This window comes from Sorangiineae bacterium MSr11954 (assembly GCA_037157815.1).
Classification (GTDB): domain Bacteria; phylum Myxococcota_A; class Polyangia; order Polyangiales; family Polyangiaceae; genus Pendulispora; species Pendulispora albinea.
On record CP089984.1, the window covers coordinates 2,248,471 to 2,306,141 of the forward strand.

The window sequence follows — 57,671 nt, forward strand, 5'->3', positions numbered from 1 at the left end:
CCGCGCGATCCATGTCGCTGACCGGCTGGGCGAGGGCGGAGGAGGAAAGAGCGAGGGTGCCGAACGCGAGCGCGATCGTAAGAATGGACAGATGGGTTTTGCGCATGCGGGGTGCGGGTGCAGGTGACGATGAAGAAGATGAAGAAGATGATGAAGACGAAGACGATGAAGAAGCGATGAATCGGGGGTGACGAATCAGTAACCCGGGTTGTCGTCGGCTTTTCCGGCGGACGAGGTATGCGTCTTTCGGGGCGGAGGCTCGCTGGGGGGATGCGCATCCGGCCCTGGGGAGGACGCGGGGGGCGTGGTCGCCGTGCCCGTGGGATTCTCCTTCGAAGGCTTCGTTCGCGAGCGGGTGGTGCTCTTGGCCGCCGCCGGCGAGGTGGCGGAGGCGGCGCCGGCTTCCGAAGCTTTTTCGGCCATGGCCGCGGCTTCGGCCGCAGCCTTGTCGGCCATGATCGCCGCGCTGTCGGCGGCTTTGGTGGCCAGGCCCTCCGCGCGTTCGGCTGCTTTTTCGGCGGCCAACGCGGCCCGCTCGGCGGCTCGGTCGGCCGCGGTCGCGGCTTTCTCCGAAGCTCTCTCCGCCGCCGCCGCGGCCTTCTCGGAAGCTCGGTCGGCCGCGGACGTGGTTTTCTCCGAAGCGCGATCGGCGGCGGCTTGCGCCTTCTCCACCGTCTTGTCGGTCGCGGAGGCTCCAGCCCCAACCAGGGACGGGTGCCGCGCAGCGGCTTTGGCCTTGTCCTCCGTGGAGGGGCTCATGCGAAACGCGATCACCATGAGGACGATGGTCGTGACCACGCCCACCACGATCCCCAAGACGAGGGTGACCGAGGAGCTCTTGCCCCCGCGCGGCGTCGATGCGGCCAACCCCGTGGCCGTGACATTGGGGCGCGCCGAGGCATACGGGACGGCCGCCGTGGCGCCCGGACCCGGTGTCTGCACGCCATAGTTGGGCGGCGTGGCATGGGCCGGGGTGTGGTGCTGTGGATACGGTGGTGTGAAAGCTTGGGCGGCGGGCGGGGCGCTCGGCACCGTCTGGGGGCGATCGCCCGGGAACGAGGGTGAGGAGCGGAACGCGGGGTCGAGCTCGCGCCCGCTGGCCCCGGAGCTGGGGTTGCGGCGAACGCTCACCCCCGACAGATAGGCGAGGGCATCGGCCATCTCCGCCACATTGGCAAAGCGCCGCGCGGGCTCGCGATCGAGGGTGCGGGCGAACCATGCGTCGAACGACTGGGGAAGACCCGGCAGCACGTGCGAGGGGACCGGGAGCGGGGCCGTGCAGATCTTCACCAACAGATCGCCCAGCGACTCGCCCTCGAAGGGGAGCACGCCGGTCACGCACTTGAAGACGATGACCCCGAGGGACCACACATCGGTGCGGTGATCGATGTCGCGCAGGCCCCGCGCCTGCTCCGGGGACATGTAGTACGGCGTGCCGAGGACCGCGCCGGTCTTGGTGCTGTTCGACAGCGTTTGATCGGTGCTGCGGATCTTGGCGATGCCGAAGTCGAGGACCTTGGCCACCTCCTCGTCGTCGTCGGTCGACTGGGTGAGGAAGATGTTCTCCGGCTTCAAATCGCGGTGGATGATGTGCTCGGAGTGCGCGCGGGTCAGGCCGCGGGACACCTGGTGCAGGATGCGCGCGACGTCTTGGAGCGGCATGCGCCCGAGGCGCTCGAGGCGCTTATCGAGCGGCTCGCCCTCGAGCAGCTCCATGACGATGTACGGCTTGCCGTCGGGGGTGACCCCGTGGTCGAAGATCTTGATGAGGTGCTTCGACTGAATCTTGGCGGCCGCCTTGGCCTCGTTGTCGAAGCGGCTGCGCGCCTCTTTGCTGTCGGCGTACTCTTTTTCGATGAACTTGATGGCGACGCGCAGACCCAGGGTCTCGTGACGGGCCTCCCAGACGGAGCCCATTCCACCACGGCCGATTAAGCCGACGAGCCTGTACTTGTCGGCGATAAGGGCAGCGGAAGGGGGCGGGGAGCTTGGCGTCTTCGACATCTCGGCATCTCGAGGCGCATCGCGCAGAAAATCGATTCCAAGCGCAAGGGCGGTTGCAGCGTATCTCGGCGGCGACCCCACGTCCACCTGCGCGGCGTGGATGTGAGCAATGTCCGCGCCAACGCGTTCATGCTTGCTGGAATTGGGGGCTGGCTTCGACGATGTGAATTTTTACGAGGGAATCCTACGGACCGCGCGGGCGTTTTCTTCCAGCCCGCGCGGGATGCTGCGAACCATGGGCGTTCGCCGTGACGTTGGCTTCGCTGTGGCGTAATCAAAAGTGCACGGTGGGGGAGTCGCCCGCTTGCGGTGAACGCTCCGTCACGTAGGGTGGCGCGCATGGCCATTGCCAGCGCAGTCCTTCCGCCCTCCGCCGCCCCCGGCGTTCTCTATCTGATCGACTTGTCAGGGTACGTGTTTCGCGCGTACCACGCTATCGCACCTCTGTCCTCCTCCAAGGGGGAGCCCACGCACGCGGTGATGGGGACGGTGAACATGCTGCAGAAGGTGGTGAACGATCGCCGCCCCGAGATGCTCGCCGTGGCCATGGACTCGCGCGGCCCCAACTTCCGCCGCGACATCGACGCCCGCTACAAGTCCCACCGGCCGGCCCCGCCCCCCGATCTGAGCACCCAGATGGCGCGCTGCGAGGCCATCGTCAAGGCGTACAACATCCCCATCTACCAAGCCGAGGGCATCGAGGCCGACGACCTGATCGCGTGCGTGGTGGCGCGCGCCCGCACCAGCGGCATGCGCGTGGTCATCGTGAGCGCCGACAAAGACTTGATGCAGCTGGTCGACGACGAAAAAGACGATGTGGTGCTCTGGGACTCCATGCGCGACAAGGTGTACGGCCCCGCGGAGGTGCGCACCAAGTTCGGCGTTCCGCCCAGCCAAGTGCGCGATCTGCTCGCCCTCACCGGCGACACGTCGGACAACATCCCCGGGGTCCCCAGCGTGGGTCCCAAAACGGCGGCCGACCTCTTGACGGAGTTCGGCACCCTCGAGGGCATCTACGCGGGCCTGTCGACCATCAAGAAGAACAAGCTGCGCGAGGCGCTGACCAAGCACGAGGAGGACGCCCGTGTGAGCCAAAAGCTGGTCACCTTGCGCTCGGACTGTGAGATCGCCTGGGATCCGGCCCATCTGCGCTACGGCGGGGCCGACAACGCGGCGCTGCGCGAGCTCTTCCTGGACTTGGAGTTTCATCGCCTGCTCGACCAGCTGCAGGTGGCGGTGGCCGTGGAGCGCAACTACCAGAGCGTGCTCGATCCGGCGGGCCTGGCCAAGGTGCTCGACGCGGTGCGCGCGAAGAAGCGACTCGGCTTCGATCTGATCCTGAGCGATCCCGATCCCATGCGGGCCGCCATCGTGGGGGTGGCCCTCTCGAGCGAGCCGGGCGACGGCCACTACGTGCCCATTTCGCACCGCTACCTGGGCGCGCCGCCGCAATTGACGTGGGAGACGGTCAAGGAGGCGATGGCGCCGCTGTTCGCGGATCCGGCCATCGTGAAGACGTCGCACCATTTGAAGCTGGCGCACCTGGTGCTCGCGCGCCACGGGATCCGGGTGGAGGGCGCGGCCTTCGATACGATGCTGGGCGCGTACTTGCTCGATCCGGACGCGCCCGGCTCGCTGCGGGAGCTGGCGCGCAAGACGCTGGGGATCGAGCTCGCCGTGTACGGGGAGAAGAAGCCGGCCACGGGGGCGGCCGGCGCGGGCACCTCGACGGCGAAGGGGAAGGGGGCGCCGGTGCCGTTCGACAATTTGCCAATCGACGAAGCCACGCCCTTTGCGGCGGCGGAGGCCGAGGTGTGCGTGACCTTGGCCAGCCGGTATGCGCCGAGCCTGGAGCGCGAGGGGCTCTCGAGCCTCTTCCACGAGGTGGAGCTGCCGCTGGCGCGGGTGCTGGCCGACATGGAGCGCGCGGGCGTGCTGCTCGACGCGAGCGTCTTGGAGGCGCTGGGCAAGCGGGTGGAGGTGGAGCTCCGCAACCTGGAGGCCCAGGCGAAGGAGATCGCCAAGGCCGATTTTTCGGTGCGGTCGCGCGATCAGCTCGAGAAGATCTTGTTCGACGAGCTGAAATTGCCGGTGCTCAAACGCACGCCCAAGGGCGGGCGATCCACCGACGCCGAGGTGCTGGAGGAGCTGGCGGAGAAGCACCCGCTGCCCAAGGTGGTGGTGGAGTTTCGCGAGATCGACAAGCTGAAAGGCACGTACATCGACACCTTGCCGCGCGCGATCAACAAGAGCACGGGGCGCATTCACACGCGCTTTCACCAGACGGTGGCGGCCACCGGGCGCCTGGCGTCGAGCGATCCCAATTTGCAGAACATCCCCATCCGCACCGAGCTCGGTCGCGAGATCCGCGCGGCCTTCGTGGCGCCGCCTGGGCACCTCATCGTGAGCGCCGACTACTCGCAGATCGAGCTCCGGGTGCTCGCGCACCTGTCCGAGGATCCGGAGCTGATCGCGGCTTTTTCGAGCACGAAGGAGGACGTGCACACGCACACGGCGTCGCTCGTCTTCGACGTGCCGCGCGACCAAGTCACCGCCGAGATGCGCCGGCGCGCCAAGACCATCAACTTCGGCGTCATCTACGGCATGGGGGACTCGGCGCTGGCGCGGCAGCTCGATATCACGCGCGCCGAGGCCGCGAGCTTCATCGAGGCCTATTTCCGCAGGTATGCGGGGGTCGCGCGCTTCATGGAGGAGACCATCGCCGCCGCCGGCAAAGGGGAGGCGGTGCGCACGTTGCTCGGGCGCCGGCGCTTTTTGCCCAACCTGCACTCGGCCAACCGCGGGCTGCGCATGGAGGCGGAGCGCGTGGCCAAAAACACGCCGATTCAGGGGACGGCGGCCGACATCCTCAAGCTGGCGATGGTCAAGCTGGGGACGAAGCCCGTCGCCCCCGGCGCCACGATGATCCTCACCGTGCACGACGAGCTGGTGTTCGAGGTGCCCGAGGCGCACGTCGGCGAAGCCATGCGCCGCATCCGCGAAGAGATGGAGGGCGCCATCACGCTCCGTGTGCCGCTGGTGGTCGATATTGGCAGCGGCAAGAACTGGAATGAGGCGCATTAGCGAAATGCTGAGCCAATGCGGGGGCCGGTTGGCCCTGAGAGACACGCGATCACGGAAAGCATGATCGGGCTGTCAGGGAGCAAGGGGGCGATCCCCGCGATCCCGACCCGCGGGTGGACAGGCAGTCCGCCCCCGGGCTAGTGTCGCCAGACCGTTTTTTCCGCCAGATCCGAAGCGCGGCAGGCTAAAGCAGGAAAAGCAGGCACAACCATTTCACGAACGGCCGCGAATTTGCCTGGCAGTTCGGGTTTCTCTTTCAACCCCACTTCGTTCTAAAAGAGTCGTCCCCCCATTCTTTAGGAGTTACGGGTACATCCCCGAGCGGGACCCCCCATTCGCTTCATGCAGAAGATGGACCTCGTCGCCCCCGAATTTCCGGCATCGATCGGAGAGTCGGGCCCCTATTTGGGAGCAGTTCTCGGTCGGGTGCAGGCCTTCCTCCGGCGCCTGAGCGACCGTACGCTCGCGCTCGTCATTGGGGCAGTCCTCTTCGTCGTGGCGGCGTGGCCTCTCGGGTTGGTGGACGTCCCGCCGCTTCAGGATCTGCCGAACCATCTGGCGACGGTGACGGTCATCACGCACCCGGAGCGCTACCCCGAGTTCGTCGGCAATGGGTTCTTCAAGACCAACGCGGCGCTCTTCGGGTGGCTTTGCCTGGTGGGCAAGCTCACGGGGGTCAAGGTCGCGGCGCGGCTGTTCGTGCTGATGGTGCTCGGGCTCAACGCCGTGGTGTTTCCGCAGTTCATCCTGCGGTTCACGGACCGGCGGCGCCTCATCGTGGCGAGCTTCTTCATCTGGCCGGTCATCCACAATTGGTTCGTGTCGATGGGGATGCTCGACTTTGCGCTCGGCGTCCCGCTCTCGCTTTTGCTGCTCATGGCGGCCGATCGGCAACGGCTCGCGCCGGGGTGGCTGAACGCCACCTTGGTCGCGGTGATCGCGCTCGCGGATTGGTATGCGCACGTCTTCACCTTGATGGTGGCGTGCATGCTCCTGGTGATCCACGTGGCCGAGCGTCGCTCGTGGCGCGATCGGTTCTCGGAGGCGCTCCGGCTGTTCGTGCCGCTCGGGCCCGCCGCGGTGCTGACCCTCGTGTCGCTGTACAACCATATGACCGAGCCGGTGGGCGCGATGACCGGCTATGTCGACACGCGGATGCTCATCCCGCCGTGGGAGCTCGCCTACAACTTGTGGGCGGAGTGGTTCTGGGGCTTCACCTGGCTGTCGATCTCGTCGCTGGTGCCGGCGGCGCTCCTGGCCCTCTACGCCTACCTGCGCCGCAACGAATCGCCCACGTTCTTCTCTCCGTTCGCCTTCTTGGTGCTGGGCGGCCTCTTTCTCTTTTTGCCCTACGTGGCGACGAACTGGTTCCACGTCAACTCGCGCGTGATCCCCTACCTCTGGGTCGCGGCGTTCCTGCGCTTGCCGAGCCGCATCGACCCGCGCCTCTACAAGGTGCTGGGCGTCTCGGCGCTGCTCTACACGGTGGGTATGGGCATCGACTACCACCGGCTGGACAACGATCGATTGAAGTTCACGGCCGGGATGTCGGTGGTGCCCGAGGGCTCGAGGCTCTTGCCGCTGATCTTCCGGCGCAAGCTGACCAGCGAGAACACGCGCAGCCTGCAGCACGCGTGGGGCTTCTATGTCACCGAGAAGCAAACGAGCGCGCCGCTCTTGTTCGCGCACTCGCGCTCCTTCCCCGTGATGTACCGCGATCCGCCCGATCCGAGGTTCAACCACCTGGTGCTCGAGAGCTTCGCGCCCACCATGCTGTCGCCCGACTGGGGCTGCAACATCCTCCGCAGCGGGGGCATCTTCGAGCAAGACTGCGAGGGCATGTGGCGCCGTCAATGGGCGTCGTTCTGGCAGGCGGCCGCCCCGCAGTACGATCACGTCCTCATGTGGGACGCAACGCCCGAGGTGCAGGCGCTCGTTCCCCCCGAGTATCGGATGGTGCTCAAGCAGGAGCACCTCACCATCTACGAACGCTCCGACGCGCGGGTCAGCCGTCTCGCACCGGTGACGTCGGAAGTGGCGCGATGAGGCTCGGCGGCCTTTGCGCGAGCGATGACTAGGCGAGCGATGACTAGGCGAGCGATGACGCCGGGGTGAGTAGGGTTCGGAGGTGGGCGGCGAAGTCTTCGGGAGAGGTGAAGGCGGGCTGCGCGCGGAAGAGGGCGACGGAGTCGCGGATGGATTCGATTTCGCCCAGGGCTTGGATGACCTCGAGCGACGTCTTGCCGCGCGATACGGTGTAGCCCTCGTATTGGAGACGCGCGGGATCGAGGCGGCCCTCGGTGACGTTGTGGTTCACTTGGAAGGCGCATCGGCAGGAGGCCTTGGGGTTCGATACGCCGCAGTGCTTCGTCATGAAGCCGTCGAGGGTGGCCCGCGCGCGTGACAACCGCTTGCGAAAGGCGGCTTCGGTGATGCCGAGGATGGAAGCCGCCTCGGGGGACTCGAGCTCGCAGATGGCGCCGAGCACGAAGGCCATGCGGTGCGGCTTGTCGAGCGATTGCAGCATGGCGTGCGTGCAGCCGAGGAAGATCTCTTCCTCCAGGATGCGCCGGTCGGCGAGGGCCAGGGTGTCGGGCGCGATGGCGTTGGGCGGCTGGCCGAGGTGGCCTTCGGCGAGCTCTTCGAACGTCCAGCGCCGCGCGCGCTTTCGCTGGCGCACGAGGTAGCGGGTGGCGATCCGGTAGGCCCACGTTCGGACCGCGCTCTCGCCCCGGAAGGTCGAGAGCTGCGTGACGATGAGCACCAGGATCTCTTGCGTCGCGTCGCGCGCGGGCTCGGTCCGGCCCAGCACGCGCAGCGCGAGCCGGTACAGCGGATCTTGGAGACCGCGAACGAGCTGCTCGAGCGCGTCGCGATCGCCCTGCTGCGCGCGGTGGGCGAGGACGTCGAGGGTGGGGAGCGGGGCGCGTTCGGTGCGTTCGGTGCTCATGCAGACGGCGGCAAGGTGTCGAGCCAATCGGAGATGGCCTCCGCGATGGCGAGGGGGGAGTCCTCTTGCAGGAAGTGTAACCCGCGCACCGTCACCTCGCGCTGATTCGGCCAGCGCCGGCATGCCTCGCGCAGCTTCCCGACCAGCACCCGTCCGGGCTCGGCGTTGACGAACAGCTTCGGGATGGGCGATGCCGCCAGCCAATCGGCATATTGCTGCGCCACCTCGCACATGGCGGCGGGCTCGCCATCGATGGGAAGCAGCCGCGGGAACGACAGGGTCGGCCGGCGCGACTCGCCCGGCTCGAGGAACGGACGGCGGTAGGCGTCGTGCTCGACCTCGCTCAGCTTGCGCAAGATGCTGCCCGGTAGGATGCGCTCGATGAACACGTTGTCCTCGAGGATCATCTTCTCCCCGGCGGGCGAGCGCAGCGCCTGAAAGACCGCGCGCGAGCGATCGTCCCAGCCCTCGTACGACAGCGGCCCGACGATGGCTTCCATGTACGCGATGCCGCGCACCTTGTCCGGGTGCCGCCGTGCCCAGTCGAACCCGAGCGCCGAGCCCCAGTCGTGGACCACCAACGTGATCTTGCCGTCGGGCGGCGCCGCGCCCATCGCCTCGCCGGAGAAGAGCGCCTCGAGGAACGCGTCGAGGAACGCGCGGTGCCGAAAGAAGGAGTACGCGTCCGGCCCGGTCTCGTCGAGCTTGTCCGAATCGCCCATCCCGATCAGATCGGGCGCGATGCACCGCCCGCGCGCCGCGAGCGGATCGATGACGTTGCGCCAGAGATACGAGGACGTGGGGTTGCCGTGCAGAAAGACGATGGGATCGCCTTGGCCGCGGTCGACATAGGCGAGGGAGTGGCCGAGGACGTGGATGCGCTTTTTGGGGTGCTGGAGGTTCATGCTCGGTTAGGGACCGCGCCGCCCCGGGGTGTGACCGAAAATCGTACGAGCCCGTGCGAATCTGCGATTCGGGCTATTTTGCGTGGGTTTCGCCCGTTCCATAGATGGCGCGGCGCACGGCATCGGGGAACTCGCCCTCCATGCCCGCGACGGCCGTGTTGGTCAGGATCACGACGGTGAGCTTGTTCGTGGGGTCGACGAAGTAGTTGTGCCCCCAGGCGCCGCCCCACTGGTACGTGCCGGGCGCGGACGGGTTGTTCGGGATCGGCTTCTTGATGACCGAGAACCCCAGGCCAAAGCCCTTGGTGCCGCCGGAGCCAAACACATCGAGGTCGCCAATTTGATTGGTCGACAGGAGCGCGACGCTCTCGGGGCGCAAAATCTTGCCGCCGCCGGTGCGCAAGGTCTCGAGGAACTTCACGTACGCCTGCGCGGTGCCGTTCATGCCCGCCCCGCCCGACGCGTACGACTTCGGGTCGAACACGCGCGCCGGCGAGAAGGAGATCACCGCGGAGCCAAAGGGAACGAGCTGCGGATCGACCATGCGGACCGCCCGCGGCTTGCCATCGGCGTACGGGGTTGCGAGGCGCGCGGGATCGGGCGCGGCAAACGACGCTTCGAGATCGAGCGGCCCGGTGACATAGCGCTGCACGACCTCGGGCAAGGGCGCGCCGGCCGCCTTGGCGATGACGGCGCCGAGCACGTCGGTGGAGAGCGAGTAGTTCCATTGGGTGCCGGGCTCGAACAGGAGCGGCACCTTGTTCAACCGCGCGAGGTTCTCCTCGAGCGAGAGGCCCGGCTGATCGAGCCCATCGGAGACGCGCGCGCGGTGATACGGGCCATCTTTCCCTTCGAGGAAGCCATAGTTGATGCCCGACGTGTGGGTGAGCAGCTGCCGCACCGTGATGACGGGGATCTTGCCGCTGGCGAGGTGCGGTCGAAACTCGGGCAGCCACTTGGTGACGGGATCGTCGAGCCCGATGGCTCCCTTCTCCACCAGCGCGAGGGTCGTGGCCGACACGATGGCCTTGGTGGCCGAGGCCAGACGGAACACGGTGTCCTCACGCATCGGCTTTTTCGCCTCGCGATCGGCGAAGCCCGCGGCGCGCTGGTAGACGACCTTGCCGTCCTGCAGGGCGATCGTCACCGTGCCGACGATGCGGCCCTCGGCGATGGCCGTGTCGATGACCGCGTCGACCCGGCGCGTGCGGTCATCCGGCGCAGGGCGCTCACCCTGCGCATGGTAGCCGTCGACCTCCGAGGTGAGCGCCGCGGCGGAGAATACGCGGGACGAGGTGGCCGCCGGCGGGGGCTCGGTGGCCGCGCACGCGAGGAGCAAGGCGGGAAGAGAAAGGGCGGTCAGAGCGCCAGCGACGAATTTCATAGTGAACGCTACGTAAGGTTCGCTTGCCACCTTCGTCAAGCGGAATATGTATAGTGAGTGCTATGAAACAGGAGCGCATGCCGACCCAAACCGGCCGCCGCGCGGAGGCGCCCCCCGCGGGGGAGACACGCGTCACGCGCGGGCGACCCCGTTCCTTCGATCGCGACGCGGCCCTTCAGGCCGCTCTTCGCGTCTTCTGGCGTTATGGCTACGACGCCAGCTCGCTGGCCGTGCTCACGGCCGCCATGGGGATCACGCCTCCCAGCTTGTACGCGGCGTTCGGTAGCAAGAAGGAGTTGTTCTGCGAGGCGGTCGACCTCTACGAGCGCACGCATGGCGCGCGGACCAAGGAAGCTTTCCTCGAGCCGACCGCCTTGGGCGCCATCACCCGCCTCTTGATGTTGGGGGCGGAGTCGTTTTGCGCACCTGGAAACCCCTTCGGGTGTTTCATCGTGCTCGGGGCCGTCAACTGTAGTCCGGAGTCGGCAGATGTAGAGACGTTCCTGAGCAACTTCCGCCGCGCCAGCGAGAAGACGATCCGCGATCGCATCGCGCGCGGCATTCGAGAAGGCGAGCTTCCCAAAGGGACCGATGCGGCGGCCCTCGCGAAGTTCTATGGTGCCGTTGTGCAAGGCATGTCGGTGCAAGCGCGCGACGGCGCGACGCGCAAGGAGCTCGAGGGCATCGTGCATCACGCGCTCACCGCGTGGCCCGCGGGCGCGACCCCGCCAGGAGGCAAGGCGTGATGAACCAAGCGGACGCATTGGCGGAGCTCGCGAGGCTCGTTCCGGCGGAGGTGCTCTCCACGGACGCGGACATCGTGGAGAGCTACCGGCACGATCAATCGCGCTGGGGCGACGCGGGCACCCCGCTCTGTGTGGCGCGGCCGAAGTCGAAAGACGAGGTGGAGAGCGTCGTTCGATGGGCGGCGAAGCATCGGATCCCCATCGTTCCGCGCGGGGCGGGCTCCGGGTTGTCGGGCGGCGCCAGCGCCATCGCGGGGTGCGTGGTGCTCTCGCTCGAGCGCATGACGCGCATCGTGGAGATTCAGCGCGACGCCATGTATGCGGTGGTGGAGCCCGGCGTCTTGAATGGGCAATTGAAGGCGGCCACCAAGGAGCTCGGACTTTGGTATCCCCCCGATCCGGCCAGCTTCGAGTTCTCCACCCTCGGCGGGAACGTGGCGACCAACGCGGGCGGATTGTGCTGCGTGAAGTACGGCGTCACCGTCGACTACGTCCTCGGGCTCGAGGTGGTGCTGGCCGATGGCTCGCGCATCCGGACCGGCGGCCGCACGCGCAAGAACGTCGCGGGCTACGACTTGACCCGTCTGTTCGTCGGATCGGAAGGCACCCTGGGGGTGGTGACGGAGATCACCCTGCGGCTTCGCCCGGCGCCGCCGCCCGCGCAGACCCTGGTGGCGACCTTCGATTCACTGGCCGCGGCGGGGCAGGCGGTCGCCCACATCGTCAAGTCGTGCGATCCCTCGCTGCTCGAGATCATGGACCAGGCCTCCATCCGCGCCGTGGAGGCGCACCAGCCGATGGACCTCGATACCTCCGCGGCGGCCATGCTGTTCGCGCGCTCGGATGCTCCCAAGGGCGCCGAGCCGCGCCGCATCCGCGAGGCGTGCGAGGCGGCGGGCGCCACCACCGTGTTCGTGACCGAGGAAGAGTGGGAGGGGGACATGTTCCTCCACGCGCGCAGGCTCGCATTTCCGGCGCTCGAGAAGCTGGGCGCCACGTTGGTGGACGACGTGGCGGTGCCCGTTCACCTGCTGACCGAGATGATCCGCCGCATCGAGCGGGTGGCGCGCGAAACGGGGGCGCGGGTCGCGACGGTGGGGCACGCGGGCGATGGGAATTTGCACCCGCTGGTGCTCTACGACGCCAAGGATCCCGCCGACGAGGCGCGCGCGCAAAAGGCGTTTCGGACGATCATGATGGAGGCCATCGCGCTCGGCGGGACCATCACCGGCGAGCACGGCGTGGGCACCTTGAAGAAGGGCTTTCTGCCGCTGCAGCTGGGGGAAGAGTCCTTGGCGGTGCAGCGCCGGGTGAAGGAGACGTTCGATCCGCTCGGGATCATGAACCCGGGCAAGGTGATTTAAGGCTCGCGTGCCGCGGCGCCGGGGCTCGCGTGCCGCGGGGCGCGCGAGGTCGGGTCGCGGTCCGGGCTGCGCGGCGCGCCCTAGTTCCCCGTGAGATCGAAGAAGCGATCGGTCGCGGCGCCCTCGCGATGCACCCGCACCGTGACGTGGATCGTCTGCGGGCGGTCCGCGGTGATGGCGAGGCTCGCGCTGGCGATGCCGTAAGGCTCGAGCGCGGCGAGCGGGATCGTTGCATCGCCGAGGATCCGGACCCCCGCGTTCCCCGTCGTCACCGAGATGGTGGTGCCGGGGAGGCGCGTCCATCCGGCGTTGCGGAAGCGCACGGTGAGGGTGGAGTCGGTGGCGCGGGCCTCGGCCAAGGCCAGCTCGCCCTCGGTCTCGAAATTGGGGATGGCCTCGTCGAGGCTTTCGGACGACGTGGGCGGCGCGACGGCGCGAATTCCAAAGCCGCGCTTGGCGAAGCCTTGGGCGATGGCGTCGAAGTCGGCGGCGCGGCCCGCGGCGCGGACGACGGCGAGGAGCGCGTCCCGCTGCTCCGTAAAGCTCGGCTCGGGGGGCGCCGCCTTCATGCTGGCGACCACGTAGTTGGCCATGGTGCGTTTGCTCTGCTCGAAGCTGCGCCCGGAGGCGGCGCCGGCCTGGAGAAGGCGGACATAGCCTTCGAAGAGCGCGCTGGCCCAAACCTCGCCGACGTTGTGCACCTCGGCCATGTCGGTGGAGGCGATGGCGAGGGGAACGCCCTTGGGGGGATGCGCGGCATTTCGCACGTGGGCGAAGGTGAATGGGTTCTTCGCCATATCGGTCGAATAAGGCGCGCGGCGGATACCGAAGTAGTGCGCGCGGGGGACCACGCCCGTCGTCGCATATTGGGCAATGGGATAGGCTCCGCCGTCCAAGCTGCCGTTCTGCAGATCCTTCTCGCGCACCATCATCATGAGCGCGTTGAAATCGCCCCACCCCTCGCTCATGCCGAGGCACCCCGGCGTGGTACAGGGGACGAGCCGGTGGTGCATGTAGTGCGCCCACTCGTGGGCGATGATCGTATTGTCGATGGTGCCATCGTGCTGCGGCTCGCGCCCTCGCCGCATATGGGCCGCGGTGGCGCCGCAGTCGAGGAGGTACTTGAGGATGGTCCCGTCCTCGTAGCTCAACGAAAGAAACGGGATCGCGATCCCTTCGTTGCGAACGTCGGGCTCCACCACCTGATGGCCGCGCCGATCGTTGAGGAGCAGCATGCCCACGCCGCCGGCGGCCTGCACATTGGCCGCCTTCTGCGTAAAAGGACAGTTCCCGCGGTCGACGACGGCGATCTTGCCCGCCACGTTGATCGGCGGCTCGCACGCGTCGGTCGCGGCGCCGCTCGGGGCCTTGGCCAGCACCATATCGCCCTTGGCGTCGAAGATTTGGGGCCCGAAGGTCGACGCGCCAAAGCCGTCGGCGAGGGCAAAGGGAGGAAACGTCTCCAAGGAGCGGTTGCGCGGCCCCGTCCACACTTGCATCTCCAAGCGCGGCGAGGTGCCATCGGCGAAGGTCGTGATGTGCGCGTTGTTCGCCCGGCCGAAATCGGCACCATCTTGCGCCTCGGCCAGCAGCGGATCGCCCTCGACCCCGCCGCGCCCGTAGTTGGAGACCTGCGCCACCCCCGAGGCCTCGTCGAAGCCCGAATCGTACCAATAGTCGTGCATCCAATTGGTGACGTAAAACAGCTGCGTGGTGGCGGCCTTGATCTGATCGCGGCTGCTGTCCGGCCCGCGCGTCACGTCGTAGGCGCGATCGAAGGTGCTCGGCGAGGTGACGTCGGCCACGATATCGAACTTGGGCTCGTACCCATCGCCGGAGCTCTCGCCCTCGGTCTCGCTGTCCGCGTGCCGATCGTTGCGATCGCTGTAGGCCCGCACGTTGTTGCCGAAGGTGCGGCTCTCGCCGGGAGGGAGCCAGGGATCCGCTCGGCCCTCGGGGTTCGTGTTGAACCCGTTCATCGATACGAGAATGGGCTCCGCGTACGACTCGCGCGCAAAGGGCGTCTCCGCTCGGCCATCGCGGTGGGGCGAGTCATCGATGTGCGGACCGTCGGCGGGAATGTGATTCCCATCCGGCTCGGCCCAAACGCGGTAACGAAAGGAGTCGCTGGCGGTGAGCGACGTCTTGGAGAGCACATGCCCGTCGGCGGCGTCGATCGTGTACGCATACGCCTCGGTCTCCCCCGAGCCCGCGGCCCGCCCGAGCATCTCCACGTAATACGCCGGCCCCACCGCGCGCGCCGTGGCGAACAAAACCGGCTTGGCCGCCGCATCGAGCACGCGCGGGGCATGCTTGGGCGTCACCACCGCCATGCCATGAAAATCGGCGGTCAGGCCACGCGGCCCCAGGTCGCGAACGGCCGCCGTGGGGAGCGAGAGGCCAAAGTGCTCCGCGTACACGTGGGCCAGCGCCGACTCGGCGCTCCGGGGAAATACCACGCTATGCTTCGCGCGAAGCTCCTCGGCCTGGGCGCTCAACTGGGCGGAGATGGAGACGAGGTTCTTCGACGCATTCAGCACCACGCTCACCCGGGACTGAAAGACATCGACCCCGCCGACCTTCTGCGCAAACTGCAGCACGGTCGCACCATCGCCGAACGCTTGTTCACCGGTTCGTACGAGCTGGCGCGCCGTTTCCTCCTCCACCCCCAGGAGCGCGGCATGCCGGACCAAGTGCAGCCGCGCCGCCGTCTCCTTCTTCACCGGCAGCACGGCGGGCGCCGCCTCCGTCCCCGCGAGAATCAGCCGCGCCGCCCCGCGCGCATCGCGCGAGGCAACATGACCGAGCGGCGTGGAGGCCAGCGCGGCCAGGGCCGCGGCTTCATCCTCCACATCCGCGGCGGGGGGCGCGTCGCCGCGGGAACAAGCGCATAAGGATGCTCCCGCGAGCCATGCAATGCCTGCGACCCGCCATCGAAGAAACTGCATGACTGACCCTTACGTATGGCCAGACTGCTTTCTTCCTGTCTCAATTCAACTCATACGACCGATTTCCGATATTGGCGGACTTCGCCCGAAGCATGCGGGGCCGCGGGCGAAGTTCGGGGTGACTCGCGAATTGTCCGGGTGACTCAGTTGATGATCTGCGCGCAGCGGTTGTTCAAGCACCGGATATCGCCGCCGCCGGCGCAGCAATCCGATGTGGTCGTGCAGCTCTCGTACTCTTGGGCGCACCCGGAGGGTTTGTCGGTGCACACCAGTCCACCGCCCGGTGTGTTCTCGCGGCAGAAGCCGTTGCAGCACTCGTCGCCCGTTTGGCAGCTTGTCCCGTTTTGATGGCACGGGTCGACGGACCAGAAGCCGCGCAGGTTGCCCGCGTTTAGCTCTTGACCGGGCAGATAAAATGCGGGGTGGCTGGGGTCCGTGCCGGCGGGGGCGTTGATGTCGATGGCGGCCACCCAGAGCTTCTTCGGGGTCGGGTTGTCACCGGTGCCGAGATCGTACGGGTCGCCCGGGGCAACGTTCCCGTACATGCGGCGCGAGGTGAACACGACCCAGTAGTAACCGCCGGATGCAATGGGGTTGACCGTGGGCTCGTAGTTGAGGAGCTCGTCGTTCGGGTGCTGCGCGTTCGTGGGGAGATACCGGTTCGAGCCGTCCGGGTTCGCGCCGTTGAGGGCGCGGAGCGCGTTCGAAGCACCGTTCATGTCGACATACGAAATTTGCGCTTGCGCGCCGTGCCAGGTGGAGATCACGGAGCCGCTGGTCGGCACCTTCATCACGTTGTGAAAGACGAGGGCCTTGCCGTCCGGGAGCCACGCCGGCCATCCGACGAAGCCCTTGTCCGCCGGGGCGTCCGGGTTGCGGAAGATTTCGCGGAGCCCCGAGAACGCAAAGCTGCCGCACGACGGTCCGCCGGTGGTGCTGCCGCCCGCGCCGCAAGCGAAGTCCATCACCGCCAGCGAGCGGCCATTGCCGGCCTTGGGGGTGATCGAATCGTTTTCCGCCGTCCAGTAGTTGAACGCGACCTTCTTCCCATCGGGGGAGAACGCCGGGGTGACCGCTTGTTTGACCACCGCATCGAAGCCCGTCGCGGGCATCGCGCGCCCGTCGTCGCGCGCGAAGATTTGGGACTCGTTGGGATAAGACTCCTGCGTGTACCCCGAGCTTTGCAGCGCGAAGGTGCCATCGCGGTAGACACCCGACCACAGGAACTTGCGGTTGTTGGTGGTGCCACCGGGCGCGTCACCCGTGTAGTTCTTGATGACCGCCGCGCCATTCCTCAGGTTGTACGAGGCGCCATCGGCGTAGTTGGTTTGCTGCGAGAACAAGGTGGAACCATCGTCCGAAACCGTGTGGCAAACGATGCACTTGTCCTTGGCGCCCGGGACGGTCAGGACCGGAAAGGTTTGTCCGGGCTTGATGCTGAGGATCCCACCGCTGTTGCCGTCGACCTTGTAGGTCACCAATTTCGTGTTGTACGAGTTGTAATAGACGGTGCCCTTGAGCACGCCGGCGGCCACCTTCCAGGTGCGGGTGATCGTGCCGTAGGTCTTGGATCCATCGTCGATTCGCAGCTCGACCTTCAGGGCATCTCCGCGGTTGCCGTAGGTGGCCTTATCCCACGCCGATTGGAGGATTGGCTGGTTTACGAGGTTATTTCCTGCGAAGTAGCCTTTGAAGTCGAAGCCGGTCGAGGACAGGTGAATCGAGACCGCCTTGGCCGCGCGCCCCGACTGCCACTGAAGAAGAGGAGCAAAGAGGCCGCGCGGCCATACGGTGCCGTCATAAGGATAGAGCCACACCAGATCGGCCGCCGGGGTGGCCGGGCCATCGAGCCGGCCCTTGGTGGCGCCGTCGACCGGACCGCCGAGAGGACTGCCGCCCACGCCGCCGCCGCCGGGGCTCGCTGGCGCGCCGTTCTGCGTCATCTTGATCTCGACGATGACGGTGGCCACCCCGATGCGCGCCTGCGAGCGCGCCGTGATCTTGCCGATTCCGCCCAGGTTGCCGCTGGGGGTGAAGGCGCCGCCCGATGCGGCGAATTTTCCGAGCTCGCCGCGATCGATGGACCACGTGGCGTCCACTTCGCGGCCGTTGGCCTTGGCCTTGAACGCAACGGGGTTTGCCGTCACCGCGCCGTTGTTGATCTCCACTTGCACGGTGACGGTGGACGGCTCGATCGTCAGAGGGTCGACCGCGCGGCCATCGGCGTAGCGCGAGCCGTCCGGGAACTCGCCCCCGTTGGGGCCATCGATGGTCGATCCATCCTTGCCGTCGTTGGGATCGAACCCCACGTCGCCGTTGCTGCCGCACGCCGGGATCCAGGCGAAGGCCATGAGCAGCAGCAACGTCAAAAAGAGCGCAAAACTTAAGCGTCGCATCTGATTCCCTTCTTCCACCGGTCCGCCGCGCCGCGCGCGCACGACCGGATTTCGCGTTCAACGCAAATCCGAATTCGGGTTTTCGTCATTCGTGTTCACCGGACGCAAAACGGTTCCCCCAGGGAATTGCCGAGTGGCATCGTGGAACGCAGTGGCACCATTGCCGTATTGCCGGCGCTCTGTCGAATCATTTGAAAATCGGTATTCGAGGCAACGCCTCCGGCGTGATGTGTCGCCGTGTGCCAGCCTAGGATCGCGATATCCGATCGAGCTACTTGCGCGTGATGGTCAAATCGATGCGGCGCCCCACGGCCAGCGCGAAGAAAGCGCTTCCCTCGCGGCCGGAGAACGAGCCGCCGATGGCGAAGACGTCGCCGTGAAGGCCATCGTGCACGGCGTCGGGCGAGACGGTCGACACGATGTGCAATCGGGTCACTGCCGCCGCGGACACGAACGAGCGCTCGCGAAGGAGTACGAGGGTCCTCGCGATGCCCTCGCGAAGGGCCGCGACCGGCGCGCCCGCGACGTGCGTTCCGATGAGGCGCCCCGTCGCGTCGATCTCGAGGCTCACGTCCGCGCTGCCCGCGGGGCCGAATGGAACGCGCGTCCAGCTCGGATCGGCGCTCGCCGCCTGCGGAAAGGCGCGCGTGAACGCCGTGGCCAGATCCGCCACGCCGCGCTCGCCGACGGCGCCGAACAACGAGGGCGCGCTCGCTTCCCCCCCAACGTCGGGCCCGCCTTTCGCCGTTGCACCGGCCGCCCGCGTCGCGGTCGCGTTCGACGCGCTGGACGCATGGGCGGCGGCCGCGCTCTGGGCTGCGTCCGTCGCTCGCATCGATGGCGCGCGCGGCGATGCCGGGGACGCGGGTGACGCAGGTGACGCACGGGAAGCGAGGTGCTCCGCGGCGCCTCCCCCCGTGACGCTGCCCCTGGAATCCGCCGCAGCCTGTTCCCGCAAGGTCTCGGGGTCCAGTACGGGGATTTCGAACGTCTCTCCTGCCAGCGCCGGCGCCGGATCCGCTTCCGGGACCGCGGGTTGGTGGCCCAGGTCGAGCACGATGGCCACGGCGCCGAGGTGCATCGCCAGCGACAGAGCCACGGCGCTCAGGCGCACGCTCGGCACACGCGAGGAGAGAATCCTGAAAGACACGCTATAAGCTTAGACCTTATGACCCGCATCGCAGGTTGCACCATCCCGCTCTTTTCGCTTCGAACCCGCCGGAGCTGGGGCATTGGGCAGATTTCCGATCTGGTCCCGACGGCCGCCTGGCTCAAAACCGGTGGGATGCGGCTGCTCCAGATTTTGCCTCCCTATGAGCTGAGCGATGGGGAGACGAGCCCGTACGGCGCCCGCACTGCCTTTGGGTTGGACCCCGTGTACATCGACCTGGACGCGGTCGAGGATCTGGGGCCGGGCGGGGCCGAGTCCGTGCTCGACGACGGAGAACGCCGGGAGCTCGAACGCCTTCGGGCCTCCCCGCGGGTCGACTACGACGCGGTGCGCGTGCTGAAGCGGGGCGTGCTGCAAAAGGCCTTTCGAAACTTCTACGAGCGCGAGTGGCGTGAGGACTCGCCCCGCGCGTTCGAGCTGCGCGCCTTCATCGCGCGCGAGGCGGCGTGGGAGGACGATCTCGCGCTGTATGTCACCCTTCGCGAGGCGTACGGGAGCCTGGGGTGGGAGCACTGGCCCGACATGGAGGCCTCCGCGCACGAGCCCAAGGCGCTCGATCAGCGGAAAAAAGAGCACGCCGAGCGGGTGCTCGAGCACCAATACGGGCAGTGGCTCGCCCACCAGCAGTGGCAAAAGGCCCGCGAAGGGCTCGCCGCGCTGGGGGTGGAGCTGATGGGCGATCTTCCCTTCATCGTGGGCCACGAGAGCGCCGATGTCTGGGGCCATATGATCCAATTTCGAAACGACGTCACCTTGGGGGCGCCGCCCGATGCCTTTTCGCCCGAGGGGCAGAACTGGAACCTCCCCGTCTACGACTGGGAGGTGATGGACGACGATCACCTCGCGTGGATCGTGGCGCGCACCCGCCACGCGGCCCGGCTCTACGACCGCTTTCGGCTCGATCACGTGGTCGGCTATTTTCGAATGTACGTGACGCCCGTCCGCCGCGACAAAAACGAGAACGAGCGCGCAAACGAGGGCGAGGCCGCGACCACGACCGAGGGCGACGGAGCCCGCGAAAAGGGCTTCTTCTACCCCGACGGCGAGACGGCGCAGCGGGCGCGCGGGCACCGGCTCTTGAAGACCATGGTGGACGCGGCGGAGCCTGCGCGGATCATCGCGGAGGACCTGGGGATCATCCCCGATTTCGTGCGCGAGGTGCTGGAGGAGCTGGACATCCCCGGCTACCGGGTCATCCCCTGGGAGCGCGATTACGTGCGGCACGTGTATCGTACACCGAATCAATTCCCGCGCAGGAGCGTCGCCTCGTGGAGCACCCACGATACGGCGCCCATCTCGAGCTGGTGGCGCGAGCTGCAAGGCTGGGAGCGGGAAGGGCTCTCGCAGCTGGCGGGGATCGAGCTCGGCGCGGGCGACGACGAGCGCTGGATCGGCTTGATGAGCACCCTGCTGCACGCGCGCTCGGATCTCACGTTGGTCCTCGGCTCCGAGGTGGTCGGCGATGGTCTGCGCATCAACACGCCGGGCCTGGTGAGCCCCGAAAATTGGACGTACCGATTGCCCATGGCGGTGGAGGATCTCGAGCGCGATCCGGGGATCCAGCGCCGTATGGAAGCGCTGCGGGCCATGGCGAAGAGCTCCGGGCGCACCGAATGAGTCCCTATCCGGACGGCGCCACACCCGCGCCCGGCGGGACCCACTTTGCCCTTTACTCCGAATCGGCCACCGCGGTCACCGTGTGCCTCTTCGGCGATGGCGACGGCGAGACCGGCGCCGGCCTTGGGACCGAGCGTCGCGTCCCGCTTCGCGAGCGGATCGGGCACGTCTGGCATGGGTTCGTGCCCGGGGTGGGGCCGGGGCAGCGCTATGGCTTTCGCGTCGACGGCCCCTGGGATCCCTTGCGCGGCCATCGCTTCAACCCGAACAAATTGTTGGTCGATCCGTACGCGCGCGCCCTCTCGGGCAAGGTGAGCTACCGCGGCGGCGCCATCTTCGATCGCAAGGCCGACGGGAGCCGCGACGAGGCCGACAGCGCGCCCTTCGTCCCCAAGTCCATCGTGTGCGGCGCGCCCTTCGACTGGGGAGACGACTCGCCCCCGCACACGCCTTGGCGCGATACCGTCATTTACGAGGCGCACGTGAAGGGCCTCACGTACCTCCACCCGGAGATCGACCCGGCCCTTCGCGGGACGTATTTGGGAATCGCCAGCGAGCCGATGATCGCGCACTTGCGCGCGCTGGGGGTCACGGCCATCGAGCTCATGCCCGTGCACGAGACGTGCGACGAGCCCAGCGTCGCCAAGCGCGGGCAGCACAATTACTGGGGCTATTCGACCCTCGGTTATTTCGCGCCCGATCAGCGCTTTGCCGCCCGCAAGGGGGAGCAGGTGCAGGAGTTCCAGGCCATGGTCAAGGCCCTGCACTCCGCCGGCATCGAGGTGATCCTGGACGTGGTGTACAACCACTCGTGCGAGGGGGACGAGACGGGGCCTTCGCTCTTTTTGCGCGGCATCGACAATCGCGTCTATTACAAACTTCGCGACCATGGCGCGCGCACCGTGGACTTCACGGGCTGCGGCAATTCACTCAAGGTGGAGCACCCGCAGGTTCTCAAGCTGATTTGCGACAGCCTGCGCTATTGGGTCACCGAGATGCACGTCGACGGCTTCCGCTTCGACTTGGCCACCACGCTCGGTCGCGAAGGGGTCGACTTTTCGAGCCAGGCGGCCTTTTTTCGCGTGCTCCATCAGGATCCGGTCCTCTCGCGGGTGAAGCTCGTCTCCGAGCCCTGGGACCTGGGGCCCGACGGGATGCAGCTCGGCCACTTCCCGCCCAAGTGGCGCGAGTGGAACGCGCGCTTTCGCGATGGGATGCGCCGCTTTTGGAATGGTCACGACAAGTCGCTCTCCGATTTGGGATATCGACTTACCGGCTCGAGCGATCTCTTTCACACCCCGGGCCGCACCCCCACCGCCAGCATCAATTTCATCACCGCGCACGATGGCTTCACCTTGCGCGATCTGGTGAGCTACCGAGAGAAGCACAACGAGGCGAACGGCGAGGAGGGCCGGGATGGCTCGAACGACAACGCGAGCATCCACTTCGGCGTGGAGGGCGAGACCGACGACGCCATGGTGCTCGCGGCCCGCGCCCGGCAGATCCGGAACTTCTTGGCCATGCTCTTCCTCACGCCGGGGGTGCCGATGATCACCTCGGGCGACGAGATCCTTCGCACGCAAAAGGGCAACAACAACCCGTATGTCCTCGACGATGAGACCTCGTGGCTCGATTGGACCCTCGACCCCGAGGCCAAAGCGCTCCGCGACTACGTTGGAGCTCTTGCGCGGCTGCGAAAGCGTTTTCCCGCCCTTCGGCGCGAGACGTTCTTCGATGGCAACGACATCACCTGGCTCGATGTCGATGGCCATCCGATGCAGCTCGAGGACTGGGGCGCGCCCGAGGTGATGGCCCTCTCGGCGGTGATGGCCCCCGCGGCGGAGGATCCTACCACGAGCCTTTGCTTCCTCCTCAACGGCGACAAGACCGAGGTGGCGTTTCGGCTGCCCCGGCCGCGCCTACCGCACAAATCGGGCCCTGGCGCGGCCCCTCTCGGCCCGATCGCAGCCGGGGGCGAGGCGGTTTGGCGGGTGGCCGTCGACACGCGTCGACGCGACGCTTGCATGGATACGCAAGCGAATTTTCAAGCGGGCGCTACCTACACCGTCCCTCCACGGTGCTTTGCGTTGCTGGTTGCGACGAACCCGCTTGGGCCGGAGTCGGGGATGCGCTAAAAATCGACTCGGATGTCGATGATTGCTCCTTTGACCGATGAGCACACCGTGGCCGAAGTGCTCGCGGGGCGGTACGAGCTTCTGGGCCTGGTGGGCACGGGAGGCATGGGGAGCGTGTACCGCGCGCGCGATCTCGAGCTCGACGAGGTGGTCGCGCTCAAGGTGCTGCGCCGCGAGCTGGTGAACACGCCCGAGATGCTGGCGAGGTTTCGCCAGGAGGTGAAGCTCGCGCGAAGGGTGACGCACCCCAACGTGGCCCGCACGTTCGATATCGGCGAGCACCACGGCGAGAAGTTCCTCACCATGGAGTTCATCGACGGCATCTCCCTGGCCGAAATGCTCTACCAGGACCCGCAGCGCGAAGAGCTCTTTCCGCTCGCGCGCGTGGTCGACATCGGTCTGGCCATCTGCGCGGGCCTCGACGCCGCCCACCGCGCCGGCGTGGTGCATCGCGACTTGAAGCCCGACAACGTGCTGGTCACCAAGGACGATCGGGTCGCCATCACCGACTTCGGCATCGCGCGCGCGGTCCTCAGCGCCCATGTCACCGTGGGCGCGCCCGTCGGAACGCCCGCGTACATGTCCCCGGAGCAGGTCGAAGGTCTGCCGGTCGACGAGCGGGCCGACGTGTATGCCCTGGGCGAGATCCTCTACGAGCTCCTCACGGGGGTCACGGCCTGGTCGGGCGAATCCATCTTCCAGGTGGCCGCCCAGCGCCTCTTGCGCCCGCCGCCCGATCCGCGCGCGCAACGAAGCACGGTGCCCGATGGCGCCGCGCAGATCGTCATGCGGTGCATGGCGCGCAAGCCCGAGGATCGCTATGCGTCGGCCTCGGAGATCGCCGCGGCGCTGTCCACCTTGACCTTGCCGGTGGTCTCGCAGGTGCGCCCGAACGCCAAGCCGGCGGCGCCCACGCGCCCCTCGCTCCCCTTGTTGGAGACGCCGCCGGGCGACAAAAAGGTCGCGGTGCTCCCGTTCCAAAACGGCGGGAGGCCCGAGGACGATTACCTCGCCAGCGGCCTGACCGAGGATCTGATCGACACGCTCTCCGTCATGGATGGCATCCGGGTGCGGCCTCTGGGCGCCGCCATCAACGCGCGCACGCGCTCGGCCGACTCGCGCGAGGTGGGGCGCGAGCTCGGGGTGCAAGTGGTGGTCGAGGGATCGCTCCGGCGCACCTCGGGCGGGCTGCGGGTGAGCGCGCGCATCGTGAGCGTCGGCGATGGCTTTCAGCTCTGGGCCTCGCGCTTCGAGCGCCCCGAGGCGGATTTTCTCAAGGTGGGCGACGAGATCGCCTGTGCCATCTCGCGCGCGCTCATCGTGGAGCGCCCCGAGGTGCAGCAGAAGACCATCGAGGATCCCATCGCCTACGATCTGTACCTGCGCGCGCGCCACGAGCTGCACCGCTACTCGCCGGAGACGACCCAGCGCGCCATCGAGCTTTACCAAGAGGCGCTGGCGCGCACGCCGGACGATCCCGTCATCCTCTCGGGCTATGCGCTGGCGCGGCTGAAGGAGTTCATGTACTCCGACGGCAATGTCAGCGGCGACGCCACGCGCCTCGCCGCCGAGCGGGCCATGTCGCTCGCCCCGAACCTCCCCGAGGCGCACCTGGCGTCGGGCTGCGTGGCCTTCGTGTTCGGCGAGTCCGAGCGCGGCGCCCGCGAGATCCGCGAGGCGCTCCGCACGGGGAAACGGCTGGCGGATGCGCACGAGATGTTCGGCCGCCTCGCCATCGAGGTGGACCGCATCGAGGCGGGCATCGAGCACCTGGGCGCGGCCCTGTCGATCGAGCCGCGCCTCTTGCTCACCCGCGGCGAGATGGCCCGCGGCTACGAGCTGCTCGGCAACCCGCAAATCGCCGACGAGCTCTTGGCAGTGCCGCCCACCGATCCGCAGACGTACGGCGTGTACTGGTTGCAACGTGCACGCATCATCTACTGGCGCCGCGATCTGGCGGCCGCCCGCACGGCGCTCTCGCTCGAGGGACCCCTGGCGCCGGTGGATCCGGGCCGGATGATCCTCGACTCGATGCTGGATCCGTCGGTGCTCGCGCGGCAGCTCGCGTTCCTCGACCAGCGCGCCAACGTGGGCGGCCAGGCGCTGCGGCGCACGGCCATGTTCCGTCAGATCAAGGCCGAGGTGCTCTCGTACCATGGTGACGAAGACGGCGCCCTCGCGGCAACCCTGGAGGCGGAGCGCGCCGGCCTGTTCGACATCGGCTGGTGCATGCGCTGCCCCATCATCGAGGCGCTCCGCCGTCGGAAAGAGTTCCAGGAGCTCACCTTCCGCGTCGGCGAGCGCGCCGCCAAAATCCGCAGCGCGCTCGGCTTGACATAGTCGAGGCTCAGGCGTCTCGCGCGCTTCGAAAGGCTTCTTTTTCCGGTCCGGCTCGGAGTCAAAGGGGGCGGTGGCTCGCGCTGCCGTCGAAAACTTCGTCGATGGATTGGGCCATCAAAAGCCGCTCGGCCCAATGGTCGAGCTCCTCCGGCGACACGTGCCGAGCACGTTCCGCGACTTCAGCCGGAAACGCTCCAAAACGGGCGATGAAGAGCTTCCGCAGGAGCGCCACCCGGCCTTCTCGTTGCCCTTGCTGGATGAGTTTCTCTGCGGTGGACATGACGATTTCCTCGGCTTTTTTTCCAACGTTCGTGGCTACGAAGGTTCGTAAGGTGCCAGACTCGACGTCCGACACTTGCATAGTATAGCGAAAAAAAGCCGAGAGAGCGGCGAGCCCGTCGTGCTCATTCATCAGCCGCACCATCAAGGGCGCCACCTTTTCCAACGTCCTCACGGGCTCTTCGTCGTAGGGGAGGTGCTTGAATGCCAGCGCGACCATCTCCGCCAGCTCGGTCAGCGCGCGCGCTTGGATTTCGTCGTCCGTATGACGCGTCAGATCATCGAGGAGGAATCGAAAATCGATCAGGTAAGGTCCAAGGGCCTTCTTCGTCCCCTCGTCGAGATCGAGTAGCTCCGAGAAGCTCGTCGATGCCGTCCATCCCCGCTCGCTGTGATGAAGCACGACGGGTACGATCGCCGGCAACCGCGTCGCCTTTTCGTGGGCGCGCAGCCAGTCCTTCCATACGCGAACCGCATACTCCAGGACGCGGAAGGCCATCCAGGGGTCCGAGCTGCTCTGGTGTTCGAAGAGCAGCCACAAGAAGGCCTCATGGCCGCGCAACTTTGCGGCGAAGAGCAAGTCGGCGTATAGCTTCGAGAATTCTTCGTCGATGAAGGCCACGGAGACGCGCTCGAGGCTCTCCCACTGGATCTGATCCGCCACCTCGCGAGGAACCACGGAACGCAGCATCGATGCGGCGTGCCGCGGCTCGCCGAATGCGAATTTGAAAAGCGAATCGTGAGGGGTCGACGTGGCCACAGCCGATGCTACCCACGCTCACGGAAGCGCGCAAAAAAGCGTCGATCGGTAGTGGGACCGCACACCCGCCGCTAGAGCCACTTTTCTTTTCATGAAGTTGAGGACGCGAGAGGCGCGAGAGGTTGAGTTTCGTTGGTTTGCACCACGTTCGCAGGTGCTCGGGCTTCGAGCCCGCGCCCGAGTCCGTTGCCCCGAGCTCTCTCGAGATCGTACACCCAACGTCAGCGCCCGTCCTGGCGCTGGCAGCGACTCGAGCGAGTGCTTCTCCCGCTCGAGTCGCCGCTATCGACTTACCCCATGCTTCGCGCACTCGGCGTCGACCCGCTTCGCGCCCACCTCCACGATCGACGCCGGGCGCTCTCCGTCGACTCAGGCCTCTTTGGAGCTTCGCCCATTGGCGCGGCGAAGCTCGACGAGGATCTCGTCCAGCTTGGCGACGAGCGCGCTGCTGGCTTCACCGAAGCCGGCCGCTTGCTCGCGCGCTGCGCCGGACGATTCGGGCGCGACGGGCGCACCCGAATCGAGGGCGCGGGCGGAGAGGGAAGGGCCGACCATCATGACCACCGCGCCGACCATTTTTCCCACTTGGGTAACGGGGAAGACGTTTGCATAGCCGACGCTGAGGGACGTTGCGATGTAGTGGTACGCATCGAAGTAGGTCCGAACCTTCGGGTTCTTGTCGACCTCCGCCAGGTAGAAGATGGCGGTGGCCCAGGCGGTGAACGTCGCCAGCTCCTCGGCGGGGCTGAGCGCGGTCACCGCTTGGTGGGTTTCTCCGATGGGGAAGAGCGCCTCCGTGGTCACTCCGCCGATCCTTTATCGAGGATCTTCAGCGCATCCACGTCGGCGAACTTCATCACCTCTTTGAGCAGCGGCATGACGGCCGAGGTCTCGAGCATGGTCTTGGCGATGGGCCCGAGCGCATTGCCGAGCAAGGGGAACTGCCCCGAGACCGGGTTGCCGTTGGCCGCGCCATTGCCACCGCCACCGAGTCCGCCCATCTGGAGCACCTTGATCTCGCCGATGTGCTCGGCGGGCTTCATGAGCTCGTGGATGATGGCAGGACCATTTTGAATGAGCGCGGCGACCGTCTCTTGAAGCAGGATTTCCCGCGATTTGGAGTTCTGCGCCATGATCTTCTCGCGGAGCACCTCCGCCTCCTTGAGCCCGGCCTCCCTCTGGGCTTCGGCCAGCCGCGTGATGGACACCGCTTGCAACGCGGCCGCATCGGCGTCGGCCTTGGCTTTGATTTGCACGGCGTCGGCTTCACCTTGCGAGCGGAACCGCGCGGCCTCCGCCGTACCGGTGGCCGAAGCGCGCTGCGCCTCCGCGATACCCTCCGCCTCGACCTTCTTCTTGAAGGCCTCGACCTCGGCTGCGATCTTCTCCTGCTGGGCGAGCTTCTCCGCGTCGACGATGGCGATGCGCTTCAAGCGCTCCGCCTCGGCGACCCGCGCCACCGTGACCACCTCTTGGTCCGCCTTCTCGCGCAGCGCCAGCGCGGCGGCCTTTTCGGCGTCCGCTTGGGCGCTCTCCTTGGCCTTGAGGGTGAGGGTGATCTGTTTGTCGACCAGCGCGGCCTCGATGACGCGCTCTTTGTCGACCTGCGCGGCCTCGATGACCTTTTGCTTGCCGATTTCGACGGCCATCTCGGTCTGCTCTTTCTTCGCCCGCTCGACCGCGATGGTCGATTGACGCTGCAGATCGCGCGCCTCGAGCGCCTCGCTCTTGGCGATCTCCGCCTTCATGGCCGCTTCTTCTTCTTTGGCCTTTCCCTCGCGCGTCAAACGGTTTTGCGTGGCGACATTGATCTCCTGCTCGCGCGCGATCTCCGCGGTGCGCTCGGCCTCTTCCTGGATCTTCTTTTTGACGGCGATGTTCTTCTCCACGACCGTATTGGTCACCGTCTGACGGCCGGAGGCGCCGAAAATGTCGTCCGCGCGCATCTCCGAGAGGGGCGTCTGCGTGAGCTCGGTGACGGTGACCGACTCCAACGTGAACCCGTTGCGCCCCAAGTCTTCGCGCAGCGCATTGGAGACTTCCAGCGCAAAGTGCTCGCGGTTCGAGTGCAGCGCCAAGAAGTCGTTCTGCGCCGCGACCGCGCGGAGCGCGCCGACCAGCTTGGGCTCGAGCAGCTGCTGGCTCTTGATGCGGATGGCGTCGGACGAGGCGTGCCCCTCGTCGATGCCGATGGTGCGCGCAGCCTTCTTGACGTCGTCGTCATTGGGCTCCACGCGGATGTAGAACTCGGCGGACAGGTTGGTGGAGATATAGTCTTTGGTCACTAGCGCGTCGTGCCCCGCGCGCCGGATGGTCAGCCCGATGGTGGACAGCGAGATGGTCGACGCGCGGTGAAAGACCGGCACGATCCAACAGGCTTGGCCGATGAAGACGTCGGTCATGTTCCGGCCGATGCGGATGATCGCCTCCGATGGAGACGGTCTCTTGAGAAAACGTGCCATCGATGCAAAAAAGACGAAGCACACGAGAACGATGGCGCCGACGATCGCGAGGACGACCTGCCAGACCTCGAACCCATTGAAATTCATATTTGTTTCTATTCCTTTCGTATCATGCGCTTACCCCGTTTATGGGGAGCGCGTATTTCCGATGCGCCCGAGGTGGCCAAGAACATCTCCGATTCCGTATCGTAATCGACGAGGATCACTTCTTCTCCGAGCGCCAGAGGCTCCTCGCCGGTTTCGATTCGCGCATGCACCAAGAGCTCATTTCCGCGTTCGTCACGCACGCGGACCTCGCCGAACTTCGGCCCGAGCTGGTGGCTCGCGACGACGCCGATCCGGCCCGATAATTCGTGCTTCGCCGTGGCACCACGGGCGCCAAGGTCGAAGATCTTTGCGAGGATGCGCGAGAAGAGACGGGTGGCGACGAAGCCCACCGTCAAGGAAGCTCCGAGAACGACCGGGAAGGTCCAATTGGGATACGTCCCCGAATAACGAACGTACGCGAGGCTGTTCAGAAATATCCCAGAGAAACCCGTAAAGAGAAACAACGTAACGACGAGGACCATGAGCGGTACTCGTCCGACGCCGAAATAAGCCAGTGCGCCATGCCACCCGGACCCGTCTGCGTCCTGGTCGCCGTCGCCTTCACCATCTGCATCTGCATCTGCATCGGCATCCGCATCTGCATCGATATCCGTGTCGTGATTCAGTTCGACGTCGTGATCGGCGTCGACATTCACTTCGTGATCCGTTTCGCCGTCGGCGACCAGCCCGAAGAGCCCCACGGCTTGCAAGAACACCGTGACGGCCACCAGGCCGAGCATCACGAGAAACGGAGCGTTCGACCAATGGTTCAGGAATTGAAACATGGTGGCTATTGCCCCCGATTCACTCGTCCATTTCTTTCGTAGCCTGAAGCTAAGCATCTTTCGGGGGCCGTAAACGCCCCTTCGCACCGATTTTCCCGGGATTCGGTGGTACAATTCTCTCCAGGGCCGTCATGCGATGCATGGTTCTCGAGCAGCCGGGAAAGTCGGATGAAGCGCGCGCGGACGCGGAAACGCGCGCCACGTGGCTCCCTTTGCGCGCGTGCGAGCGCGAGGATCCCGCGCCGGGGCCCGGCGAAATCGTGCTCGAGGTGCGCGCGTGCGCGGTTTGCCGTACGGATTTGCAGCTCTGCGAGGGCGATTTGGCCCTGCGCCGCGCGCCCGTCGTGCCGGGGCATCAAGCCGTGGGGCGCGTGGTGGCCGTGGGCGAGGGGGTCTCGGATTGGAGGCCCGGCGATCGCGCGGGCGGCGCATGGCTCGGCGGGAGCTGCGGCGCGTGCGTGCACTGCCTCCGCGTGCGCGAGAACCTCTGCGAGCGCGCGGAGTTCACGGGCTGGGATCGCGACGGCGGTTATGCCACCCACCTCGCGCTTCGAGCCGACTTCGCGCTTCGCATCCCCGAGCGCTTCGACGACGTGGAGGCGGCGCCGCTCTTGTGCGGGGGCGTCATTGGATATCGCTCGCTCATGGTATCGGGTATTCGCCCCGGCGGCCGGCTCGGACTATTCGGCTTTGGCGCCTCGGCGCTCCTGGTGATTCAGGTGGCGGTGCACTGGGGGTGCGAGGTGTTCGTCTGCACGCGCAACCCCGAGGAGCGGGCGCGCGCACGGAGCCTGGGCGCCGTCTGGGCCGGAGGCTACGATGCAGCGCCGCCGGCGGCGCTCGACGCGGCCATTACATTTGCGCCGTCGGGGGACGTGGTGGTGGCCGCGCTGCGCGCGCTCGATCGCGGCGGCGTGGTGGCCATCAATGCCATTCACCTGGATCGCGTCCCGACGTTCTCCTACGAACACCTCTGGTGGGAGCGCTCCGTCCGCAGCGTGGCGAACTTCACCCGCGATGACGCGCGCCAATTCCTGGCTCTTGCGGCCGAAATACCGATCCGAACCGCAGTGGACGTGTATCCTCTCGCCGAGGCGAACCGCGCCCTGTTCGATCTCGCGCGCGGGAATGTGCGGGGCGCCGCCGTGTTGACGATGTAAGGTAGTCCCATGGACTCGACGCAGAAGCTCGCTGTCCTCCTGGGGGCGGCGTCCGTCATCATGGTCGTCGTCGGCATGATCGGCGTGAAGCTCTTCGTGGTGCGCGTCCCCGCCGACTATTTCGTCGCGCCGCCCCCGCGCCGCAGCCCGCTCGCGCGGGTGGTGCGGACGGTGCTCGGCGTCATCCTCGTGCTGGCCGGTGTGGTCATGCTGGTGCTGCCGGGGCAAGGCGTGCTGACAATCGTCGTGGGGCTCTTGGTCCTCGAGCTCCCCATCCAGCACAAGGTGGCCGGATGGCTGGTCGCGCGGCCGGCCGTGGCCCGCGTGATCGAGACCTGGCGCCGGCGAGCCGGACGACCTCCGCTGCAGATGCCGCAAACGCCGGATGCACCGGACGTGACCCAAGGTGAAAAAAGCAGCTCGTCATCCACGGAGCATCGCGGTACGAACGATTCATGAGGCACGCCCTCGAGACGCTGTTCATCGTCTTGGCCACCGGGTCGAGCGTGGCCATCGCGGCCAAGCGCATCGGCATGCCGTACAACGTGGCGCTCGTTTTGGTGGGGCTCATCGGTGTCTTCGTCGACGTCCTGCCGCAGACGGTGATGAACCCCGAGATGGTGCTCCTGGCCTTCCTCCCCATCCTCGTCTTCGAGGCGGCCCTATCGGCCGATGGCGATGCGTTGCACGAGGCCGCGCGCCCCATCCTGGCGCTTGCGGTGCCCGGTGTGGCGATTTCGCTCCTCGGTACCGCGGCGGTTGCCACCTATGTGCTCGACCTCCCCTTTCCGGTGGCGGTGCTCCTCGGCGCGCTGCTCGCCATCACCGACACGGTGAGCGTGCTGCTCGCGTTCAAGAGCGTGCGCGTGCCGCACCGGCTGGCCGCCATCATGGAGGGCGAGAGCCTCTTCAACGATGGAACGGCGCTCGTCCTGGTGATGATCGCCACCGACATGGTGTCGAGCGGCAAAATCGACGGTGTGGCAGCTTTGCACGCGCTGGTGGTGACCATGCTCGGCGGCGGCATCACGGGAGCGGGCTTTGGCGTGCTCGGTGGCGCGCTGCTCCGCCGCGCCCCGGACCGGCTCACGGCCATCCTGGCGTCGTTCGTCTTGGTGTTCGCGGCCGCGCTCACGGCCGAGCGCTTCCATGCGTCGCCGGTGATCGCGGTGGTGGTGGCCGGCGTTCTGGTGGGGCGCGCCGCGCGCACGGTGCTCGAGCCCTCGCGGGTGCTGGCCATGTTCGGCTTTTGGGAGACGGCGGGCTTCTGCCTGAACGTGCTCATTTTTCTGCTGGTCGGCATGCAGATTCACCCGGCCATGCTGCTCGCCGAGGCGGTGCCCATCGCGCTGGCGGTGGTGGCGCTCCATGTGGGCAGGGCGGTCGCCGTCTACGGCTGCTTTGGGTTGCTCCGTCTTTTGCGCGGCGAGCAGGTGCCCATGCGCTGGCAGCACGTCATGGTGTTCGGCAACATCAAGGGCGCGCTCTCGATGGCCGCCGTGCTGGCGCTCCCCGCGGACCTTCCGTACCGCGAGCGCATGGTGGCCATCGTGTTCGGCGTGACCTTCGTGACCTTGGTGGCGCAGGCGCTGCCGTTCCGAAAGATGCTCGGCTGGCTCAAGGTGGCGCTCTCCTCCGATCAGGCCACCGACGAAGCGCGGGCGACCCTCATCGTGGGTCGCCGCGGCCAGGCCGAGCTCGACGATCTGCTCTCCGCGGGGCTCATCTCGCGCCGCGAGCACGCCGAGCGCCGCGCCGCATTTCAGCGGCAAATCATCGAGTCCGAGACGGCGCTCCGCGGCGCGCGCGCCATCGACGTCAAGGACTCGTTCATCGAGCTCACCTTGATCCAAGGGCAAAAGGCGGCGGTCATCCAAGCCGGGCAGCGCGGGATCATCGGGCTCGAGGTGGCGGAGGAGCGCGTGTCGGAGCTCGATCGCCAGCGGATGCTCCTCATGAACGAGGAGCACGGCGACTAACCCAGCTAGTCCCAGCTAGCCAGAGCCAACGAGGGCAAAGGAACCGAATACGATGCGCGTTCTCATCGCAGGAGCCGGACGGGGAGGTCTCAGCGTCGCCAGCCATCTTCGCACCACGGGGCACGACGTGACCATCGTCGATCGCGATCCGCGGGTCGCCAAGATGGCGTTCGAGCGGCACGGCCTGGTGGCCATCACCGGCGACGCCACCGATCCAGAGCTCCTCCACGAGGCGGAGATCTCCCGCGCCGACGTGGTGGTGGCCATGCTGGAGCGCGACGCCGACGCCCTGGCCGTGGCCGTGCTCGCGCGCTCCGCGGGCGCCAAGCGCGTGATGGTGCGGATGCGCAACCCGGATTACCGCACCGTCTACCTCGACTCCGGCGTGGACCGCATCATCTCCGAGGTGGAGATCTTCGTGGGCGGTATCGCGACCGCCATCGAGCACGACGCGGTGAAGCACTCGATGATCCTGGGCGGCGGTGGCTCGGTGGCCTTCGAGCTGACGATCCCCGAAGGCGCCGACGTGGTGGGCCGCCCGGTGTCCGAAATCGCGGCATCCCCACGATTTCCGCCATCCTGCGTGTTCGCAGGTCTATACGATCAAAGCGGCGCGGTGGAGGCCCCGCGCGGTTCGTCGATCGTGCGCGGGTCGATGACCGTCCTCATCGTGGCGCGCCGCGACGAGGTGGGTCCCGTGATTCAATATTTGATCGCGCCGCGCACCGCGAGCTGATGTGCGCGAGCCGATGTGCGGCGACGTGGCGCGGGTCACCCGTCCGCGCCGTTCGCCTCGTCAGCCTGAGCGCTGCACCCGTGCGTGGAGCGCGTCCATGGTGGCGCGGGGGAGCGGTGTCCACGGCGCGCCATTTTCGACGGGCGCCCCGGTGAGGGGCTCCATCGGGAGGTTGGCCTCGCTCGGATAATAGCGATTATGAAGGTCGATGAGCTCGTTGAGCTTGGCGAGATCCCGCTCGAGCCGCATCCGCAACGTCTCCGGCCGCCGGGCCTCACCGCGTTCGAGTTGGGTCAAGCCACGGACGATGGCGTCTTCGATGTCCTCGATAAATCGTTTGCGGCGCATGTAGGCCGGCGCGCCTGCGATCAGGGCGCGCATCCGGTCCTCGAGGGGCAAGGTGAAGTTTCGTTGTGGGGCTGCGGTCCGCATGGGGTGAAGGATAGCGCGGCGGGGTGTGCGGGTCGAAGATGGTCGGGGGGGGACGCGGTCGTGCGGGGCACGGTGGTGCGGGGCATGGCGGTGCGCAGCAACGTTGGTGCGGGGCACGTTGGTGGGGACGCGGCGGTGCGAAGCACGCGGTACGGGGTCCATTGGTACGGGCATGGCGGTGCGAAGCATGTCCGCGGGTGGCCCACCGGTGCGGGGGCGTCGCGCTCCCTCCCTCGATCGGCGGAGGATTTGAGAAGGGGGAACTTGGATATCCCATTATGTAACATTTCGTGCAGGATGTTCGTTGGAACGATTTCGATCGTTGCATCATTGGGTGGCTGAGAAAACGCGGTGGGAACGTCATTTTCCCAATCGTCGTACGATGGTCTCGTCACTAACAGCTGACGTATGCTGATATCCAAGCTTCGAATTCACTTGATGAGCGCAGCACTCTTCGGCCTCGCGTCACCGTTTGCCGCCGGCTGCTCGGATGCGGGGGGCGAAGGGGGCGAGAGGGCAGGCTCGTCCGGCGATGCTCTCGTTCGTGAGACACTCGCCGGGCCGGGCGCGCAGGACATTGCCTGGCAAGAGTGTGGAACGACGTACAAAGGAGAGTGTGCCACCATTCGGGTGCCCGTCGATTGGGATCACCCCGAGGGTGAAACGTTCGAGCTCGCCATCGGTCGCGTGAAGGCGCTCGAACCGCAAAATCGAATCGGCGTTTTGCTCGTCAACCCGGGCGGGCCGGGCGCTTCGGGCATCGACCGGTACACCATCGGCCGGCGGATCACCGACGACAGCCTTCTGCGCAAACGCTTCGACATCGTCACTTGGGATCCACGCGGTGTGGCGCGCAGCCATCCGGTTCAGTGCGACAAAGAGCTCTTGGGCCAGGCGCCGTCGACGTACCCCAAGACGCAACAAGAATACAAAAATCTATTGGCATACAACACCAAGCTGGGGGCCGACTGCCGCGCCCGCACGGGGCCGCTCTTCGACCACGTCGACACCGTCAGCACGGTTCGCGATCTCGATGCCATTCGCGCGGCGCTGGGGGAGGAGACGATCAGCTTCCTCGGGTGGTCGTACGGAACGCAGGTCGGTCAACAATACGCCGAGCTCTTTCCGCAGCGGGTGCGCGCGATGACCATCGACTCCAACATGGATCATTCGAACTTCTCGGCCTACGAGTACATGCGGTCGGCCACCGAGGACTTCGAGGAGTCCTTCTACGCATTTGCCGATTGGTGCGATCGCACGCCAGCCTGCAGCCTCCACGGGCAGGACGTCGTCCAGGTATGGGACACCTTGCACCGAAGGGCGGCCGCCGGAAAGCTCATCGATCCCCAGACGGGTAAACCCCTCGACGACGAGAGCCTGCGCGGGAACCTGTTCAGCCCCATGTACGATCCCGCGCGCTGGTTCACCCTGGCCGATCGTCTTGCGTCGCTCCAGAGCGGCGTGCGTTCCGCGCGGGCCGTGACCGAGAGCGAGGAGCTGGAGGAAAATTCGTATCAGGCCATCTGGTGCGAGGACTGGAGTTGGCGGGTGGGCGGTTTCCACGAGCTCGACTCCTACCGCCGCTCGCTCGCCGCGAACTATCCGCACACCAAGCTCTCGCGCTTTTGGAGCGATATCACCGCGTGCCTCGGGTGGCCGGCCAAGATCGTCAATCGGCAGCATCGTCTGTCGATCCACGGAACGCCCACGATCCTCATCGTCACGGGCCGTCACGACGTGGCGACCCCGCACTCGTGGAACACCGCTGTGGCCGACCAAATCGACGACTCCGTCTTCCTCGCGTACGACGGCGTCGGACACGGTCAATACTTCCACAGTCCGTGCGTGCGCGATCACATCGAGACATATCTGACCACCCTTAAGACGCCCGCGCCCAATACGCATTGCCCCGCGGTGTGGCCGACCACCCCAGCGAGCACCTTGGCGTCCGAGCCCAACGACTCGCCACGGCGCCCCGTGCACACTCCGTGAGGTTTGTGTCACGAGGCATTCTCCCTTCCGAAGCATCGCGGCGCCCCGTGCACACTCCGTGAGGTTTGTGTCGCGAGGACTTCTCCCTTCCGAAGTATCGTTTCAGGAGTTGCATCTCGCATTCGAAGAATGAATCCGTAAATCGCCAAGGGACGGCGCCTCTCCTCATTCGAAGGATGAACTCAGAAATCGCGCGAGGTATGGCGCCTCCCCACATTCGAAGGATGAATCCGAAATGGCGAGGGGCACGGCGCCTTCATTCGAAGAATGATTCCGGAAATCGCAGGGGGTACGGCGTTTCTCATGGGAACCAATCCGTAAATCGTGAGGGGTATGGCGCCTCCCCACATTCGAAGAATGAATCCGAAATGGCGAGGGGCACGGTGCCTTCATTTCGAAGAATGATTCCGGAAATCGCAGGGGGTACGGCGTTTCTCATGGGAACCAATCCGTAAATCGCCAAGGGACGGCGCCTCCCCACATTCGAAGAATGAATCCGAAATGGCGAGGGGCACGGCGCCTTCATTCGAAGAATGATTCCGGAAATCGCCGGACGTGTACGGGGGACGCGCCCGGAGGTGGAACGAGGTTTGCGGTCGCCGGTCCGCGACAATCGTAGGGTAGCGACAGCTACGACCCGTTGAGGAGCTCGAGGACGGCCGCCGTTTCATTGGCCACGCGGTGCGAGACGCTGAGGGAGGTGCCGGAGTACGACAGCATGTGGAGGTTCTCGAACCCGATGGCTTCGTCGACGCTTTTGTGGGCGGCGTCGAGCGAATAGCGCGATTGAAAGCGCTCGGGGTAATCGCCCTCGGATGCGCGCCCGGTGCTCTTGGCAAAGACGGAGACGTCGGGTGCGATATGGCAACTTGCGCAGTCGATGGACTCCGAGGAGTGCAATCGCGGATTGAGCGCCCGAACCACGGAGCGGAAGGCTTCGCGCTCCTCGGCAGGGGTCGAGACCTTGAAGATGCGCGTGGTGTCCAAGGCCGGGTCCGCGCGCGGGTTGAGCTCCGCGTCCCAGCGGCCACCGGCAAGGGTGTAGAGGGACACTTCGGTCGCCCCGGCGAGGGTGGGAATCGTCGCGTTCTGCCAACGGCCGCGCTCGAGCTCGCGAATGGAGAAGACCCAGCGCGCCGACTCCGAAGGGATGCGCCGGAATTGCGTGACGCGCACCAGGTTTTGCTCGCCCGCGTGCTTTACGACCAAAGCCTTGAGCCGATTGGCATAGGCGCCGCCGGGACCCTGCGCCCGAAGCAGCGGATGCACGTCCAGTCGAACCTCGGGAGCGCTCGCCTGCTCCGCCCGAATCGCGCGAAGCTCGCGCAGGATCTCCTCCCACGCTGCAGGTGTGAGCTTGTAGAACGCATGGATCGCGCCGTCGCGCGTGGCGGTGGCGGCGCCGTCGCGGCGGAGGGATTGAAAAATGATGCGAAGCTCGGGCTGACAGCTCGTCCCCGCCGGCGGCGGCATCGTGACCCTGGGGCAGGGATCGAAGCGCATCGCCAGGGCGCGCAGCGATGCCTCGCGCTCTGTGTCCGTCGGTACGCTTTGTAGCTCGTCGAGGTCCGGAACGTGCTCTTGCTCGAACACCGTGCGCGGAAGCAGGGGGCCGCGGCCGCCGGTATCCATGGGGCCGAGCAGGGCGCTTTGCTCGCCTGCGGCTGGCAGCGGGTAGATGATTGTTACGTCCACATTGCGCAGCGCGATGCCACCGGGGCTGTGCCCTCCAGGAGGGCTCGAGCTCGATCCAGAGCAAGAAATAGTCCCGAGAATCAATGCAATGCAGGCGGAATGGTGGCGGTTTGTGAAGAATCGAAGTGCAAGCAAGTCGGGCCTCGGGGTCAGGTGGTTCGGAGACGGAGGTAAGCGGTGCAGAGGGAAGGCGTCCGGCGTGGGGGAAGGCGCCGTGCGGCCCCATTCCGCTCTACGGGCGGCTGCCGGCTACCATTCCACGAACGAAGTCGAAAAAGCGTCCGTCGCGGTATCTCGTGGAAACGAAGTGGAAAACGGCGCGAATGGCAGCCTCCCTCGAACGAAGTCGAAAGGTGCGCCTGGTGGGACTCGGCATCCCGTTTCCGCATGACGTACGCACCATTGCGGTGCGTGTGATGCGGCGCATGCAACAGTGGTCAGGTACTTTACCACGTGACAGACACGACAAGCGTCATTAATCGATTAATAGCGGGGCCGTGAGCGGGCGCGAATACGAATGAACCATGTCTCGTAGGGACACGGCGCACGGCGTCCCGTCTGAACGAGGGGAAAGCATGGGTATGGCGAGCAAGAAACGGGATCTCGAAACGGTTCCACCTTCGCCGGGCCGCCACCTCGAATCGTATACATCGATTCGAGCGGCGGCCCCGGTCCCAAGGGCGGCCGTAAGGGGTGCACGAAGTTGGGGGCACGCACCTGAAACGGACGTCGACGAAAACGATACCAACGACGGCGATCGAGTCACTCCGATCTTCTCGGACTCGATCACCCCCGTCTTCTCCGAGGCCGAGGTGCGCGAGCTCTTGGCCCGCGCCGACGCGATGGAGCGCGCGGCTCCTCTCGCGGTGCTCGCGCCGCATCGAGCGCTGGCCCGGCCCGCGAACACCACGGACGCCGATGCGTCCGAGGTGCTGCAAAAGCTCGCGGGGCGCGGCCGCCACGTATCGCTGGCGATCGTCGTGGCGGTGGTCCTGACGCTGCTTCTCTTGGCGGCCACCTTCTTCAAAGCGGCGGCGATGATCACGTGAAGCTCGCTCCGAGCGCATGATGCCGCTTGATTCACGGGTGAAATCGCCATGCGCGGCTCGGGCCGTCGCCGCGCGTCAAAGTGATTTCGATTTGAAATTAGCGTGGCCGAGTCTGAATCCCATCCGCGAGGGGAGGGCATCGTAGCTCTCACAAAACACGCCTAGGTAATCGAGCGTGGGCGTGACCCTCGGGGGATATCATGAGCGAGAATAAAAGACGGTTGTTCCATACTGGGCTTTTGGGCGTCGTACTCGGCGCGGTCGGAATGGTCGGGTGCGCCTCGGGCGGCGCGCCGGCCTCGCAGCAAGACGATTCGTTGACGGGCGATGGCGTGAACCCTTCGTGTTCGAACGTGGGGCCCGCCGCCGATGGAGCGGCCAAGTCCTTTTCGGGCCGCGCGGCCGCACTCAGCCTCCTCGTCGATTTGAGCCATCCTTCGGTCACGTCGTGGGATGGACAGCTCGTGATCTCCGACACGAAAGCCGTGCCTTCCTCCGGCGGTACGTTGACCAAGAGCCTCCTCACGGTCGACGCCGGCGCTCTCCTCCAGGCCGCCGCATTCAACGGCGCCGTCAAGGCTGCGGGTGGTCGCTCGAGCGCGGCTGCGTCGACATTGAACGCGTCGGTGCTGCACACGGCCCCGGACGGGCTCCTCAAGGACGTCCTCGGTGAGGACGGGCGCGGCGGCACCATCTCGATCAACCTGGTCGATCTCGTCGAGAGCCTGGGGATCAATGACGAATCCCTCTCGGGCCTCCTGAATGGCATTCTGAAGGGCGGCATTCAAGCCGACGTGCTCGAGGAAAAGGCGGAGTCGTGGTGCGACGCCAAGGGCGCGGCGCACTCGTGGGCCGGCGGTACCATCGTCCGCCTGGTCATCGGTGGCAAGCCGTTCGATATCTCGACGGAGGCGAACTTCAAGGTCCTCTCGCTCCAAGGGCTCCTGGAGATCACCGTCAACGAGCAAATCACCACCGCGGCTGCGGGCGCGAGCAGCATCGACGCCACCGCGCTGCACGTGAATGTGCTCAACGGCGCCATCGACCTGAAGGTCTCGCGCGCGCAAGCCGGCGTCACCTGCGGCGGTGGCGGAGGCGGCGGTGGTGGTGGCGGCGGCGGCGGTTGCGGCCCGCGCTGATGAAAAGGCGGCGCGGCGCCGCCAGCAGGTGACCCACGCCGGGCATGCGAGAGCGCGTCATGCACGTGACGTCACGCGTAAAAAAGTGGCAGGCGCTCTCAGCGAGTTCTTCGGGTGAGAGCGCCTTCCGTTACCGTGGATGGTCGCAGCGAAGCCAGGTCAGGATGGCGAGCTTCTCTTCCTTCGTAAAGCCGGCGCTGGCGTCGGGCGGCGGCATGGCGCAATCAAGGAGCTCGCTGCGAATGGTATCGGCCCAGTCGACCACATGGCCGTAGTCGGCGAGCGACCAAATCCCTGGCTTCGTGCCGCTATGGCAAACCGACACGCATCGCTTATTGAAAATTGGCTCCACATCGGCGTACCTCGGCTTGGGGTCGGGGCACACGGTGGGAGCCTCCACGACAGTGGTGCACGACGCCGGAACCCCTCCGTCCTTGGTTGGCTGGGGGTTCCCGGCGTCGCCGGGATTGTTTTGCGGGGGATCGTTCTTTCCGCCACTGTCGCTGCTGCAGGCCTGTAGCCCGAGCGACACGAGTGCCGCAACGGCCGTGATGTACGCAAGCATCGCGTTCGAGGATCGAAAGCGCATCGGGGCGCACGCTACCACGTGTAACATTCCGTGTCGCGACTGCGACGAAATGACGCAGCGACGAAACGCCGCATTCCCCTCGCAGGCTCGTCAGCGATACACCGCGGCCCAGGAGAGAGCGAGGGCCATGATGAAAAAGACGAGCGCTTGGATCGTAGGAACGTGCAGCTTCGCCGTGCCGGCGCTTGCTGCCGCGCATATTTCACTTTCCGGACCCGTAGCCGAGGACTCGACCCAAGAAATTTCGTTTGGTATCGGCCATGGGTGCGACGGCCTCGATACATACTCGGTGCGCGTGGAAATCCCGCCGTCCATCACGAGCGTGCGAGCCGTGCCGAGCCCGTTCGGGAAAGTGACCATCGAGAAGAACGCTGCGGGCTTGATCTCCGCAGTGACGTGGCAAAAGCCGGACGCCGATATCATCGACGCCGACACGAACTATTATAAATTGTCGCTGCGTATCGGCGTGCCGAAGAAGACGGCGTTTAGTCAGCTCCTCTTCAAGACGTACCAGAAGTGCCGCAACACGAAAGGGGAGACGAAAGAGTCCAATTGGGTGGACGTGAGCGAGACCGCAGCCGATGGTGGTCATGGCTTTCCGGCGCCCGTCCTGACGATCGTGCCGAAGCACGTGAACGGGTGGAACAAGATCACCGTGCCGGTCGACGTGGCCGATCTGAAAACGTACTTCGGCGATGCCCTCATCGTTTGGAAAGGCAACGCCGCATACAGCCCGAACCCGGCCACGGCCGAGCAAATCGCGACCACCGCGGACACGACCGCGCTCACGGCGCTCAAAGCGAACGACGAAGTGTGGGTGAAGTACTAATGGACCGCGCGTCCCGCCGAGCGCCCCGGCTCCTCGGGGTGCTGGCCGTCGCTCTGCTGCTCCTCGCAGCATGCAGCGACGACAAAACGTCGCTAGCTCCGAACCCCGATGCGGGTAACCCCCGGCCCGACGCCGGTCGACCCTCCTCGACCTTGGAGCGGCCCACGGATCTTCCGCGTCCTCCCACGGCCGGATTGCCGCCCGAGTTGCTTCCGCCCGATTTCGGGAAGAAGTAATGGCGGAAAGGCCGCGCGCTTGCCCGTGCCGGTACACGTTCGCGCCCCAACTCGACCCTTGCGGGTCTCTCGTACACGTGCCCGTTCCCGCTCTTCACCCTGGGGGCCTTCGGGAACGTGTACGGGATAAATGACCGCATGGAGCACGACGGCTCCAATTCGTCCCTCTGCGGGTCTCTCGTACACGTACCCGTTTCCACTCTTCACCCTGGGGGCCTTCGGGAACGTGTACGGGATAAATGACCGCATGGAGCACGACGGCTCCAATTCGTCCCTCTGCGGGTCTCCGTACACGTACTCGTTTCCACTCTTCGCCTTGGGGACCTTCGGGGAACGTGTACGGGTCAATGAACCGCATTGAGCGCTACGGCACGCACGCCGAGCGGAGCATGATGCGCAGCTTGTCGCGAAGCCCGATGGGTTCGAACTGGCGATGGAGCGATCGAGCTTCGGTCGCCATTGAAGTCACCGGTTGCGACGGTGGAGGCGCCGCTTTGTGTGCTTGCCTCCGGCATGGCGCGCCACACGGGCGCGTCGTGCGGTACGTTCTGCTCCGTCCGCTGGAGCTGGCGAGCCCAAGCGACGGCGATTGGCGCTCCGCTGCCAGGAACGGATCTTCCGTCGCATTGTTCGTTTCCTTGATGAAACGTGCAAGCGCGCGGCGAGGGGATCGCGTTCGCCGCATGGCACGAACGTTCGTGTTTCGGCGCCGTGTCAGCGCGCGCCATGCGTGCGTCATTTTGCGAAAATGTTTCGCTGCAGTTTCGAAATAACCTCGCGCGATGCGAAGCTTTCTTAATTTGTTGTGAGGGGACGTTGATTCTTCGACATCGCGGGTTACGTCATCATGGAGATGCAACACGAAGAGGCCCTGGCCGAAACCATCCGGATTGTGAGTAAGCACGTGATGGGGCCTGCTCACGACCAAGCACGCATGGACGCTTCGACGCACTTCTTCGACGATCTCGGCGTTTTTAGCCTAAATTTCGTCGAAATCGTCCTCGAGTGCGAAGAGCGTTTTCACGTATCCATCCCCGATGACGCGTTGGGACGCATCGAAACCATCGGCGATGTGACGAACGCCATCGTTTCCGTTCGCGCTGCCGCGCGCTAATCGACGCTGCGCTCGCGTATAGTATCAATCGTCTACATCATCATCGTCTGGCAATTCGTGGATGTCCGCGAGCTGGCTGGTAAAGCTGTTCGGATCGGCGGAGCCAGAAGTCGTCTGCACCCACGGCAGAAGTCGCGGGGCTGGGTCCGTCACCTCAGGGAGACGGATGTCGTGTTCGGGGAGCTTGGACCCGTGTAGCGGGGCCGGAGCGCCGGGCAATGGCAATGCGTTGCGCGGTACCGGTATGGGCGACTCCATCGGCAAGGTCCGCGGCGGCCCGCTGGGCGGAGGATGCATGGCCGCCGGAGGTGGCGGGAACCCTCTCGGCGGAGGTAGCTCGGAATCTTCGAACCGATCACGAAGTGGCGGAGGATCCTTCGTCAAAGATGCCCGTACGGTCGACCGCAGCTCGCCGCTCAAATACTCTGTCTGGTGCTCCAAGTCCGCCGTCTCGCGCGGGCGCGGCATGGCATTGCGCACGGTGTCGAGTCGAAAGGCCAGATGCTTCAAGCTTCGTACCCACTCGGGGCGCGTCTTTTCGGCGTTCGAAAGCCGATGGAGCTCTTGCGCGATATCCAAGTACATCTCCTGGAGAGCGGAATGCTCCATGGCCAGGCGATAGTGCTCGCGGCGGCGAACCTCCGCGTGTGCCCGCCAAAGCGCCAACAGCTCCTTGATATCCGCCACCCGCTTTCGCTTTTCCATCATCCATCCTCACTTGGCGGCGCCGCCTCGAAATCGCGAAGCTGACGGACGAAGCTCGCCCCCGACTCCGGCGGCGGCGGAGCGCCGTTGGTGGAGGGCTTGGAGGGCAAGGCCGGAGAGCCTCGCATCCGCGGCGGCTCGCTCTCACGCCCACGATCGAACCCCTCGAGAATATCGGAGAGCGAATCATCTTCCCGCTGCACCAGCTTCTTCTTCACGCTCGCGCGCACCTTGGAGCGAAGCTTGTTGCTGAGCTCCTCCACCTCGCGCTCCAGCATATCGACATTGAAGGGAAGCGGCGCCCGTCCCTTGATGGCCTCCAGCCTCTGACTGAACCCCTCGAGGCACTTCACCCAATCCTCGCGCGACTTCTCGGTCATCGACAAGAGCTCGAGCGAGCGCGCAATATCCTCGTACTCGGCATGTGCCAAATTGTGCTGGCCGGCCCTCTCCAGGTAGCGCAAAAATGTTTGCAGGGCGACCAGGCACGCCGCGCCCATGCTGGCGGCCGCCAACACCGCCTTGAGCCAGAAGCTCGATGCGGCTTTTTCGATGCTGCCGAAGATGGCGGTTCCGACGATGGCCCCCATCATCGTACTTGGAATACCGAGCCAATAGTGCCTTCGCTCCAACCGGACGGCCACGCGCTGATGCTCCCGGCTATACACCTCGGCGCGCGCGCGCCACTCGGCCAGCATGTCTTTGATATCCAGCGGTGCCCTTCGCATCGCGAGGCTGCCGGCCGTTCGTCCTTTGGGATCGCCCGAGAGCGTGATCCGCACGGCCACCGTTCCAAACTCGATGGTGTCGCCGCTCACCAGGACCACCCGATGCTCGTTGCTGCTGTCGAGCCGGATGCGCTCCTTTTTTCGAACGATGGATGTCCCGCTGGTGGACCCATGATCGTAGACAATGTAGCGATCGCCGTCGCGCACGATGCGCGCGTGTTGATGCGACACGCAGGAGTCGTCGAGGACGAAATCATTGTGATGCTCGAGCCGCCCGATGTGGAGCACCTGCGCCGATGACTCGAAATACTTCCCCATCCGACGCCCCCGTATGATCTCCAGCGCAATCATGAATCCGTCTTCCCGACTTTACCGCAAACATGCCCTGGCACGAGCGCGTTCGAAAGGGTGCGGCGTAGGCGGATTGACATCCGCCACCTGCGGGGCCAGGTGAAAAGGGCATTCCGCGCCATGCCCACCCTCGAGCAGCTGATTTTCGCGTTATTCCCCGCGGCTCTGTTGGTCGTGAGCGGCGCCGTGGCGACGTTGCGACCACCCACCGCATGGATGCGCAGTGCCATCCTTCATCTGGCGGCCGGCGTGGTCTTTGCTGTCGTTGCCGTGGAGCTCATTCCCGATCTTCTTCGGGATCATCGCCCCATCGAAACGGCCATTGGGTTTGCCATTGGCGTTGCGGCCATGTTGGGCCTCCGCGCGTTCAGTCATGCAAACGAGAAACACGAACGACCCGAACCGCCGGCCGACCCCACGAAGGAGCCCCAAAGCCGGCCGCCGAACACGGTCGAGCCCATCGCGCTGCCGATAGGCATGCTCGCCGGCATCGCCATCGATCTGGTGATCGATGGGTTCATGATCGGCATTGGCTTTGCGGCCGGCTCCAAAGAGGGCCGCATGTTGGCGGTGGCACTTGCCATCGAGCTCGTCTCCTTGGGGCTCGCCGTCGCCGCCGGCATGTCGAAGTTGGGCATCGCGCGGGCGCGCAGCCTGGTGGTGTTGATTGGGCTGTCGGCGACCTTCCTCGCCGGGGCCGCCATTGGAATGGTCCTTCTCAGCCAGCTCTCGAACGCGTGGCTGGCCGGGGTGCTCTCGTTCGGTGCTGCTGCACTTCTCTTCCTGGTGACCGAGGAGCTCCTCACCGAAGCTCACGAAGAGGAGGAGACTCTCGCACTCACGGCCATGTTCTTCGCCGGCTTCCTCGCCTTTCTCATCCTGGGGATGCTCGGGTCATGATTTAACGTACGAAGCATCATGAACCACGAACCCTCCGATCTCGCGTCTGCACTCGCCCAAGGTCAGGATATCTCTCCGTACCTGAATGCGCATCAAAGCGGCTTCGATAAGACCCTCGGCATCGTTTATACGCGCGCCACGCACGATGTCGTCGAGGCGGAAGTTCTCGTGACGGAGAATCTTTTGCAATCCTACGGGATCGTTCACGGTGGCGTGTATGCCGGCCTGGTGGAGTCGCTCGCCAGCGTGGCGGCCGCGATTTACGCCATGCCGCAGGGGCAGACGTCCGTGGGCCTCGAGAACACCACGTCGTTTTTGCGCGCGGTGCGCGTGGGGGTGCTTCGCGCGCGCGCCGTGCCGCTCCATCGCGGACACCGCACGCAAGTGTGGGAGGTCGCCGTTCGCGACAGCGAGGATCGCGTGGCCGCCTCGGGGCGGGTGCGCATGCTCTGCTTGGACCAAGGCGCACAGGTCGCGGGTGAGATCGTGGCGCTGCAAACGGCCGAGACATTACCTCGCGCGTAATCGATCGGGCCGCGTAGGGGTGGCACCTTTCCCATCGGTGATTGGTGAAAGGAGCTCCCCCATGAACGAACACGTGAACACGACCGAAGCGAACCTCACCCCGCGCGGGTTTTCGGTGGAGAATTTTGCCCAGTTCTGGGCCCGGCCCGATCCTGCGCTGGTCGCGCACGCCGTGACGAACGACGTGATCGGACATTGGCCGGGCTCCGACGAGCCAGCCCGCGGGCTCACGGCATACGCGGAGCGCATTGCACGCGTGCTGGAGGTCGTCCCCGATCTCCGGCTCGATGTCATCGAGCACGCGACCAACGGCGATCTGCTCTTCATCCGCTGGCGCGCGCACGGAACCGGGGCCCGCGGTCCCTTTACGATGAGCGGCATGGACCGCATTCGTCTGCGCGATGGGCGCGTGGCAGAGAACGTCATCGTCTTCGACACCCGCCGCTTCGAGGAGCTCGTCGGCCGCCCCGTACCCTACGCCGGACCGTGACGCGCTGCGCGGTACGTGGCACTATGCCGAGGTGATGGCGCCCACGACGCTCGTTCTTTGGGATATCGATCTGACCCTCGTCGAGATGCCGGGCCTTGGCCGGCAATGGTACGAGCGGGCGTTCATCAAAGCGGTGGGTCGCGAAATGCTCCATTATCCCTCCACCGCGGGGAGGACGGAGCGCGCGATCAGCATGGAACTGCTCGCCGCCCACGGCGTGGATGGGAGCGATGCCATGCTCACGGGGTTGTTCGAGGCGCTGATCGCCACCGTCGCCGAGGACAAATCCATCGCCGAGCGCGGCCGGGCGCTGCCCGGGGTCAAGGCCGCGCTCACCGCGTTGAGCACCCTGCCGTCGGTGGTCCAAAGCTTGGTCACCGGGAACTTGCCGGTGATCGCCGGCTACAAGCTCGCGCCCTTCGGGCTCGACGTGTACTTGGATATGGAGATCGGCGGTTATGGCGCGATGTCCGCCCATCGTCACGATCTGGTGTTCGATGCCATGCGAAATGCGGCGGCCAAACATGGTGCACCGTTCGCCCCCACCTCGGTGGTGGTGATTGGCGATACGGTGCACGACGTCGAGGCCGCGTTGCATCATGGCGCCATCGCCATTGGCGTCGCCACCGGGCACACCCGCGAAGCCGATTTGCGGGCGGCCGGCGCGCACGCGACCTTTCCGGATTTGTCCGATACGGCCGCCGTGCTCGCGGCGGTGCTGCCCGCGGGCACGGCGCACGTTCCTCGAACGTAAGGGCGCGTATCAGCCGAGATCGGGCTTGTTGCGAAGCTCGATTTGGGTGCCGGATTCATGGAGCTCGAGCAGATGGAGCGTATTGCTCCCCGCGCGCCAGAGCGGGGCGGGGGCATACGAGGTGCGCTGAGGCCCGCGATCCCAATAGCGGCCGAGCAGAAATCCATTCAACCAAACGAGCCCTTTGCCCCAGCCTGGAAAGGCCAAAAAGCCATCGGCCGGGGCCGTGATGTTCATTCGTGCGCGATAAAAGGTCCCGCCCTGAGGCGCGGGGCCGCCCACGGCGCGAAACGTGAGCCCGCGCAGATCGTCGAGGGGCAGAGGGCGGATTTCCCATCCGGTGAGCGCCTCGTTTCCGAGGAGCACGTCCCCGCCGATGCCCTTGGGATCGAAGATGCGGGAGCCGAAGTTGATGCGCCCGTTGCAATCGACCAACAAATCGAGCTGGCTGGAGGCGCCGTTGACCGTGATGTTGGCCCCGATCGACGGCGTATTGCGATCGAGCCGCGCCACGTGCTTGCCGTCGAGGTAGACGAACGCCCAATCGCCCAGATCCCGGATGGTGAGCTTGGCCGATGGTCGCGGGCCGCGGAGGGTTGTTCGATAATGAATCATCCCGTAGGATTGACCGAGCTGCTCCATGGGGACGGGCTTGGTGCGCGCGACCGGGGTGGTCAGGCTCCCAAAGGACTCGACCAAGCCGACCATGCCATCGACATTCACCGTTTGCGGCGCGAGGCGCGGGGGTAGCGCAGGGAGCGGGCCGGCCGGCAAGGTGGTGTATTTGCCGATGACTTGGCGCAGCCGGGTGAACTTCTCCGTCAGCTCGCCGGCCTCGCCCACGGGGGAGTGGTAATCGTAGCTGGTGACCGTCGATTGGTACGAATCACCATGATTGGCGCCCGCCCAAAAGCCGAAGTTGGTGCTGCCCGCGGCCATGTACAGATTCACCGACGCGCCCATGGCGAGCATCTTGTCCACGTTCGCGGCGGTGGTCGCGGGATCGGTGGTGTGGTGGCCTTCGCCCCAGTGATCGAACCAGCCGTCCCAATACTCGGTGCAGAACAGCGGGCCCGAAGGTTGAAAGCGACGAAGATCGGCGAAGGGGCCGGTCGGGTCGCCCGCGAAGTTGGCGGTGGCGAAGACGCCCGGGATGTTCCCGTTCTTCAACATGGCCTCCGAGGTGCCGTTGGAGCAAAAGAGGAGGCTATCGATCCCGCCGTCGACCAGCACCTTTCGAATGTGCTGCAGGTATGTTTGGTCGTCGCCGAAGCTCCCATATTCATTTTCAATCTGCACCGCGACGATGGGCCCGCCCGCCTTGGCCTGCAGGGGCCTCACCACCGGCAAGAGCTCGCCGAACCACGCATCCATGGCCGCCATGAAGCGCGGATCGGAGGTGCGCAGCCGCATCCGGTCCGCCGTCAGCAGCCACGCCGGAAGACCGCCGAGATCCCACTCCGCGCAGATGTACGGCCCAGGGCGAAGGATCACGTGGAGCCCGAGGCCCTGCGCCGCAAGCAGGAACTTGGGGAGATCGCACCAACCCGTGAAGCTGGGGGGAACGTTCGGGTGGGGCTGGTGGAAGTTCCAAGGGACGTAAACGTCGACCGCGTTGAGCCCCATCATGCGGAGCCGGTTCAGCCGATCCTTCCATTGGTCGGGGTGAATGCGAAAATAATGAATGGATCCGCTGATGATTCGAAAGGGTTTGCCGTCGAGCAGAAAACGGTTGCCGTCGATGGTGAGCCCCGTGCGCGGCGCCGCATCGGTGCTATTTCGCGAATCCGTGAGCGCCTGCGCGCCTTCGCCGTCGTACGGCGCCGATCCCTCCGGAGAGCCGGCGCAGGAGGTGGTTCCGGTGAGCACCGCCGTCGCGCAGCCACCGAGCACGCCGCCCAGAAAGTCCCGTCGTTTCATAGCGACACCCCGAACGAGGTGCTCAGCGAGCGTTGCGGGATCTTGATGGAAAGAACGCCGGATCGATCCGCGGGGTCGAAGAACCAGCCCTCGCTCGCCGCGTCGTAGGCCGCGCGCGACGCATGGTAGGTCAGCGCGGTGGTGTCGAGCACCACGCGCGCGGGCGCCGATTTCATATGGATGGTGAGCTCGTAGCGCCGGCTCGTAGGTTTGCCCGTGTAATCGCCTTGGCTGGGGCCGACGGCCACCGCCATGGTTCCATTGGCGAGCACCTCGACCCGAATCGCCTGTTTGGCATATCTGCCGGCCGCGTAGTCGCGGGTGACGCCGTCGTCCTCGTAAAGGCTGAAGCTCGCGCTCCCGGCCTGCGCGGGCGGATAGATATCGAGGGTGATCGGGTCCTTCGGCTTTTCGCGGTGGTGCAGCATCTGCGGCCACATGGGCACGATCGAGCCGGCCCGCACGAAGAGCGGCAATCGGTCGAGCGGCGCGGCGTAGCCGTTGACTGTGGCCGGCCCCACGTACACCTTGCCCGACCAATAATCGGTCCACGTGCCCTGCGGCAGATAGATGCCATCGCGGGTGGCGGTGTTGGAGGTGACCGGTGCCACCAGGAAGGCATCGCCGGCCATGAATTGTTGGCTGGTGGTGTTGTCCCGCGCCTTTGGGTCGTTGGGGTACTCCAGCACCATGGCGCGCGTGCTCGGCACGCCGGTTTCGTGCGCGATCCGGCTCATGGTGTAGAGATAAGGCAAGAGGCGCTGGCGCAGCTTGAGGTATTTGCGGTGGATGGCCTTGTGCGCATCGTCGAAGCGCCAGGGTTGTTTGTCGTTGTAGCCCCTCTCCGGGTTGACATTGCCCCAACCCGACATGCTCATGAGCACGGGGAGAAACGACTTCCACTGAAGATCGCGGCTGTAGGTGTCGGGGCTGCCGTAATAAATGCCATCGACGTCGCCGCTGGCGTAGTTGAGGGCCGAGAGGCCCGCGCCGGCGAGGGCCGGGACGTGAAAGCGCATATCGTTCCAATCGCCTTTGGTGTCCCCGGTCCAGACCACGGCGTTGCGCTGCGTGCCCGCCCATCCGTCGACCGTCCACACGAAGCGGCGCGCGTTGCTGTTGCTCTCGATGCCGGCGACCGCTTGCTCCACCCCTTCGAACGCGAATTTGTAACCCCGGCCAATCCACGCCACATCGGTCTTGATGGCGCGGGTGCCCGCGGTGCCCACCTCCCACGCCACGTTGGCCAAGCCGGTGCTGGTCCATAGTCCGGTATAGAAGCCGCGATCGTGGAGCGATTTCACGGTGCTCGGAAGATCTTCGTAGTTGCACCCGTAGCCGTCGTTGGGCAAGAACCAGCCGCCGGGCATATCGTTGTCGCGCGCGGCCTGGGCGTAGGCGATCACGTCGGGCGTTCGAAGGTGGCCCGCGCGGTTGACCGGCCCTTTGTCGGGATCGGTGTCGTGCGTGCTCCAACAGTCGGCGTGACCCATCTCCAACCCGAAGAGCGGCGCGAGAAAGGGTTTGCCCGTGACATCGGTGTAGCGATCGAGCACCTCCTTTGGATGACCGGCCGCGAAGTACACGGCGTCGAATCGCTTCTCGCCGTGGCGGGTGCTGACGGTGGCGCCGAATTGATACGATCCGGCCGTCCAGGTGTTGCGCACCACTCCATATCCCGCGGTGCTCATGTAAAAAGGCGCCGGGCTGGCGTTCTCGCCCTCTTTCCAGCTGTTGAAGACCTTGATGGGCACCGTGAGATCGCGCAGCGCCCACGCGCCCAGGCGAAGCCCTCCGCCGTAGAATTGCTCGTCGGCGCCGCGAACGAGCTTCTGCTGCGTGCCTTGATCGTCCCACGAGAGACCCGACTGCTCCCGCCAGAGCAAGGTCGCGTTGTCTTTCTTGTAGAGCGCAAATGTCAGCGGCTTCTTGTACGCGCGCAGCACGAGCGCGTCGGACTCGATGCGGTAGTAGTCGCCCGCGTCGGCGTGGGTGACGGGCACCTGTCCGAAATCGGTTCTTTGGAGGACCTTGCCCGCGACCGGATCGGTGAAGGTGCCGCCCGGCGCCAGCTCCATCCGAAAGACGTCGGGCTGCAAGAATCGAATGCGCACTTTGTCGGCGCCCGCCGACAAAGTGAAGGTGCTCCCGCTCGGGCTGAACGCCGTGAGGTTGCCGAGGGTGGTGGCAAGCGCTTCGCTTCGCACCTCGACCGATTCCGGCCCGGCCGGCTCGGTCGGTGATGCGGGCGAGTCGGGCGAGGAGCAACCCCCATTCGGCAAGGCCAGCGCGAGAAGGCTGCACGGCCATACGAAATGGTGTACGGCGGATAACCTCTTCTCGAGTGCTCGTAAAGTCATGTCCGTAGTTCCCCTGGCTAGGCGAAGAGGGTGGGCGCAGGAGCCTCTTCGAGTGGCTTTCGAATACTTTCGATGCTACTTACGTATTTTTACGAAATCCACACGATTCGGTGGAGCACGTGCGTGCGTAGAATTGGCGGCGACGCGTCATTCACGGTTTCAAATCGACGGCGACGACCGGTTGCTTGTGCATAGGGAGATCAAGGTGGCGGAGAGGCTCCTACAGCGCTCGACATCGATACGTCGGGTCTCGTGACCCTCGAGCTGCGCGCGACCGACGGTCGTGATGGTATGGATGACGATCACGCGGATTGGGCGTGGCGCAGGTGATGTGCAACGATTCGGGGTTGATCTTCGGGACAAAATGAAAGAAAACGAAATAAATCGAAATCAAAGGGAGGGGACAGCCTTTCGTGCGCCGCTGCGCGTTTTGGTGCGGGAGCTCACGCCGGCGGACGCGGAGGCGATCGCGCAGTGGCGGTACGAAGGGCCATGGAGCATCTACGACCCACGTCCGACCGATGGGCCGCTGGAGGCGAGCGATGGCTACTTCGCGGTGGTCGATGCCGGTGGCGAGGGCGCGCTCGTAGGCTTCGCATGCGTGGGGGCCGAGGCGCGGGTGCCGGGGCTCTCCGAGGAGCCGGGGGTGGTCGATGTCGGCGTGGGGATGCGGCCGGACCTCGTGGGTCGAGGGCTCGGCGGCGGCTTTCTCGGCGCCGTCATGGACTTCGTGTGCCGCCGGTTTGGTGCATCGTCGTTGCGCGCTGTGGTCCAATCGTGGAATGAACGCAGCCTCCGGCTCACGGCGCGCCTGGGGTTTCGCGTGGCGGGCGCCATCACGTGCGTGCAAGAGGGAAGGGCGGTCGAGTACCTCGTGCTCCGTTGGAACGAGGGATCGTCGCCGCCGCCGTGAGGCGCGGCCGGTACGAGCGACCAACTCTTTGGCCGCGGCGCACAAGTCGCCCGGCCGGGCGCGTTCAGGCTGACCGTCGGCTGCGCACCTTCTGCGCGGCCGGCGGAGGTCGATATGATGGTCGGTAGCTTCGAACGAGCTTTCTTCTTCTCCCATCTGCGCCGTGCGATCGCGGTGGTGGCGACGGTGTGCTGTGTGGCGGGTTGTCCCGACTCGGAGGGAGCGCGCGACGAGCGCGCGGGCGATGCGGGGCCGCGCGACGTCGGTATGGACGATGGGGCGTCGGGGCGTGCGACCCACACGGGGCTCATTTCGATTCAGGATATTTCGATTGCCAATGTGCCGGCCGCCGGGCGCGCGCTGACGGTCAATATCTTGTTCAACGCGGCGCGCGCGCCCGATTACGAGGAGCAGCCCGGCGCGCTGACGGGGTGCAAAGCGTGGTCGTACGATCTCGCGAAGGAGCCAATCCCGGCGCTGGAGGATCACGGCGCGGTGCGCGTCTCCGGGGTGGAGGGCGGACCTCTCGATTGCCGCTTCGAGAGCGGGCGAGGTTACGTATGCCCGCCGGCGACCGGGACGCGGCTATCCGCCGTCGCCGTCCAGCTCACGCCCGGCGCGGGGAGCGCGTTTGCATTCCCCGAAACGACCCTCGCCGCCGGCGATCCCTTCGTGCTCGACGACGCCAACACCGCGCGCCTGACGAACGTGCCGGTGAACGGCGATCCCGTGATCCTCGGCTGCGCCAGCTGCGGAAAGGCCGACGCCACCATCGTGCGGCTCACCACCACGGACGCGGACGTCAGCCAGCTGCCGCCGGTGGCCATGCCCGCGCCGAAAAAGCGGTTCGTCGAAATCTTCTGCGCCACCTTGGGCGGCGACTCCATCACCATGCCGTCCGTCGTCATGGACTTCGTCAAAGAGGCGCACGCCGCTTCGCCCATCACCCGCGTGCGCACGGCGTTCATGCGCGATGGTTTTACGGTGCATACGAACGCGCCCCCGCGCGCCCCCAATCGCACGATTTTGGTCGCGGGGCGGGCCATCCTCGGCTTCACCCGGCCGTAGCGATCACGTTGTCATGGTGCGAGGGCTGCGGCATGCGCGCCCCGCGGGCGAAACCATTGGTGTGGATCGTGCGTACGTATCCGCGTGGACACCTCTGGAACGATCGCCTCCCGCAACGCCGACCGGGTCCTCCGCTGGGCCATCGGGCGCGGCTTCCCCTGCGAGCCATTTCATCGTGGGCCATCCGCGCGCGAGCCGTCGCGGCGCGAGGGCGCGCGCATCCCCGCGAGCCAGATGTTCGACTTGTGGGCCCGCCTTGCGCGCACCCTCGACGCTCCCGATTTGCCCGTATCGCTCGCGGCCGCGTCGCGGCTGGAAGATCTGGAGCTCCTCGGCTTCGTGGCCATGACGGCGCCGACGGCGCTCGCGGGGATGCGCGCGTTGGCGAAGTACAATGCCCTCTTGAACGACGCCGTCCATTGGGAAATCGTCCTGGACGCGCGCCGCCTCGAGGTGCGGCGATTTTGCGCGATGCCCCTGAACCTCGGCGTGCGCCTCTCGCACGAGACGGCGCTCGCGCAGGCGCTCTCCGGCGTGCGCCAGCTCTGCGGCGCGCGCATCGACCCCATCGCCGTCTCCTTTCGGCACCGCGCGCCGCGCGATACACGCGCGCACCGCGATTTTTTTGCCACCGCCATCGCGTTCGACGCGCCCTTCGATCGCATCGTCTTTCGCCGCGAGCCGTTCGACGGAACACCGCCCGGCGCCAACGCCGCGCTCGGGCGATGGTTGTGCGCCCAGGCCGACGAGCAGCTCGCGCAGCTGACCTCGCGCGGAGAGCGGCCGCTCCTCGCGCGCGTGCGCGACGAGATCGCACGCGCGCTCGCGAGCGGCGCCGCGTGCCCGATGCCCGCCGTGGCCGCACGGCTCGGGCTCACCCCTCGCACCCTTCGCCGCGCGCTCTCGGCCCACGCGACGAGCTACCGTGCCTTGCTCGATGGCGCCCGTCGCGAGGCGGCCGAGCGTCTTTTGGCGCGGCCGGATATGAGCATTACCCGGGCCGCCCTCGACGCCGGTTTCTCCGATCCGAGCGCGTTCACGCACGCATGCCGCCGCTGGTTCGGCGAAGCGCCGCGCGACAGGGCGCGGCGCACGACGCCGCCCGCGCGCTCGTGAGAGGGCCGAAACCCCTCGAACTTCGGCGCGCGCGACCCCAAGAACGGGCGCAGAGACCATCGATGAGAACCTTCGCCTCACCCGCCGCCCCGACGTCCGCGCTCTCCGGCTCCAACGTCGCCGCAGGCTTCATCACCGTCCTCGTCGGCTTTACAAGCTCCATTGCCGTCGTTTTTCAAGCTGCGTCCGCCGCCGGCGCCACCCCGGAGCAGACGAGCTCGTGGTTGTGGTCCATCGGAATGGGAACGGGGCTCACGTGCATCGGGCTATCCCTGCGCTACCGCGCACCGGTGGTCACCGCCTGGTCGACTGCGGGCGCGGCCATTCTGGCGACGAGCCTCCCCGGCGTTCCCATGTCGGAGAGCATCGGCATTTTTCTTTTCTCCGGCGCGCTCGCCACATTGGTCGGCGTCACGGGGTGGTTCGAAAAGGCGTTGAGCCGCATTTCGTTGCCCCTGGCCTCGGCCATGCTCGCCGGCATCCTCGCGCGCTTTGGGATGGATGTCTTCGTGGCCATGAAATCGCAGCTCGTCTTGGTCCTGACCATGCTGGCCACGTACGTGATCGGAAAACGGCTCTGGCCTCGCTACGCCGTCATCAGCGTGATGATCGCGGGCAGCGCGGTGGCGTGGGCGCGCGGGCTGATGCACGTCGAGACCTTTCACGTGGCGCTGGCCACGCCCGTGTTCATCGCGCCTTCGTTCTCGTGGCCCACGCTCATCGGCATCGGTGTTCCCTTGTTCGTGGTGAACATGGCCTCGCAAAACGTCCCCGGCGTGGCGGCCATCCGCGCATCCGGATACCGCACGCCCATATCGCCGCTCATTACGAGCACGGGGGTGCTGAACATGCTCCTCGCGCCGTTCGGGTGCTGCTCGCTCAACCTCGCGGCCATCACGGCCGCCATTTGCATGGGCAAAGAGGCGCACGAAGATCCGTCCAAGCGCTACATGGCCGGCGTGTTCGCCGGGCTCTTTTACCTGCTCTCCGGGGTGTTCGGCGCCACCATCGGCGCGCTCTTCACCGTATTTCCCAAAGAGCTGGTCTTCGCGGTCGCCGGGATCGCGCTCTTCGCGACCATCGCCAATGGCCTTCACACGGCCATGTCCACCGAGCATCAACGCGAGCCCGCCATCATCACGTTCTTGGTGGCCTTGTCCGGGGTCTCCCTGTTCGGCATCGGCGCCGCGTTCTGGGCGCTCCTCGCGGGCGTCCTCACGTCCCTTGCCCTGAACTGGCGCAAGGCGCGGGCGGCGTGATGGGGAGTCCGAATCACCGTTCCATGCACGTTTCGTCGGGCGCGTGCTTGATTTTACCGGCCAAGATGGCCCGATAAAGCGATCGATACGACGGCTCGAAGACCTTGATGTCCTTTTCCATCATGGCGTGCAGCTTCTTGATATTGCACATGGGCACACCGTGATGGTAGTGATGCGCCGTGTGCAAGTTGTTGCCATTGACGAACCACGTGACGATGGCCGACGTTCGAATGGTGCGCGTATTGGACAATACGTCTTGCTGAGTTTGCGTGTTTAGGCCGAAATGTTCGGGCATTTCGATCAGGAAGTGCACGCCTTCGGCGACCAGCAGCGCCGGAGCCCACCAGGCCAGCAGCGGTAACCACGAGCCGCTGTATGCCGTGTAGGCGATGCTGGCCAGCAGAAGGACGAAGTAGAATATATATTCGTTCTTGATGTCGCGATCGTACTTCTCTTTTTCGATCCCCGGGATGGGCCGGCGCAGGAGCGCGCGCCAGAGGATGCCGGCCACCCGCCCGAAGCGGCTCGGATCGAAGAAGGCGCGCGTGAACCCGAAGATCGAGTTCAGGTTCTGAAATCGGTATCGGAAGTGCTCCATATTGATCTTGGTGCCCAAATAAGCATGGTGGCGCAGGTGATCGTAGCGGTAGTGCGAGTGAGAGCTCATCATGAAAACGCCGCACAGCACGCCGAAGAGGCGATTCAGTTTTGGGGAGCGGAAGGCATGGTTGTGCATGCACTCGTGCTGCAATTCGACCAGGTGCGCGAAGATGAGGCCATTGACCAAGATGGCCACGGCGATGACGGGCCCTGTCGGCTTCCAGGCGATGGCCGCGGTGGCGGTGGCGATGATCCCCAGGGCAAAGAAGAACTTCGTGAGGAACACGACGGGCATCCTTTGAAACATTTCGCGCGGCAAGGCGCGTCGTTTGTCCTTTCCTGCGATGAACGCCAAGGGGACGTCGACGTCCCCCTCGAGGTTGCCTTGGGGAATGCTCTCACCGTTCGTAACGATGTATTCCATGAGCTCCTCCTATTTCGTGGAAGCGCGCCGTGCGCGCGGTGACGATTCAGCGCGCGCTGGAGCCGAAACGCCGGCTGACGAACGCATCGAGGCGCTCGAGCGCGCGGGGCAGCGAGCGGCGCCCCAGGCCGATTCGGAATCGGTTCTCCGGGTGATCGAAGACATGCCCCGGCAGCAGCAGGACACCCTCTTGCTCGACCAGCTCCGTGACGAAATCGCCAATTGGAATCGGCGATTTCAAGAGGGGGAATCCCACGGTGCCACCCTTGGGGCGGACCCAGGAGAACAACCCCTCCCACCGATGGAAGAACGCATCGACGTGCGCGAGGTTGTCCGTGACGATGCGGTTGCATCGGGCGACCACCTGCTCCCGCGCGCGCAAGGCCATCAAGGCCAGGATCTCCGAGGGCGCGGAGCAACAAACGGTGGTGAAATCCTTCATGGCGACGATCCGCCGGCGCAGCTCCGGATCGCGGCAGGCGAGCCATCCTACGCGCAGCCCGGCGAGGCCATACGCTTTGGACATGACGCCGACGCTGATGGAGCGCTCGTCCAAGTCCGCGGCCGCCGGCAGGCGCAGCGCCGGATCGAGCTCCATGAACCGATACACCTCGTCCGAGACGATGGGGATTCCCCGCTCCCGAGCGAGCTGGATCAACGTTTGAAATGCCGCGCGGGACAACTGCGCGCCGGTGGGGTTGTGCGGATAATTCATCACGATGGCCCGGGTGTTCGGGCGCAGGGCCCGCCGCACCGCGTCCAGATCGAGCTCCCACCCGGCCTCGGCCAAGAGGGGCACCAAGGTCACCTCGGCGCCGGCCGCGAGCGCGACTTTGGTGAGCGATTCGAACGCCGGCCAGACCACCACCAGGTGCGAGCCGGTGTCCACCAGGGTGTGCATCGACAGGTACAAGGCCTCGACGGCGCCGCCGCCGCACACCACGATGTCGTCGGCGGTCGCCGTCTCGTACTGGCGCGCAATCTCCGCGCGCAGGGCAGGGTGCCCGGCCGTTTCGGTGTAGCCGAGGGTGAGGGAGCTCCAGCGATCGAGGGAGTCGCCATCGGCCAGACGGAGAAGCTCGGCGAGCGGATAACCATCCACGTCCGAGGCGCCCAGGATGTAGTCGACCTTGAACTCCCAGATGGCAAAAAAGCGTTCGAGCTTGCTTTCGAGCGGCATCATCGGGTCCC

47 protein-coding genes (2 of these 47 only partly in view) are annotated in these 57,671 nt (G+C 66.0%); 25 read left to right on the forward strand and 22 right to left on the reverse strand.

Annotated elements, in window-relative coordinates; translation table 11 throughout:
• On the reverse strand, positions 1 to 106 hold the 5' portion of the coding sequence (locus tag LZC94_09230) for a hypothetical protein (protein ID WXB17449.1). Its footprint begins 1,256 nt before the window's first position; the window shows 106 of its 1,362 coding nt (coding positions 1-106); the start codon lies at positions 104 to 106; its stop codon lies beyond the left edge, outside the window.
• A gap of 89 nt (positions 107 to 195) precedes the next feature.
• Positions 196 to 1,917, reverse strand: coding sequence for a protein kinase (locus LZC94_09235; protein ID WXB17450.1), 1,722 nt, complete (start codon positions 1,915 to 1,917; stop codon positions 196 to 198).
• 426 nt (positions 1,918 to 2,343) lie between these two features.
• On the opposite strand from LZC94_09235, the gene polA reads away from it, so the two are divergent.
• Both polA and LZC94_09245 read left to right on the forward strand, forming a co-directional pair.
• Positions 2,344 to 5,088 (forward strand): DNA polymerase I, encoded by a 2,745-nt coding sequence (gene polA / locus LZC94_09240; GenBank protein ID WXB17451.1) that lies wholly within the window; start codon positions 2,344 to 2,346, stop codon positions 5,086 to 5,088.
• 342 nt (positions 5,089 to 5,430) lie between these two features.
• Positions 5,431 to 7,134 (forward strand): hypothetical protein, encoded by a 1,704-nt coding sequence (locus LZC94_09245; protein WXB17452.1) that lies wholly within the window; start codon positions 5,431 to 5,433, stop codon positions 7,132 to 7,134.
• Positions 7,135 to 7,177: 43 nt separating this feature from the next.
• Here LZC94_09245 and LZC94_09250 read toward each other — a convergent pair whose 3' ends face one another.
• The 3 genes from LZC94_09250 to LZC94_09260 form a co-directional block, all read right to left on the reverse strand.
• Complete coding sequence (locus LZC94_09250; GenBank protein WXB17453.1) at positions 7,178 to 8,038, reverse strand: RNA polymerase sigma factor; 861 nt, start codon at positions 8,036 to 8,038, stop codon at positions 7,178 to 7,180.
• Positions 8,035 to 8,943, reverse strand: coding sequence for a haloalkane dehalogenase (locus LZC94_09255; GenBank protein WXB17454.1), 909 nt, complete (start codon positions 8,941 to 8,943; stop codon positions 8,035 to 8,037). The genes LZC94_09250 and LZC94_09255 overlap by 4 nt, the downstream gene beginning before the upstream one ends.
• Before the next feature lie 73 nt (positions 8,944 to 9,016).
• Positions 9,017 to 10,327 carry a beta-lactamase family protein gene (locus tag LZC94_09260; protein ID WXB17455.1) on the reverse strand — a complete coding sequence of 437 codons (1,311 nt, stop codon included), beginning with the start codon at positions 10,325 to 10,327 and terminating at the stop codon, positions 9,017 to 9,019.
• Positions 10,328 to 10,404: 77 nt separating this feature from the next.
• Here LZC94_09260 and LZC94_09265 point away from each other — a divergent pair, with 77 nt between their 5' ends.
• Entirely contained in the window at positions 10,405 to 11,073 is a 669-nt protein-coding gene (locus LZC94_09265) for a TetR/AcrR family transcriptional regulator (protein WXB17456.1), read from the forward strand.
• The gene (locus LZC94_09270) at positions 11,073 to 12,437 is read left to right on the forward strand and encodes an FAD-binding protein (GenBank protein ID WXB20365.1); all 1,365 of its coding nucleotides are present in this window, start codon (positions 11,073 to 11,075) and stop codon (positions 12,435 to 12,437) included. The genes LZC94_09265 and LZC94_09270 overlap by 1 nt, the downstream gene beginning before the upstream one ends.
• An 80-nt stretch (positions 12,438 to 12,517) precedes the next feature.
• On the opposite strand, the gene LZC94_09275 is transcribed toward LZC94_09270, so the two are convergent.
• From LZC94_09275 to LZC94_09285, 3 genes are all read right to left on the reverse strand, one after another.
• Positions 12,518 to 15,385 (reverse strand): M36 family metallopeptidase, encoded by a 2,868-nt coding sequence (locus tag LZC94_09275; protein ID WXB17457.1) that lies wholly within the window; start codon positions 15,383 to 15,385, stop codon positions 12,518 to 12,520.
• 143 nt (positions 15,386 to 15,528) lie between these two features.
• A complete protein-coding gene (locus LZC94_09280; GenBank protein ID WXB17458.1) occupies positions 15,529 to 17,781 on the reverse strand; it encodes a hypothetical protein in 2,253 nt (750 codons plus the stop codon).
• A 271-nt stretch (positions 17,782 to 18,052) separates the two neighbouring features.
• Positions 18,053 to 18,931 (reverse strand): hypothetical protein, encoded by an 879-nt coding sequence (locus LZC94_09285; protein ID WXB17459.1) that lies wholly within the window; start codon positions 18,929 to 18,931, stop codon positions 18,053 to 18,055.
• Between the two features lie 18 nt (positions 18,932 to 18,949).
• Between LZC94_09285 and LZC94_09290 the strand changes: the two genes are divergently transcribed.
• Genes LZC94_09290 through LZC94_09300 form a run of 3 tightly spaced genes read left to right on the forward strand, consistent with a single transcriptional unit; the run spans position 18,950 to position 25,044 of the window.
• Positions 18,950 to 20,569, forward strand: a complete 1,620-nt coding sequence (locus LZC94_09290; GenBank protein ID WXB17460.1) for a 4-alpha-glucanotransferase — start codon at positions 18,950 to 18,952, stop codon at positions 20,567 to 20,569.
• Positions 20,566 to 22,704 carry a glycogen debranching protein GlgX gene (gene glgX / locus LZC94_09295; GenBank protein WXB17461.1) on the forward strand — a complete coding sequence of 713 codons (2,139 nt, stop codon included), beginning with the start codon at positions 20,566 to 20,568 and terminating at the stop codon, positions 22,702 to 22,704. Before LZC94_09290 ends, glgX begins: the two co-directional genes overlap by 4 nt.
• 18 nt (positions 22,705 to 22,722) lie before the next feature.
• The gene (locus LZC94_09300; GenBank protein ID WXB17462.1) at positions 22,723 to 25,044 is read left to right on the forward strand and encodes a protein kinase; all 2,322 of its coding nucleotides are present in this window, start codon (positions 22,723 to 22,725) and stop codon (positions 25,042 to 25,044) included.
• 58 nt (positions 25,045 to 25,102) lie between these two features.
• On the opposite strand, the gene LZC94_09305 is transcribed toward LZC94_09300, so the two are convergent.
• The 4 genes from LZC94_09305 to LZC94_09320 form a co-directional block, all read right to left on the reverse strand.
• Complete coding sequence (locus tag LZC94_09305) at positions 25,103 to 26,014, reverse strand: Rpn family recombination-promoting nuclease/putative transposase (protein WXB17463.1); 912 nt, start codon at positions 26,012 to 26,014, stop codon at positions 25,103 to 25,105.
• 438 nt (positions 26,015 to 26,452) lie between these two features.
• On the reverse strand, positions 26,453 to 26,887 hold the full coding sequence (locus tag LZC94_09310) for a potassium channel family protein (GenBank protein ID WXB17464.1): 435 nt from the start codon (positions 26,885 to 26,887) through the stop codon (positions 26,453 to 26,455).
• Positions 26,884 to 28,632 carry a hypothetical protein gene (locus LZC94_09315; protein ID WXB17465.1) on the reverse strand — a complete coding sequence of 583 codons (1,749 nt, stop codon included), beginning with the start codon at positions 28,630 to 28,632 and terminating at the stop codon, positions 26,884 to 26,886. The genes LZC94_09310 and LZC94_09315 overlap by 4 nt, the downstream gene beginning before the upstream one ends.
• 8 nt (positions 28,633 to 28,640) lie before the next feature.
• Positions 28,641 to 29,372 carry a YqiJ family protein gene (locus tag LZC94_09320; GenBank protein WXB20366.1) on the reverse strand — a complete coding sequence of 244 codons (732 nt, stop codon included), beginning with the start codon at positions 29,370 to 29,372 and terminating at the stop codon, positions 28,641 to 28,643.
• Between the two features lie 176 nt (positions 29,373 to 29,548).
• Between LZC94_09320 and LZC94_09325 the strand changes: the two genes are divergently transcribed.
• The 4 genes from LZC94_09325 to LZC94_09340 are packed head-to-tail and all read left to right on the forward strand — an operon-like array spanning position 29,549 to position 33,292.
• On the forward strand, positions 29,549 to 30,577 hold the full coding sequence (locus tag LZC94_09325) for a zinc-binding alcohol dehydrogenase family protein (GenBank protein WXB17466.1): 1,029 nt from the start codon (positions 29,549 to 29,551) through the stop codon (positions 30,575 to 30,577).
• Between the two features lie 9 nt (positions 30,578 to 30,586).
• Complete coding sequence (locus tag LZC94_09330) at positions 30,587 to 31,036, forward strand: hypothetical protein (GenBank protein WXB17467.1); 450 nt, start codon at positions 30,587 to 30,589, stop codon at positions 31,034 to 31,036.
• Positions 31,033 to 32,556: a sodium:proton antiporter gene (locus LZC94_09335; protein WXB17468.1), complete on the forward strand. Its 1,524-nt coding sequence runs from the start codon at positions 31,033 to 31,035 to the stop codon at positions 32,554 to 32,556. Before LZC94_09330 ends, LZC94_09335 begins: the two co-directional genes overlap by 4 nt.
• Positions 32,557 to 32,608: 52 nt before the next feature.
• The gene (locus LZC94_09340) at positions 32,609 to 33,292 is read left to right on the forward strand and encodes a TrkA family potassium uptake protein (GenBank protein ID WXB17469.1); all 684 of its coding nucleotides are present in this window, start codon (positions 32,609 to 32,611) and stop codon (positions 33,290 to 33,292) included.
• A 60-nt stretch (positions 33,293 to 33,352) separates the two neighbouring features.
• Here LZC94_09340 and LZC94_09345 read toward each other — a convergent pair whose 3' ends face one another.
• Positions 33,353 to 33,724, reverse strand: coding sequence for a hypothetical protein (locus tag LZC94_09345; GenBank protein WXB17470.1), 372 nt, complete (start codon positions 33,722 to 33,724; stop codon positions 33,353 to 33,355).
• 438 nt (positions 33,725 to 34,162) lie between these two features.
• Here LZC94_09345 and LZC94_09350 point away from each other — a divergent pair, with 438 nt between their 5' ends.
• Entirely contained in the window at positions 34,163 to 35,716 is a 1,554-nt protein-coding gene (locus LZC94_09350; protein ID WXB17471.1) for an alpha/beta hydrolase, read from the forward strand.
• A 630-nt stretch (positions 35,717 to 36,346) separates the two neighbouring features.
• On the opposite strand, the gene LZC94_09355 is transcribed toward LZC94_09350, so the two are convergent.
• The gene (locus LZC94_09355) at positions 36,347 to 37,411 is read right to left on the reverse strand and encodes a hypothetical protein (GenBank protein ID WXB17472.1); all 1,065 of its coding nucleotides are present in this window, start codon (positions 37,409 to 37,411) and stop codon (positions 36,347 to 36,349) included.
• A gap of 581 nt (positions 37,412 to 37,992) precedes the next feature.
• On the opposite strand from LZC94_09355, the gene LZC94_09360 reads away from it, so the two are divergent.
• Both LZC94_09360 and LZC94_09365 read left to right on the forward strand, forming a co-directional pair.
• Positions 37,993 to 38,460 carry a hypothetical protein gene (locus tag LZC94_09360; protein ID WXB17473.1) on the forward strand — a complete coding sequence of 156 codons (468 nt, stop codon included), beginning with the start codon at positions 37,993 to 37,995 and terminating at the stop codon, positions 38,458 to 38,460.
• A 200-nt stretch (positions 38,461 to 38,660) separates the two neighbouring features.
• Entirely contained in the window at positions 38,661 to 39,599 is a 939-nt protein-coding gene (locus LZC94_09365) for a hypothetical protein (protein ID WXB20388.1), read from the forward strand.
• A 130-nt stretch (positions 39,600 to 39,729) separates the two neighbouring features.
• Here LZC94_09365 and LZC94_09370 read toward each other — a convergent pair whose 3' ends face one another.
• Entirely contained in the window at positions 39,730 to 40,188 is a 459-nt protein-coding gene (locus LZC94_09370; protein ID WXB17474.1) for a hypothetical protein, read from the reverse strand.
• A gap of 127 nt (positions 40,189 to 40,315) precedes the next feature.
• On the opposite strand from LZC94_09370, the gene LZC94_09375 reads away from it, so the two are divergent.
• From LZC94_09375 to LZC94_09385, 3 genes are all read left to right on the forward strand, one after another.
• A complete protein-coding gene (locus LZC94_09375) occupies positions 40,316 to 41,017 on the forward strand; it encodes a DUF1775 domain-containing protein (GenBank protein WXB17475.1) in 702 nt (233 codons plus the stop codon).
• Positions 41,017 to 41,253, forward strand: coding sequence for a hypothetical protein (locus LZC94_09380; protein ID WXB17476.1), 237 nt, complete (start codon positions 41,017 to 41,019; stop codon positions 41,251 to 41,253). The genes LZC94_09375 and LZC94_09380 overlap by 1 nt, the downstream gene beginning before the upstream one ends.
• A 934-nt stretch (positions 41,254 to 42,187) precedes the next feature.
• Entirely contained in the window at positions 42,188 to 42,367 is a 180-nt protein-coding gene (locus tag LZC94_09385; protein WXB17477.1) for an acyl carrier protein, read from the forward strand.
• A 24-nt stretch (positions 42,368 to 42,391) separates the two neighbouring features.
• Here the strand turns inward: LZC94_09385 and LZC94_09390 are convergent, their stop codons facing one another.
• Together LZC94_09390 and LZC94_09395 are read right to left on the reverse strand one after the other, a co-directional pair.
• A complete protein-coding gene (locus LZC94_09390) occupies positions 42,392 to 43,075 on the reverse strand; it encodes a hypothetical protein (protein ID WXB17478.1) in 684 nt (227 codons plus the stop codon).
• On the reverse strand, positions 43,072 to 44,118 hold the full coding sequence (locus LZC94_09395; GenBank protein ID WXB17479.1) for an SLATT domain-containing protein: 1,047 nt from the start codon (positions 44,116 to 44,118) through the stop codon (positions 43,072 to 43,074). Before LZC94_09395 ends, LZC94_09390 begins: the two co-directional genes overlap by 4 nt.
• Positions 44,119 to 44,271: 153 nt before the next feature.
• Here LZC94_09395 and LZC94_09400 point away from each other — a divergent pair, with 153 nt between their 5' ends.
• From LZC94_09400 to LZC94_09415, 4 genes are all read left to right on the forward strand, one after another.
• The gene (locus LZC94_09400; GenBank protein ID WXB17480.1) at positions 44,272 to 45,051 is read left to right on the forward strand and encodes a ZIP family metal transporter; all 780 of its coding nucleotides are present in this window, start codon (positions 44,272 to 44,274) and stop codon (positions 45,049 to 45,051) included.
• Between the two features lie 18 nt (positions 45,052 to 45,069).
• Complete coding sequence (locus tag LZC94_09405) at positions 45,070 to 45,576, forward strand: PaaI family thioesterase (GenBank protein ID WXB17481.1); 507 nt, start codon at positions 45,070 to 45,072, stop codon at positions 45,574 to 45,576.
• A 61-nt stretch (positions 45,577 to 45,637) separates the two neighbouring features.
• The gene (locus LZC94_09410) at positions 45,638 to 46,066 is read left to right on the forward strand and encodes an ester cyclase (GenBank protein WXB17482.1); all 429 of its coding nucleotides are present in this window, start codon (positions 45,638 to 45,640) and stop codon (positions 46,064 to 46,066) included.
• Between the two features lie 34 nt (positions 46,067 to 46,100).
• On the forward strand, positions 46,101 to 46,820 hold the full coding sequence (locus LZC94_09415; protein ID WXB17483.1) for a haloacid dehalogenase-like hydrolase: 720 nt from the start codon (positions 46,101 to 46,103) through the stop codon (positions 46,818 to 46,820).
• Positions 46,821 to 46,829: 9 nt separating this feature from the next.
• Here LZC94_09415 and LZC94_09420 read toward each other — a convergent pair whose 3' ends face one another.
• Entirely contained in the window at positions 46,830 to 48,740 is a 1,911-nt protein-coding gene (locus LZC94_09420; protein ID WXB17484.1) for a beta-galactosidase, read from the reverse strand.
• On the reverse strand, positions 48,737 to 51,100 hold the full coding sequence (locus LZC94_09425) for a DUF5110 domain-containing protein (GenBank protein ID WXB17485.1): 2,364 nt from the start codon (positions 51,098 to 51,100) through the stop codon (positions 48,737 to 48,739). Before LZC94_09425 ends, LZC94_09420 begins: the two co-directional genes overlap by 4 nt.
• 364 nt (positions 51,101 to 51,464) lie before the next feature.
• Between LZC94_09425 and LZC94_09430 the strand changes: the two genes are divergently transcribed.
• The 4 genes from LZC94_09430 (at position 51,465) to LZC94_09445 (ending at position 55,456) form a co-directional block, all read left to right on the forward strand.
• Positions 51,465 to 52,013, forward strand: coding sequence for a GNAT family N-acetyltransferase (locus tag LZC94_09430; GenBank protein ID WXB17486.1), 549 nt, complete (start codon positions 51,465 to 51,467; stop codon positions 52,011 to 52,013).
• 114 nt (positions 52,014 to 52,127) lie between these two features.
• The gene (locus LZC94_09435; protein WXB17487.1) at positions 52,128 to 53,081 is read left to right on the forward strand and encodes a hypothetical protein; all 954 of its coding nucleotides are present in this window, start codon (positions 52,128 to 52,130) and stop codon (positions 53,079 to 53,081) included.
• An 84-nt stretch (positions 53,082 to 53,165) separates the two neighbouring features.
• Complete coding sequence (locus LZC94_09440; protein ID WXB17488.1) at positions 53,166 to 54,197, forward strand: AraC family transcriptional regulator; 1,032 nt, start codon at positions 53,166 to 53,168, stop codon at positions 54,195 to 54,197.
• Between the two features lie 62 nt (positions 54,198 to 54,259).
• On the forward strand, positions 54,260 to 55,456 hold the full coding sequence (locus tag LZC94_09445; protein WXB17489.1) for a benzoate/H(+) symporter BenE family transporter: 1,197 nt from the start codon (positions 54,260 to 54,262) through the stop codon (positions 55,454 to 55,456).
• A 13-nt stretch (positions 55,457 to 55,469) separates the two neighbouring features.
• Here LZC94_09445 and LZC94_09450 read toward each other — a convergent pair whose 3' ends face one another.
• The 3 genes in view from LZC94_09450 to LZC94_09460 are tightly spaced (at most 46 nt apart) and all read right to left on the reverse strand, a layout consistent with a single transcriptional unit that may run on beyond the window.
• Complete coding sequence (locus LZC94_09450) at positions 55,470 to 56,480, reverse strand: fatty acid desaturase (GenBank protein ID WXB17490.1); 1,011 nt, start codon at positions 56,478 to 56,480, stop codon at positions 55,470 to 55,472.
• 46 nt (positions 56,481 to 56,526) lie between these two features.
• A complete protein-coding gene (locus LZC94_09455; GenBank protein WXB17491.1) occupies positions 56,527 to 57,663 on the reverse strand; it encodes an aminotransferase class I/II-fold pyridoxal phosphate-dependent enzyme in 1,137 nt (378 codons plus the stop codon).
• Positions 57,660 to 57,671, reverse strand: the end of a protein-coding gene (locus LZC94_09460) for a pyridoxal-dependent decarboxylase (protein WXB17492.1). 1,482 nt of this gene lie beyond the right edge of the window; only the last 12 of its 1,494 coding nucleotides appear in the window; its start codon lies beyond the right edge, outside the window — the gene reads right to left on this strand; it ends in the stop codon at positions 57,660 to 57,662. Before LZC94_09460 ends, LZC94_09455 begins: the two co-directional genes overlap by 4 nt.

Bases quoted from the DNA above. Each gene is read 5' to 3' on its own strand.
- LZC94_09235 (WXB17450.1), bottom strand. From the start codon at position 1,917: ATGGGCTCCGTCTGGGAGGCCCGTCACGAGACCCTGGGTCTGCGCGTC.
- polA (WXB17451.1), top strand. From the start codon at position 2,344: ATGGCCATTGCCAGCGCAGTCCTTCCGCCCTCCGCCGCCCCCGGCGTT.
- LZC94_09245 (WXB17452.1), top strand. From the start codon at position 5,431: ATGCAGAAGATGGACCTCGTCGCCCCCGAATTTCCGGCATCGATCGGA.
- LZC94_09250 (WXB17453.1), bottom strand. From the start codon at position 8,038: ATGAGCACCGAACGCACCGAACGCGCCCCGCTCCCCACCCTCGACGTC.
- LZC94_09255 (WXB17454.1), bottom strand. From the start codon at position 8,943: ATGAACCTCCAGCACCCCAAAAAGCGCATCCACGTCCTCGGCCACTCC.
- LZC94_09260 (WXB17455.1), bottom strand. From the start codon at position 10,327: ATGAAATTCGTCGCTGGCGCTCTGACCGCCCTTTCTCTTCCCGCCTTG.
- LZC94_09265 (WXB17456.1), top strand. From the start codon at position 10,405: ATGCCGACCCAAACCGGCCGCCGCGCGGAGGCGCCCCCCGCGGGGGAG.
- LZC94_09270 (WXB20365.1), top strand. From the start codon at position 11,073: ATGAACCAAGCGGACGCATTGGCGGAGCTCGCGAGGCTCGTTCCGGCG.
- LZC94_09275 (WXB17457.1), bottom strand. From the start codon at position 15,385: ATGCAGTTTCTTCGATGGCGGGTCGCAGGCATTGCATGGCTCGCGGGA.
- LZC94_09280 (WXB17458.1), bottom strand. From the start codon at position 17,781: ATGCGACGCTTAAGTTTTGCGCTCTTTTTGACGTTGCTGCTGCTCATG.
- LZC94_09290 (WXB17460.1), top strand. From the start codon at position 18,950: ATGACCCGCATCGCAGGTTGCACCATCCCGCTCTTTTCGCTTCGAACC.
- glgX (WXB17461.1), top strand. From the start codon at position 20,566: ATGAGTCCCTATCCGGACGGCGCCACACCCGCGCCCGGCGGGACCCAC.
- LZC94_09300 (WXB17462.1), top strand. From the start codon at position 22,723: ATGATTGCTCCTTTGACCGATGAGCACACCGTGGCCGAAGTGCTCGCG.
- LZC94_09305 (WXB17463.1), bottom strand. From the start codon at position 26,014: ATGCTGCGTTCCGTGGTTCCTCGCGAGGTGGCGGATCAGATCCAGTGG.
- LZC94_09315 (WXB17465.1), bottom strand. From the start codon at position 28,632: ATGAATTTCAATGGGTTCGAGGTCTGGCAGGTCGTCCTCGCGATCGTC.
- LZC94_09320 (WXB20366.1), bottom strand. From the start codon at position 29,372: ATGCTCGGCCTGGTGGCCGTCACGGTGTTCTTGCAAGCCGTGGGGCTC.
- LZC94_09325 (WXB17466.1), top strand. From the start codon at position 29,549: ATGCGATGCATGGTTCTCGAGCAGCCGGGAAAGTCGGATGAAGCGCGC.
- LZC94_09330 (WXB17467.1), top strand. From the start codon at position 30,587: ATGGACTCGACGCAGAAGCTCGCTGTCCTCCTGGGGGCGGCGTCCGTC.
- LZC94_09335 (WXB17468.1), top strand. From the start codon at position 31,033: ATGAGGCACGCCCTCGAGACGCTGTTCATCGTCTTGGCCACCGGGTCG.
- LZC94_09340 (WXB17469.1), top strand. From the start codon at position 32,609: ATGCGCGTTCTCATCGCAGGAGCCGGACGGGGAGGTCTCAGCGTCGCC.
- LZC94_09345 (WXB17470.1), bottom strand. From the start codon at position 33,724: ATGCGGACCGCAGCCCCACAACGAAACTTCACCTTGCCCCTCGAGGAC.
- LZC94_09350 (WXB17471.1), top strand. From the start codon at position 34,163: ATGAGCGCAGCACTCTTCGGCCTCGCGTCACCGTTTGCCGCCGGCTGC.
- LZC94_09360 (WXB17473.1), top strand. From the start codon at position 37,993: ATGGCGAGCAAGAAACGGGATCTCGAAACGGTTCCACCTTCGCCGGGC.
- LZC94_09365 (WXB20388.1), top strand. From the start codon at position 38,661: ATGAGCGAGAATAAAAGACGGTTGTTCCATACTGGGCTTTTGGGCGTC.
- LZC94_09370 (WXB17474.1), bottom strand. From the start codon at position 40,188: ATGCGCTTTCGATCCTCGAACGCGATGCTTGCGTACATCACGGCCGTT.
- LZC94_09375 (WXB17475.1), top strand. From the start codon at position 40,316: ATGATGAAAAAGACGAGCGCTTGGATCGTAGGAACGTGCAGCTTCGCC.
- LZC94_09380 (WXB17476.1), top strand. From the start codon at position 41,017: ATGGACCGCGCGTCCCGCCGAGCGCCCCGGCTCCTCGGGGTGCTGGCC.
- LZC94_09385 (WXB17477.1), top strand. From the start codon at position 42,188: ATGGACGCTTCGACGCACTTCTTCGACGATCTCGGCGTTTTTAGCCTA.
- LZC94_09390 (WXB17478.1), bottom strand. From the start codon at position 43,075: ATGATGGAAAAGCGAAAGCGGGTGGCGGATATCAAGGAGCTGTTGGCG.
- LZC94_09395 (WXB17479.1), bottom strand. From the start codon at position 44,118: ATGGGGAAGTATTTCGAGTCATCGGCGCAGGTGCTCCACATCGGGCGG.
- LZC94_09400 (WXB17480.1), top strand. From the start codon at position 44,272: ATGCCCACCCTCGAGCAGCTGATTTTCGCGTTATTCCCCGCGGCTCTG.
- LZC94_09405 (WXB17481.1), top strand. From the start codon at position 45,070: ATGAACCACGAACCCTCCGATCTCGCGTCTGCACTCGCCCAAGGTCAG.
- LZC94_09410 (WXB17482.1), top strand. From the start codon at position 45,638: ATGAACGAACACGTGAACACGACCGAAGCGAACCTCACCCCGCGCGGG.
- LZC94_09415 (WXB17483.1), top strand. From the start codon at position 46,101: ATGGCGCCCACGACGCTCGTTCTTTGGGATATCGATCTGACCCTCGTC.
- LZC94_09420 (WXB17484.1), bottom strand. From the start codon at position 48,740: ATGAAACGACGGGACTTTCTGGGCGGCGTGCTCGGTGGCTGCGCGACG.
- LZC94_09425 (WXB17485.1), bottom strand. From the start codon at position 51,100: ATGACTTTACGAGCACTCGAGAAGAGGTTATCCGCCGTACACCATTTC.
- LZC94_09430 (WXB17486.1), top strand. From the start codon at position 51,465: ATGAAAGAAAACGAAATAAATCGAAATCAAAGGGAGGGGACAGCCTTT.
- LZC94_09435 (WXB17487.1), top strand. From the start codon at position 52,128: ATGATGGTCGGTAGCTTCGAACGAGCTTTCTTCTTCTCCCATCTGCGC.
- LZC94_09445 (WXB17489.1), top strand. From the start codon at position 54,260: ATGAGAACCTTCGCCTCACCCGCCGCCCCGACGTCCGCGCTCTCCGGC.
- LZC94_09450 (WXB17490.1), bottom strand. From the start codon at position 56,480: ATGGAATACATCGTTACGAACGGTGAGAGCATTCCCCAAGGCAACCTC.
- LZC94_09455 (WXB17491.1), bottom strand. From the start codon at position 57,663: ATGATGCCGCTCGAAAGCAAGCTCGAACGCTTTTTTGCCATCTGGGAG.